The following is a 47,476-nucleotide window of genomic DNA, read 5'->3' on the forward strand; positions in this document are numbered from 1 at the left end:
ATGGCCTGGGGGAGACGCCCGGTCCCATTCCGAACCCGGAAGCTAAGACCCAGCACGGCAATGGTACTGCACCCGACAGAGTGTGGGAGAGTAGCACACCGCCGCAAACAACACCTACAAAAGCCTCCGGCGGACAAAACCCACCGGAGGCTTTCCACATATCTACAACCCTATGCATCGCAACCCACCAGATCCTGTTTCAATTCCTTTTATCAGCGCCAGCCTCATCGAAGGGCGTGGCAACTGCTAGGCTCGGTTCTCGTGAAAATTGCGATTATGGGATACAGCGGAAGCGGTAAGTCAACGCTGGCGAGAACGATGGGCGAGCGCCGAGACATTTCGGTGCTCCATCTGGACATGGTCCAATTCCTGCCGCATTGGCAGGAGCGTCCCGATGACGAGCAGCGTCGTATCGTGCGTGCCTTCATGGACGAGCATAGCTCGTGGATTATCGACGGAAATTATTCCAAGCTGAACGTAGAGGGACGCTTGGAGTGCGCCGACCGAATTCTTCTGCTCCAGTTCAATCGTTTCGCTTGTCTATGGCGTGCCTTTCGGCGTATGAAAACATACCACGGCAAGTCCAGGCCCTCAATGGCCGACGGCTGTGCTGAGCGAATCGACTTCGCTTTCGCATGGTGGATACTCCATCGGGGACGCGATGCCGCGCATCGTGAGAGCTTTCGATCGATCGCCACGCGGTACGCCGCGAAAACCACGATCATCAGGAATCAGCGTCAGCTTGATGCGTATATCGCCAGTCTGTGAATCTAGCGAAATGCGATGGTTCGCGTGCTCTGCGCGGCGGACGAAGCCTGCCAGTTGCCAGCGAGAGGGGTGTCCTGTAGCATAGTTTTCTGGAAACGCCAGTCTGTCTGCAGTTTTCTGCAGGCATCGTAGGTGTAACTTATAGATTTAACGATAGTGCAGCTTGAAAGCAGCCACCGGTTGCACTGATCGGCGGACGTGGAGAACATCGGGCGGGTGAATTGCCCTGCGAGCATTGCGGCAGACATGTCGCGAGTCGCTGTGGCTGTTCGCATGATTCGCATGGAGTCTACAGGCATTTGCGTTGTATGCCGTGGCAAGGACGGCATCGTCGGGTGGTATGGAGAATCGGTGAAAACCGGATTGGAGATGCTTCGATGCAAGGATTCCTGACCGGTAATTTCGGCAGTTGCGCGTGGGGGCCGATCCGGTGAACCGTGGGTTGGGAGGGGCTATGCTCAAGGCCATGCATGCTCCAGAGTTCCGACTCAAAGCTGTTTCGACTGCCCTCGAGTGTGGCGGGCTAATGAAACGGGTATCGTTTTCCAGTCCCGACCAGCTTCCAGAGAGCCTGTTCGAGCCGGCGGCCTGGATGCGGCTGTGGTTCCCGGTCGGTTTCTGCCGCGAAGTGCAGCGAGGGTACACGGTGGCCGGCTATGCCCCTGATCGCAGCCGTGTGGATGTGAGCTTCTACCTGCATCAGACCAGTGGTCCAGCAGCATCGTGGGCGCTGCATGTGCACGCCGGCAGCATGCTCAATGCCAGTCTCGCAGGGTCGCGTCCCTTCACTGTCGACGAGCATTGCTCGGGGGTGCTTCTAGTCGGGGACGAGACCGCCTACCCGGCGATCAGGGCGATTGTGGATTCGTTGCCCGAGCGCGTGCGCGCGTATGTGCTGTTGACAGGCCGGCACGATCTTACGAGATTCATTGAATGCAATGAACGCGTGAAGGCATGGTACGTGCCGACGCAGAAAACGTTGCATGCCTTTATGAAGCTGAAAGACAAGCTGCAGATCGACAGCGCCGAGCCGGGCGTCTGGCGCTGCTGGGCGGCGGGGGAGTCATCGATGATGCGCGCGATCCGCGCGTCAATCCGTCATGTCGGCTCCCTGCCGAAAGACGATGCTTATGTGCAGGGGTACTGGGTTCGCCGGCGGTTGCTGGGGCTGTAGGACCGCAACGACTAGGGTCTGCATGCGAGGCGAGTGAAATCTCGACATGGCCGCATGGTTCCGGGTTGAATGGCTTAGCTCCGGCGAGAGGCATGCTCCGAGGAATAACAGTGGCAAAATCGTAACAGCTTGTGATAATGGATACCATTACATACGATTGGCGGTATGACGACGTGCGAATGGAATTACTTCGGGCTTAGCAGGGAGTGCTGAGCGCATATGGTGCATAGAGTCACCCGGGCGCGGGCGCTGATAGAGAAACAGCTGGAGGAAGACGACACCTTCGCCGCAGCGCAGACCGTGTACAATCGGCTCATCGCAAGGGGCCCGCATGTCGGCGTCGCCACGGTATACCGCAATCTGCAAAGCATGGCAGCCGATGGGAAAGTGGACTCCGTAAGCCGGAACGGCGAGGTATTTTACCGCTTGTGCAAAGACCATCGCCACCACCATGTCATCTGCCGGCACTGCGGCCGGGCCATTGAAATCGAGATCCCCGGGCTTGAGCAATGGGTGGGGAACAGGGCGCATTCTTTGGGGTTCTCCGACGTCACCCATGAGATCGACGTCTTCGGGCTGTGCGCGCAATGCCGTGCTCTTGAAGAGAACGGAACCGATGGCGGTGACGAGAGGCGCGCAGCGGCGGGACAGATTGGCAGCTGTGACATGTTGGCATGACGCTAGAATAGCGGGGTGCATATTCTGCTGCCGCCTTCCGAAGGCAAAACAACCCCTGTTGATGGGCCGGTGCTTGATCTTGATGGGTTGCCGTACCCGGAGCTCACGGCCGCTCGGCAGCAGGTGCTTGAGGCGCTGATTGCCGTGTCGAATCGGGATGATGCCGGCGAGATTCTGGGCGTGGGCGGGCGGATCATGCCCGAGGTCGTGGCACAGCGTGATATCCTCTCTGCGCACTGCGCCCCGGCGCGCGAGGTGTACACCGGCGTGCTGTATGAGGCAGCACAGTTGCGCAGCGGCGATGATGTCCTTATTTTCTCCGGGCTCTTCGGCGTCACGACCGGCGAGGATCTCATCCCGGCGTATCGGCTTTCGATGAACGTCTCGCTGCCGGGGATCGGCAGTCTTAAAGCGTTCTGGCGACGGGAATTGGCGCAGACAGGGCTGGGAGATTCGAATTGCAGGCAGGCGGATTCCGGAACGCGGCGCAGAGATGCGTGGAACCCGGCGAGCGGAAACCGACCGGGGGATGCGGAGATGCAGAGTGAAACGAATAAAGTAAATACTGCTGAGACTAGTATGACCCAGACCGGGGTCGATATGCGCTCCGGCGCATACCGGGTCACGGCGCCGCGCGGGGACTGGTGGGATTTGCGAGTCGTCGATTCGCGTGGCAAAGTGATCACGCATGCCGCCAAGCATTATCGTGGCCTGCTGGCTCGTGCGCTGCTCGATGCTGAACGTGCGCAAGGGTCAGTGCCGGGTGACGCGGCGCTTATCGATGTGGCGCAAGTCGCCGGCGCGCTGGGCCGCATCGAAATTATGCATGACGGGCTTCGCCATCATGTCACGCTGATACTCGAATAAGTCGTATTGAATCGCAAAGACCGGGATGAAGCAGTGTTTGTCCGTCTGGATTTGCCGGCCGACGCTGGATGGTCGTCGCTGCATTCATTTGACAGGCCCGGTCCCCTGCATTACGCGCTGCGCGTTGCCGACATGGTGATGTTATGCCTGTGCGGCTTGGCCCTTGTTCAGTTGATGTGATGATTGGCGTGCAGCTCTATGAGACGATATCGCGCGCCTCAATTTGCCTAATGCAGACTGTTGTTTGCGGATGCTAGTCGGCAGAATGGGGCAGCTGGCGCATACCATCGATTCGGGATCGGGGTGGCATGCGCCGCCGGCCGTGCAGTTTTCCGTGCGCAGCTCGAAGAAATCGAAGTCGCCGCTTGCGCGGGCCTGTTCGATGACAAGATTCACGAAGTCGAGTGGCAGACTCAAATCATGGGCCGCCATGCGTGGTGTTTTGCCGGAAGCTAAGATCTGCAGCACTTGCGTGGTAATCGGCGTGTTCGGCGTTGCCGAAGCGGTTTCGGGAATTGCCGTGACGTTGTGGAAACGTGGTTCTGCGGAATCGAGATGATGCACTGATGTGCCTGGAAGTTGCGTGAATGTCGTTAGCCTGAATCCGCTCATAGCAGCCGTCCGATCTGGAAGACGATAATCGCCAGAACGTATGCCACGGCGGGTCCCATCCCTACGGATTGGAGAGCGATTTTGCCGCTGTACTGCCGTCGTATTTCCGCGATTGTCGCGAGGCACGGCGTGTAGGCGAGCACGAAAATCATGAAGGCAGCGGCGGCGGCCGAAGCGTGCCCGCCGCTGGAACGCTCGAAGCTGGCGCGCACCGCCTGGCCTAAGGTGCCGGTGCCTTGCTGCTGTTCGGATTCGTTGCCCGAATCATGGATCGCGTAGCTTTGCGCCATCGAGCCAACCACGACTTCCTTGGCCACGAATCCGGTGATAAGCGCGGCCGAAGCATGCCAGTCGTTGAAGCCGGCGGGCTCGAAGACCGGCGCAACGCCCGAGGCTACTGCGCCATACAGTGAATTCTCGACCTCGTCGACATGGCCGAAGGTGTTGTTTCCGGCGGCTCCTGCACTGATGGGCATGGCGGCGAGCAGCCAGACAATGACGATCATCGTGATGATGATCGAGCTGGCGCCGGTGATGAACGCCCACAGCCGCAGCGCCACCGACTTGCCGAGCTGCAGTAGCTTGGGCATCTGGTACGGCGGCAGGCCCATCGCAAACGGCTGGGTGTGCAGGTCGCGGAACTGCGTTTTTCGCAGCGCGAGTCCGACAGCGAGGATGATCACAATGGACGCGACGTACATGAGGAATATCGCGAGTCCGGCGTAACGGCCGAAGAACGCGTAGGCCAAGACAATATAGACGCTCAGGCGCGCCGAGCATGAGGTGAACGGGATGAGCAGGCCGGTGAGCAGCCGCTGCCGCGAATCAGGCAGCGTGCGGGTCGAAGCCAATGCGGGCAGATTGCAGCCGAAGCCGACCACAAGCGGCAGGAAGGCCCGGCCATCGAGGCCGATCGCGCGCATCGCCCTGTCCATCACGAAGGCAGCCCGCGCGAGGTAGCCGGAATCCTCCAGCAACGAGAGAATGATGAACATAATGCCCATCGGCGGGATGAAGGTCAACACGGTGATGAAGCCATTGAGCAGGCCATCGACTATCAGCCCGTGGAACCAGCCTGCGAGGGACTCCTTGCCGGCGGCCAGCGTGAACGCCCATCCGACGCCGTCGGTCAGCCACTGGCGGAAGGTCACATCGAACCAGTCGATGAGTGGCCCGGCGAGCGTCGTGGTCGCCTCGAACACCGCGTACATCGCCGCGAGGAAGATCACGATGCCGGCTACGGGGTGGAGCAGCACCCGGTCGAGCTTGTCGGAGAAGGTCGACTTGTCGGCTGCGGGTTGCTTGCGGCTCAGCTCCGTGGCTTTGCCCGCGATCCAGGCGAAGCGCTCATCGGAGGTCTGCCGGGTCCAGCGCGATACCTCGTCCTGAGCTGCCTCGCGGCCGGGGACGGTTGCAGTGGTGACGGGGGGTATGTCAGGCAAGGCCTCTGCGGCCTGTGCCATGTTGTGTGCTGTCCGCGCTGCGCCAAGCTGTCGGCCGATGGCATCCAGCAACTCGTTCCTGCCCTTGCCGGTTCTGCCGTCGACCTGGATGAACGGGACGCCGGGGACGAGCGCGGCGAAATCGTTGATTTCCAACGTCGATCCCTGACGCCTCGCCAGATCGAGCATGCTCACCGCGACCACCAGCGGTCGGCCGAGGTCGATGAGCTGGCTGAGCAGATACAGCGACTTTGACGGAGAAGTGGCGTCCATCACCGCGACGATGGCATCGGGCTGCGGGTAGCCGTTCCGGCCCATCGCGGCCTCCGAGGACACCTGTTCGTCGGGGCTGATGGCGTCGAGCGAAGCCGTGCCCGGCGTGTCGATGAAATTCCACGCCGTCTCGTTGCGGCTGAGTTCCCCGGATTCCACGAGCACTGTCGTGCCCGGCGCGTTCATCACCGTGGCGTTCGCGCCCAGAATCGCGTTGAACAGCGTGGATTTGCCGACGTTCGGATTGCCCATGAAGACGATGCGCGGATTGCCGCTCGGCGCCTCATGGCCCATGCGGTGGTGGCCGGACGGCAGCAGCACGGCCAGTCCGCGGCGATGATGGTGGCCGCCGGAGTGCTCGGAATGTTCGGCACGCTCCATGTGGCCCATATCGTCAGCGCAATGACTATTTCGACCATCGCGCGCGGATATCTGCGCCTGCGACATCAACGGCACCTCGTTCGTCTCAATGCACCTGCACGAGAATGCGCCGCGCGGTGGCACCATCCAGCGCGATGCGTTCCGTGCCATGGGCGACAACGCGACCGCCGAAGCCGGCCTTCTGAATGACTCGCATGCGCTCATGCTCGCGGAAACCGAGTTCGCTCAGGCGGAAACGGTTGCGCAGCGTCAGATCGACCTTGCATATTTCGATCTCGACCCCCAAGGGGCACGTGCGCAACGAATCTGTCATACGAGCGAGAATAAACCCGCCAGCCTGTGCCTGTAAAGAGGTCGTATCTTGTCTTTATCCACTACAATCTGCAAATTCATGGCAAGAGCGACGCGATAGTTGTGAGCGGTGTGGCGTGCGGCGCGCCGGGTCAATCGAACGGCGCGAAAATCCTAAAGGAATGGCGACGCTGCTTCATTTACGACATCTGTCGCTGATAACTGTCGTGAATGAGACAGGGCTCGCTCGATTTTGCCTTATCTATTCCATTTGCCGTCGTTCACTGTCGGAACAAGACGGAGCTGTCCCTGGTGGCCGTAGCGACTGTTCGCTTTACGATTCGAAGATTTGGGTGCGTTGAATTTTCTGATGTGGTTGCGTTCTGGCCGTACCTCAGCCTGCGGCTGAGCTCCTCGCGCCCTTGGTGGGTGGCTCGTAGGCTCGACACGCCGGTTTGCGGGGAGGGGATTTACGAGTAAAGTAATCCCTCGGCTTGTGTATTAACCACGCCCCTATAGCTCAGTTGGCTAGAGCAGCTGACTCTTAATCAGCGTGTCCGGGGTTCGAGTCCCCGTGGGGGCACAAGTTCACACCCTTACAACTGCATGGTTGTAAGGGTTTTCGTATACTTGGCAAGTGTAGTGGCGTTACGGCTGGCATAGTCGGGTCGAGCATGGCGATGATTCGCCGATGCTCCAGTAACCGCAGAATGTGACGTTGACTTTGGGAAGGCACATTCCGTTGGCCAGGTAGTGGCGTGCTCAAGTGGCGAGCGTGGATTCCCTCGGCTGCTGGGTGTGTTCGCGGCGAGGAATACGCGGCCGCAGATGTCCCGCATGCCGAATCCCCGTTTCGCGCCTTCTTGATGATGAACGCCATCGCCGACGTCGATCTTGGTATTGTCAGCCGCTGCATGCCGAGCACAGGAAAGAACCCTAATCCGCCTGCCTTTCTGGTTGCGATTCGGGTTTGAGCACAGCCAGCCAGCCGCGCGTGGCATCGATGTGAGCGGACATCGCGCCTTTGGCCAGCATCGGGTCGTGGCGGCGAAATGCGTTGATGAGCTCGCGGTGACCGGCGTTGCTCGTTCTGAAGACCTCGATCCCGCGATTGGTGCGGAACAGGCGATAGTTGCTTGAACGCGATCTCATGACGTCGATCAAGGCTCTCGATGCCGGGCTGTTGGCGGCTTGGGCGATGAGCCCGTGGAATGCATTATCAAGCTCTGCGGTGTCGTCGGGGTGGATGGCCCCTTCGATCTCATGCTGGAGCCTGCTCAATTCGTCGATCTGCTCGCCTGTGATGAGCGCTGCCGCGCGTTCGGCCAGTGAAGCTTCCACGATCAGCCGCAGATCATACATATCGAGCAGTGACGGCAAAGGCATCAGGCCGATGGTCAGCGACAAGCTGGCGATAAGCTCCTCGGCGCTGAGCTTCTTCACGTAGATGCCCGAACCTTGACGGATGTCAACGACGTTCAGCGCGCCAAGCATCTGCAACGCCTCGCGCACCGGGCTGCGGGACATTCCCAGCATCTCGCACAGCTGCTCCTCGGAGGGGAGCTTGTCGCCCGGCTTGAATACCCCGTCTGCGATGAATCCGCGTATCGCGTCAAATGCCCCGCTGAGAGTCATACTGCGCCTCCAAAGCCGTGTCGCGCATAATCACGGTATTTCGATCATGCCCTCTGCCAGCGCTGTCCCCACTGGTTCAATATGCCGATCCCACCATAACGTATATACAAATCATCATATGAATATCAAAATTCAAGACGAATTTTAGCGAGAATCGGCATTTTTACACTTCTGAAACATGATTGTCACCAAATTGTTCATATGAATCCTATGGTTGTCTCAACGAATTACGTTGAACAGCTGAATTCAATACCGCAATGCTCCAACACCGCGAAGGACATCGATGACAACTACCGCCGCACCATCAACCCCAACGACCGCGGCCGCGCCAATCGTCGCGCCGGCCCCCATGCTTGATATCCATGGCCGCCCTGCTGCGCAAGCCTGGCAACTTGCGACCCCGACGCTCCATATCAATCATGGGTCGTTCGGCGCTGTGCCGACGCAAGTGTTGGCGTATCAGGCAGATCTGAAGGCGCAGATGGAATCTTCGCCCGTCAAATGGTTCATTGCCGCAACGGGGCTGATCAAGGAAAGCCGACGGAAAATGGCCGCCCTGCTCGGCACGAGCGAGGAGAACATGTCATTCGTGCCCAACGCCTCGGCTGGAGCCACAGTGGTATTGAATAGCATGGAGTTCGGGCCCGGGGACGAGATCCTCGTTTCGAATCATGGATACGGGGCAGTCGTCATGGGGGCGGAACGCAAGATCAAGGCGGCCGGAGGCATTCTTCGCACAGCACATATCCCGATCAATGCCACGGCAGACGATATCGTCTCCGCGTTCGAGGAGCGGCTCTCCTCATGCACGAAGCTGGTTATCACCGACGAAATCACTTCGCCGACCGCCATGCTCTTCCCCGTGAAGCGGATAGCTGAGCTGGCGCATCGCTACGGTGCGAGGGTGCTGATTGACGGCGCACATGCGCCGGGCCTCATCCGCGAGGATCCGCTCGATCTCGGCGCGGATTATTGGATAGGGAATCTGCATAAATTCGTCTGCTGCCCGCGTGGCTGCGCAATGCTCATCGTCAGTACCGAGCTCGCCCAAGGAGTGCACCCGCTGATCAATTCGTGGGGGCGGGACCTTCCATATCCTGAGCGATTCGACATGCAGGGCACACTCGACCAGACCAGCTATCTGTGCGCCCCATATACATACGAGTATATCGAGAATACCTTCGGATGGGACCGGGCCCGGCAGTACATCCAGACCCTTGCCGACTACGGCCAGGAACTGATCGCGGCCGCCTTCGAAAAGGAGACCGGAGAAAATCACCATGTGGACTATACGCAGCGGGCGCCGGGAATGCGGCTCGTCCGATTGCCCAAAGGCATCGGACAGGATCACGATTCCGATGACATGCTCAGAGACCGAGTTTCCGCTGCTTTCGACGTGGAAACCGCCTTCACCAGCTTTGACGGCATCGGCTACCTGCGGCTGTCATCGTTCATCTACAACACCGCGGCCGACTACCAGCGCTTCGCCGACGAATGCGTCCCCGCTCTGTGCCAATGGGCAAAGGAGAGCGCGTGATGGTAAACCACGTGCGATGAATGCGGAATAATGGGTACGTTGAAATGGAGTTGGACTCATGGCGAGCTCACGCCGGACTGCGCTGCATCCGTAGCGGGTTCGGCGTGAGCCTAGTACGAAGGCGAGGAGGGCGTGCCGGTGGCGGTGCCAATACTCGCCCTGTCGGGTTGCCGTTGTGCAGGTTTTTGCCTCGATGGTGAGACCGCGAGGGCCATGCATGCGGGACTGGTCGGGCATTGCATGCCAGTGGCATGTGCGAGCGTGCCCGCGGGAGCTGTCGGGTGAAAGGGCGATTCGCGCCGACGCCCTCCGGGCGCATGCATATCGGCAATGTTTATGCGATGTTGGCAGCTTGGCTGTCAGCGCGCGCTTGCCCCGACGGCCGTATTGCCTTACGCATCGAAGACATCGACGTGCCGCGCGTCGTGCCGGACGCCGACCGGTGGATCATGGACGATCTGGCGTGGCTGGGGCTGGATTGGGACGGCGAACCGGTGTATCAGTCGCAACGCGGCGAGATCTATGAGTCGGCGCTGCGGGCGCTCGAAAGCCGGGCGATGCCTGGCGCGAGGGAAGTCGGGACGGGCGCTGGTCTCGAGCTGGCTGCGTGCGCCAGAGACAATGGGGGTGGGCCCGTTCGAGAGGCGGACGGCGATCCGGAGCCGGGCGCTCGAGGCGCTTTCCCGTCGCTGATCTACCCGTGCTTCTGTTCGCGTGCGGAAATCCGGGCGGCATCGGCGCCGCAGGAGGGCGACGGCTTCACGGTGTATCCCGGGAAGTGCCGCAGGCTGCTGCTGGAGCACCCTGACATGGTGTCCGGCAGGCTGGCGGCAGGCGACCGTCATTCGCTTCGCGTCGCAGTGCCTGAGGCTGGGTCGTCGGCCGCTTCGCGTCGCAGTGCCTGAGGCTGGGTCGTCGGCCGCTTCGATCGTTTTCGAGGATCGGATATTCGGCGTGCAACGCTTCGATCTCGGCCATGATGTGGGCGACTCGGTCGTGCGCCGGTCAGACGGACTGTTCTCCTACCAGCTGGTCGTGGTCGTCGATGATCTGCTTATGGGCGTGGATGATATCGTGCGCGGACGTGATCTGCTGCGCTCCACCGCATTGCAGATCTGGATTCGAGAGCAGCTGCTTGCCGCCGGGTTCGGGCTTGGCGCTGTGCGCGGGTTTGAGGAATATGCAGCGGTTTCCGGTGCAGGACAAACGCTGAACGCGACGAATCCGCACTATACGCATCTGCCGCTGATTGACGATGCCGCGGGACGCAGATTGGCTAAGCGCGACCGCGATCTCGACATGAATACGCTGCGTGATTCCGGAGTCGATCCCCGTCAAATCATCGGGTATTGCGCGTGGCTGCTGGGCCTGCGCGCGCCGGGCGGCTCCGGCTCCATCCCCATGACGCCAGGTGAAGCATTGCAGTTGTTCAGGCGCGATGGCTGGAACGCTCTGCGAGCGGGCAGCGCGGACCGTGAGATTGGATTGAGCACGATGACTCATTTCATGGATTGCAGAAATGCATAACCATGGCCGAGTATGTATCTCGCCTAGCTGTAACGGATTCAATCGCTTTCAGAGGCATATCTGCCTTATCTGCAGCGCGGATATCAGGTCATTGCCTATAGCGACGGCTGAAAATGGCCGTTGTGCCTGTGCCATATCCGGCATGCCGCCGCAAAGGCGCTATATGTAAGGGAGGCAGACCTTCGGCTGCTGGGAAATCAACTACAGATAACGCAGATATGCCCTGCGCGGCCCGTCTTCGTGAAGTAGATGCCAAGCGGCACAGCGTTGCGCAGAGGTGTCTGTAGCCAAACCACATAGGCTTTCAGTCTTTTTTCAAAGGAGTCACGTTGCGGCCGTGCGACCGGTCTCAGTATCCGGATTCCACGCGGAATTCCTTGGCATCGGCGCCGTGGCAAAGCGTGATTGGTCGAGCTTCCACGTTGCTCACCTGTGCCCAGCGCGGGCCAAGTTTGAGCTGAGAGAGGAACTGCGCGATGTTTGTGCGACCGCCTTGCGCCTCGGCTTCGACCGAGCCGTCGGCGCAGTTGCGTACCCAGCCGGTGAGACTGAGCCGCCGCGCCGCATTGAACGCGAAGTAGCGATAGCCGACGCCTTGCACAAGACCGGTCACCCGCGCATGAATCCGAATCTCCTCCACAGTGTCGTTCACGCGCAGCGCCTCCGATCATCGATGTCACTCATGTGCAACCCCTCCGCCCCCAAGTCCGTTCCATCTTCGCCAGATTGTCGGCAAGATAGATATATCAGCCCCAGCAGGCGTTTGCGCGTTTCGCATTCGTGCCTCCGCACGCGCCGGCGCCGCCATCCCGCACTCTCCCCATCTCTCGTCATCTCTCGTCATGATTCACCATAACGCGCTTTGCCCACGCAATCCAATGCAGAGCATTGCGTCTATAGCAACGTGCCATAATCATGCGGTATAGCGCCCTCGGCCAATTCCGCGCTCTTCGGCGCCTGCGCGGCTACGATGGAAAAGGCGAAACGAGATGGGGAGACAGGCATGACGTCGTATATGGAGCACAGGGACTTGGCGAACGAGATCACCGAGGCAGCGCGTGCGCAGGAGATCGCCGATAACGTGCGCCGTACGCTTGATCGCATACGGGCGGCTGAGGCGTCGGCTGGCCGGGAGCCGGGTTCGGTGCGGCTGCTGGCGGCGACAAAGACCCGCGACGTCGGTGAGATCATGGCTGCGATCGGCGCAGGTATTCGCATGATCGGCGAAAATCGGCCGCAGGAAATCACGGCGAAGGCCGCTGGGCTGCGTCGGATGTGCGCCGAGCGTGGGTTCGCATTGGGCCGCGACGAGAGCGATGGCAGTGACGGCGGCTCAATCCATATCCCTTTCCATCTCATCGGGCAACTGCAGACGAACAAGATCGGCAAGGTGCTTCCCGTGGTGGACTCGATCGAATCCGTGGATTCGCTGGCGCTCGCCGAGCGTATCGCGCGTCGTGCGGTTGCGCGCGGCATCGAGGTCGGCGTGCTGCTCGAGGTGAATGAATCGGGCGAATCGTCCAAGTCGGGTTGCAATCCTAAGAATGCAATCGATATCGCCACGCGCATCGGTATCATGGGCGGTTTGCGGTTGCAAGGTCTGATGACCATCGGCGCGCATGTGGACGACGAATACGCGATCCGCAAGGGGTTCGAGCGTCTGCGGAACACACGCGGGCTGATTCTCGAATCCAAAGCCCCCGGCGTCGAAGGCTGCACTGAGCTTTCGATGGGCATGACCGGCGATATGGAATACGCGATTGCGGAAGGTTCGACGATTGTGCGTGTGGGCACCGGCCTGTTTGGTGAGCGCGAATTCATCTGAGGTCGAGTCGAATTTCGGGATTCTGATTACGTGCGGTGATATCGTGCTGCATTGTCTTTGAACGGCGTTTTCTTGTTTAACCATGTATTCAGCAGATCGCTGGGTGAAACTGTCCGTATGAGGCTCCTCGGAACGGTATTGGCTATCGAGAAACGGCCAGATTCCAAGGATTTCATGAAGGCCGGAACAAGGGTGTACTTTCGCAAGTGCTGAATAGACGAAAAAAGTGCTGAATGGACGATCAATGCCGCGTATCAAGCGCATTCGGAGGGTGTTGATGGTGGCGGCAAAGACGATACACGGCACCGCCTTCCATGCGCGCATCTGGCGGAAATATAACGCTGAGAAAAGTTACCGGTGCTGATGTTCTCAGCACTTTTTTTGCCTAGTAAGCACTCGACAAAGTATCCACCAAAATCAACGAGCACCGTTTTGGCGGAATACCGCCATTCCTGATTTCCCGTGGGCGTGCGTGTAGCATATCGATGCCGTTGAAAATGCATAAATCTGCTTAGTCAAAAATTCGCAAGGGGAATCTGCGAGTCTGCGAACTTTTCGCGCTGCTTCAAGGTTCCGGGTGGTGATAACCCCGCTGACGCATGTCGGCGGTAGGGTAGTCGTATGAGAATCGCACGCTTTTCACATAATGACGTTCCGCAGTATGCCTTTGTGCAACGGGACAGCTCCGACGGCCGGGACTACTTGGTGGCGCTTGACGGCTTCCCCTTTGGCGCACAACCGGTGCAGCCTACGGGGAAACGCTATGAGCTGGACGGGGAGGGCATCCGGCTGCTGTCCCCGGTGATTCCTTCGAAGGTGTATGGCCTGGCGAAAAACTACGAGGCCCACGCCGAGTTCATGCATGAGCACGGGCACTCGGAGATCGCCCATGCCCCTGAAGACATGGTGATCTTCATGAAGCCGAGCACCTCGGTGGCCGGACCGGACGACCCGATTGTGCTTCCGCCGTATTCGCACGACATGAACTTCGAGCCTGAGGTCGCCGTGGTGATTGGCCGCATCGCCAAGAACGTGCCGGTGGAGCATGCCATGGACTATGTGCTCGGCTTCACTTGCGTCAACGATGTGACGCTGCGCGACCTGCAGGGACCCGACCCGATGTGGACGCGAGCCAAGGGCTTCGACACCGCCTGCCCGCTTGGGCCTTGGATTCAGACTGAGCTGAACTGGAAGGACGCGAAGATCTCCTTCTCGCTCAACGGCGAGGATGTGCCGAAGGCCAGTGGTACCACGGCGAATCTGATCCATGGCATCCCCGAGCAGGTCGCAGCCATTTCCAGCTTCGCGACGCTCCTTCCGGGCGACGTCATCATGACCGGGACTCCTGACGCTTCAGGACATCTGGACCCGGGCGATGAGCCGGTGGTGCATGTCGAAGGCATCGGCTCGCTGCGCAATGTGGTGGTGCGCGCGTAGCATTCGCTGGCCATACTGGTTGTGCCGGGTGATACAGCAACTTCGCAATTGATTACAAGTCTCCGAGGCTTCCAAAATCTCCGGAGAACTCTCCGTATGGAGCAGGTGTCACTGCGAGCTCCAAAACTTGAGTCTTTCACGCTCAAGTTTTGGGAATAGAATGGTGACTGTCTTGGTTAAACATATCAGACATTGATGTGATGCGCCGCAGACATGCCCCGGGGACGGCCTAGGGCGGCTGGCTGCGGCGCCTGACGACGGAGGTTGATATGGAACAGAAGTTCACCACAATGGCCCAGCAGGCGCTCAGCGACGCCATCCAAAGCGCGTCGGCGGCCGGCAATGCGCAGGTTGATACGCTGCATCTCACGGATGCATTGCTGCGTCAAGAAAACGGCGTGGTGCCGGCGCTTATCCAGGCCGTTGGAGGCGATCCGCAGCGCATCGGATCCGAAGTGCGCAATGCGCTGGTGGCTTTGCCAAGCGCCAGCGGTTCGACGACGTCCCAGCCGGATGCCAGCCGTCAGTTGTCCATGGCGCTGACGCAGGCCGAGAAGGAAATGCGGCAGATGGGCGACGACTACGTGTCCACCGAGCATTTGTTGATTGGCGTCGCACAGGCCGTGCCGAACAAGGTAGCGGATATCTTGAATTCCAACGGTGTGACCGTCGCGGCGCTGCGCAAGGCCGTGCCGCAGATTCGCGGTGGCAAGAAAGTCACCAGCGCGGATGCCGAGGGCAATTACAAGGCCTTGGAGAAATATTCGACCGATCTGACGGCTGCGGCGAAAGACGGCAAGCTCGACCCGGTGATCGGGCGAGATCAGGAAGTCCGACGCGTCATGCAGATCCTGTCCCGGCGCACCAAGAACAACCCGGTGCTGATCGGCGAGCCGGGCGTCGGCAAAACCGCTGTGGTCGAAGGTTTGGCGCAGCGCATCGTGGCCGGCGACGTGCCGAGCACGCTGCAGAACAAGCGGCTTATCAGCTTGGATCTCGGTTCGATGGTGGCCGGCTCGAAGTACCGTGGCGAGTTCGAAGAGCGGCTCAAGTCGGTACTCGAGGAGATCAAGAACGCCGACGGGCAGATCATCACCTTCATTGACGAGATTCACACCATCGTCGGGGCGGGCGCCGCCGAGGGCTCGATGGACGCGGGCAATATGCTCAAGCCCATGCTGGCCAGGGGCGAGTTGCGCCTGATCGGCGCGACGACGTTGGATGAATACCGCGAGAACATCGAGAAGGATCCGGCGCTCGAGCGCCGGTTCCAGCAGGTATTCGTCGGCGAGCCGAGCGTGGAGGACACGGTGGCGATTCTTCGCGGGCTCAAGCAGCGCTACGAGGCCCATCACAAGGTGACGATCGGCGACGATGCGCTCGTAGCTGCGGCCACGCTGTCGAACCGTTACATATCCGGGCGTCAGCTGCCCGACAAGGCCATTGACCTGGTCGACGAGGCTGCGGCGCATCTGCGCATGGAGCTCGATTCGCAGCCCGAGGAGATCGACGAGCTGCAGCGCAAGGTCACGCGCTTGGAAATGGAGCAGATGCAGCTCAAGAAGGCGCAGGACCCGGCTTCAAAGGCTCGCCTTGAGAAGATCGAGTCCGACATGGCCGACGCTCGTGAGAAGCTCAGTGGATTGCAAGCGCGGTGGGATGCGGAGAAGGCCGGCCATAACAAGGTCGGAGAGTTGCGCGCTCAACTTGATGCCAAGCGCGTCGAGGCCGACAAGTTCACCCGCGAGGGCAACCTCGAGGCGGCTAGCCGCATTCTGTACGGCGAGATCCCTTCAATCCAGAAAGAGCTAGCGGCGGCTGAGCATGCGGATGGCGATGCGGGTGCTGACGGTGGCGTGAGTGATTCTGATGGAAGCGTGGCCGGAAATGCGTCTGGCGGCGAACCGATGGTCCCGGACCATGTGGACGCCGATTCCGTGGCGGGCATCGTCTCCGAATGGACCGGCATCCCGGTGGGCCGCCTCATGCAGGGCGAGAACGAGAAGCTGCTGCATATGGAGGGTGCGCTCTCCAGGCGGGTCATCGGCCAGGGCGAAGCCATTCGTGCAGTCTCCGATGCCGTGCGCCGCTCGCGCGCCGGCATCTCGGACCCGAACCGCCCGACTGGCTCCTTCCTGTTCCTGGGCCCGACCGGCGTGGGCAAGACCGAGCTGGCGAAGGCGCTCGCCGACTTTCTGTTTGACGACGAGAAGGCCATGGTGCGCATCGACATGTCCGAATACATGGAGAAAGCCTCCGTGTCCCGCCTGATCGGCGCGGCGCCGGGTTACATCGGCTACGAGGAGGGCGGTCAGCTCACCGAGGCCGTGCGGCGCAGGCCGTATTCGGTCGTGCTGTTCGACGAGGTTGAGAAGGCCAATCCGGAGGTCTTCGACGTGCTGCTGCAGGTGTTGGACGATGGTCGCTTGACCGACGGCCAAGGCCGCACGGTCGACTTTAAGAACACGATTCTCATCATGACCTCGAACCTCGGCTCGCAGTTCCTCGTGCAGCCGGGCCTCGATGATGATGCGAAGCGCAATGCGGTGATGGATGCGGTGCATGCGCAGTTCAAGCCCGAATTCATCAACCGTTTGGATGATCTCATCATCTTCCACCCGTTGACGCGCCAAGAGCTTGGTGGCATCGTCAACATTCAGGTCAAGCAGGTCGCGGCTAGGCTCACTGACCGCCGGATCCGGCTCGACGTGACCGACGCGGCCCGTGAATGGCTGGCGAATATGGGCTACGATCCGGCATATGGCGCGCGGCCCTTGCGCCGCTTGGTACAGACCGAGGTCGGCGACCAGATGGCGCGTATGCTGCTGGCCGGCCAGGTGCACGATGGCGACACCGTGCTCGTGGATCAGACCGGCGGCGAGCACCTCGAGCTGAGCACCATGCCCGAAGACCCATTAGCTGAGCCGTGAAGCGGAGAGCCCGGTGGGCTCTCCGCGGGCGAGGTGAGACTCCGCCAAGGGGCCGAAGCGGACGACTGAAAATTGGAGTGCGGGTGTTCAATCGGATGTGGGCGCGAGGGATTTTCCGCAGCCGAACCGTTAAATGAACATCACGGTGTGCTGTTCATAGCCGAGGTGAACGACCGCCAAGGTCGTGACGGCCCCGCTAAGGCTGCGAGGGACGGTGCCGCGGGCACCGTCCCTCGCAGGCGAGGTTAGGGACTCGTTTGAAGCCGTGATCAGTGTCGGCTGATTTTTTCGGATGCTTCGGAACGTCCGAGCGCCATCCATACGATCGACATGACAAGCCCTGCGAGCATAAGCACATTTGAGGCGAAAATCACGGCCAAAGCGAGCCGCGGCTGAGGCCCGAAGACGATTTCGATGGCGAAAGCCCAGATGGCGATGAGGAGAACTGTCGGCACGACGACGCGTGAAATTCGCTCCTGCCTTGCGAGCCGGCGTTCATTGCCTGTGGCTGACCGTGCGCCAATCCGCATGTCGGAATGCTTGGATGCGATGTAATGGCATAGCAGAGCCAAGGTGATAGCCGCTCCCATCGAGGCGAATCCCCACTCGTGAAGTCCCTCGGGCAGCAGGCTCGGTGCGACGCAGAGAGCCAGGCTGTAGAGGTATGCCACGCCGGAGCCGAGGGAGACCAGCGAATCGGTGTTTGCGATGCGGTTCGACAGGGCCGCCCAGCCTACGCGGTGAATGGGCGCCCCGCACGAGAATAGAATCGGAGTAGCTGCGATGGCCCGAAGCCATGGGCTTGCGATCCAAGATGGCAGGGGATTGCCTCTGGAGATGTACAGCACCGTCGTGATGATGATCGCCGCCGTCAGAGCCGCGCTGATCAGCGTGAGTCTGGCCAGCCGCCGAGTGGCTTCCCGATTGTTTTGGGCGTCGCCAGCGGTTCCTCCGACTGAGTTTGCCATAGTCGCGACGGTCCCGGCTGTACTCTTGCCATCCGTGAAGTAGGAGGCGAGAAAAGCGCGTGCTGCGCGTTCCGAACTCATGTCCGCATCGCTGCGGGAGCCGAAAAACAGCCACAACGTCAGCCATGTAAGGAATATGGCCAGAATCATGGCCACCACGGCCATAAACAGATCGAATCCCACCGGTTCCTCCCTCTGCCTTTCAACACACTATTTTCGCAGCTTTTGCGGTCGCGTCTGATCGAAATGCCGCTCTTGGTGCAAAATAAGCGCATGGCGGGCGATTGTTTAACGCGTCGAAATGTCTTGGTGTGTCGAAGCCGTTGCTCTATGCCCTGCGTGTTTCCCATATTCTGTCGTACGGTAACTCTGATGTGCCATAGGAAACGTAATGTTGCAGAGTCCGATGCCATGATATTGGGCACGGTGGCCCCGGTTGCCTCGAGGGCGTTGCGCCTAAGGCGCGATCAGGGTGGCGAAGGACTAAGGTTGATTTAAAATATACCCTAGGTGGGTATAGATAATAGGTGTAAAAGATGGCGTTAGATGGCGCGGCTCGCCAAAACGAAATGCAACTGCGTCCGGAAATATAAACGACCGGAAAGACCTCACGAAGGAGCAGATGAAGATCATGCATGGCTATGGGCAGGACAAAACCAAGGTGCTGGGACGGCTGCACCGCGTCGAGGGGCAGGTACATGCCATCGCCCAGATGGTCGAGGAGGATGCGTACTGCATAGATGTCCTCACGCAGATCGCAGCGGCGAACTCGGGGCTGAAGTCTGTCGCGTTGCTGCTGCTTGACGACCATCTCAATCATTGTGTCCGGCAGGCTTCAGAACAAGGCGGCGACGTGGCTGATGAGAAGTTGGCGGAGGCCTCGGCGGCCATCGGCAGACTCGTTAAGTCGTGAGCGCTGCCATGCGAGAGGGCAGGTGAGACCGGTGGTTTTTGAACGGCCGCACAATTTGGCTGCGTGGCCGCCGCGTAATGGGGCATCTGATCCGGCTGTTTTCGCGGCGTGTTACCCGGTCCACGGCATGCATTGTAATAGAACATATGTTCGATAATCCTGCGGTTGATATAGTGCTGGTGCTTCTCGTGGCGGTCTTGGGGCTGTTCGCGGGATTTGTGCTGGGCAAGGCCAAGGGAAGGGACGCCGCGCGAGGAGCCAACGATGCCGAGCTTGACGAGCAGAGGGCACTGAATGCGCAGGCTTCTCGCCAGATCGGTGAGCTGACCGCCCAATGCGCCCAATATCAGGCCCGAGGCGAAGGACTGAATCGGCAGCTGGCGTTCGTTACGTCACAGCTTGCCCAGGCGCAGCACGCCGAGCAGATCCGGCTGGATCGTGAGCGGGAGCGTGCGGAGGCCGAGGCGCAGCGAAAACAGGAAGAGCAGGCCAAGGCCATGGCTGAGCAGGGCAAAGTGCTGTCGGCGCTCGCCCCGGTACAGAAAAATCTTGATACTTTGCAGCAGAAGGTCGCGCAGATCGAGGAAGGCCGCAAACACGAGATGGGTGCCTTGGGCGAGCAGCTCAAAGGCTTGGGCGAGCAGCAGAACCGGCTCGACAAAGAGACCAGCTCGTTGTCTGCCGCGCTGCGCAACAACAAGGTGCGCGGCGCATGGGGCGAGGCGCAGCTCAAGAATATCGTGGAATCAGCAGGGCTGCTGGAGCACGTGGATTTCGATACGCAGGTCGTCGTCTCCGATCCCGAAGGCCACGTCCAGCGCCCCGACATGGTAGTGCATCTGCCGGGCGGCAAGTCGATACCGATCGACGCAAAAGTGCCGTATTCGGACTACCAGCGTGCCTGTGAGATTCCGGAAAACGCTTCGCCCGAGGAGCTGGAGCGACGCAGCGCGTTGCTGCATGCGCATGCGCATGCTGTGCGCGAGCATGTCAAAACCCTGGGCGACAAAGCATATTGGAACGCCTTCGAAACTGCGCCTGACTTCGTGGTCGCCTTCATCCCCAATGAATCGTTGTTGCAGGCGGCGCTCGAAGCTGATCCGACGCTGATGGATGATGCCTTCGCGCGCAAAGTCGCGCTCACTTCGCCTGTCACTTTGTGGGCGGTGCTCAAGTCGGTCGCCTTCGCCTGGCAGCAGCAAAGCCTGACCGATGACGCCAAAATGCTGTTCGATCTTTCTCGCGAACTGTATGAGCGTTTCTCGGTGCTGGGAGACAAGGCGAACAAGCTCGGCACAGCCATATCGCGCACGGTCGGAGCCTACAACCAATTCGCCTCGTCCTTGGAATCCCGTGTGCTCGTAACGGCTCGTAAGCTGCAGAAGATCGACCACAGCAAAGTCATAGAACCGGTCGGGATCATCGAACCGGACAAGGCCAACATACGAGAACTCACCGCGCCCGAAGTCCAATCCGAATCCGAGGAATGATCGGGCGAGTGTGTGAGCCCGCGGAGAGGCTTGGTTGCTTGGCGGATTAGCGTTCTCGTTATTGAACATTCCGGAGGCGAAAAGTATCGGCATATTGGGATGCCACGGCTATGGTTCGTTGCTGTAGGCGCGCCTGCGAACATGGCGCTGTGCAATAGTGGCAGGCTGTGTGATGCGGAGGTTCGGCGTGGCGTGAGGCGATCTCGGACTATGACGGCGAGACGGGTTACGCTATGCATGTGAACGATGGTTGCAAGAACGATAGGCTTAGGTTCGAGGCAAAAACGCGGATGCTGCGAAAGGAGCTGCTATGACTGCGAATGAACGAGTTTCCTTAGCGTTATCCGGCAGCGGCGAACATAATGACGGCGCCGGGACTGATGCAGGCAGGGACAACAGGGCCGAACTTCAGCAGATGCTGCACGACGCTGTTGCGGGCAGGCCGTTCAGCGAACTGTCGTCGGTGACTTTTGACCATCGCGGTATCGCGTTAGCCGGCGAGATGCTGCTTGCCGCTTTGCGAGAACGGGGCTTCGGACTTGAGGACTTCGACGCAGTGGGCGCCTTGACGGCTGCTGCAGTGCCGCTGGTCATCGCTGTCATGCAGGCGGCCGCGAGGCGAGCCAAGGCGATTGACGGCTTCGTCATGGATTTTGTCTATCCGTCGGTCAAAGGGCCGTCGATCCGAGACAAACGCGTGATACTGCTTGATTCTTGGCTGTCCGAAAAATCCTATGTGCAAACCTCCTCACTGGTGACGCTGCGCAACGGCAACGAATTGAACCTCGACTTCAGCATCGTCGGGCATGAGCAGGCGCAGGTGCTTGCTGTCGTTGCGCTCATTGGCGGTCTTGGCGCGAACGATAGCACAGCAGAAGACGGAAGCAGGACCGCCGAAACAGAAGATGAAGGTGCGTTTGGCACCCAGAATGAAGCGGATGATGCCGAGTCGATAGAGATCGTCAATACGGTGAATGATTCACGGTATTCCGTCCCATTCGTCCAAGTGTTCGAAGAGCGTGATTTGCGTGAGTGACGTTGTGCAGATGCAGGATTGCGCAGATGGCGCCGACGAGCATGATGCCGAACGGTGAGGTACTGAATATCGTTGAGCAACAGGCACTGAGTAACAGGCACTGAGCAACAGGCACTGAGTAAATACCATGGTGGAATAACCCTATGCGAAGGGCATTGTGTAACGAGGCAATGAAAAAGGCATCAGGTGGGAACGCTGCATGAAATTGCCGCCGACCCGGCGTGGCAAGAGGCACTGTCGAGGTGCGCCGTAGACAATGCCGTGCAGAAAGCATGGGATTAGCGGAGGAACGGCTGCATGAAAGACTGCATGGCGATGGCAACGGCGCATGGCAATGACAATACTGTGCAAAAGTCGCTGCATGGCGAGCGCTGCACGGGTAGCTCGGAGGGTATCGGCTATGCCGTGTCGGCGGCATAGCATGGACGGCATGGCAAGAACACAAACACAAACACGTATGAGGAGCATCGTATGAGGGAGCCAAATCCTATCACTGCTGCGGCTCAGGCTTCGGGCGAGCCGGCATTCAGGCGGATTGGGGTTGGTCCCTGGGACCTGGAGCATCCAGACAGGCCGCGCCCCGATGATCCTACGAGTCCGGATTTCGCAGCTGGGCGATACGATGCCGCGTTGCTTGATGAAGGTGATCGCCGCAATATTCTGGATCGGTACCGGTATTGGACCGTCGAAGCGATTTGCGACGACCTTGATATGCGCGGTCGGCATGGCTTCGAGGTCGCGGTGGAGAACTGGACGCATGATTTCAACATCGGCTCCATGGTGCGCACCGCCAACGCCTTCGCTGCCGGAACCGTCCACATCGTCGGTCCGCATAAGTGGAACCGCAAGGGTTCGTTGATGACCGAGCTGTACCAGCATGTCGAGCATCATCCGAGCATCGAAGAACTCGTATCGACTTGGCGCGCGGGAATCCGGCGCGAATTCGATGCAGCTGAGCAACGCGGAGGCGTTGACCACGATGCTGGTGGCGATATTGATAGCGGCGTAGACCGCGGAAATACGGCAAACGCGGCAACGCAGCCTCGCGAAGGGCGCGTCATCGCATTGGATATCGTTCCCGGAGCCGTGCCGATCGAGACGTATCAATTCCCCGTGCGCTGCCTGATGCTGTTCGGCGCGGAAGGCCCGGGCCTGTCGAGCAAAGCGCTCGAGCTCGCCGACGATGTGGTCTATATTTCCCAGTTCGGCTCGGTGCGTTCCATCAACGCCGGTGCCGCTGCAGCCGTCGCCATGCACTGCTGGATCGCCCAGCACGGCCACGGCGTACGGCGGGACTGAACGGTGAACCTGACTCTGAGTCGCTACGTCTTTGCCTGCTCTGCATCACAAGCCCTGCATAAGAGCCTATTGGTGCGGGAATTGCTAGAAGGCGAGGAGATGCGGTGCAACAGAATACGGGTGGGGATTGGCGCGAACACGGCCGACCATGGGCAAATCCGCCTATTCGCAACACGCATACGTTAGAGTGGTGCATCATGATAACCATTGAAGGGGTGAGCAAACGCTTCGGCGCGAAGGTAGCGCTCGATCAGGTCAGCTTTACGGCTGAGGACGGCAAGGTCACTGGCTTCTTGGGACCGAATGGCGCCGGGAAATCAACCACGATGCGTGCGGCGCTGGGGCTGATACGCGTCGACGCAGGGAATGCGCTGATCGATGGCAGGCCATTTCGCGAGAGCGCATCGCCTATGGCGCTAGTTGGTGCCGTGCTGGACGCCAAATCGGCGCATAAAGGCCGTACGGCATATAATCATCTGCGTGCGCTCGCACTGACCAACGGCATCCCCAAGAGGCGTGTCGACGAGGTTATCGCGCTGACCGGCCTGGAGAGTGTGAGGAAGCGCAAGGCCGGGTCGTTCTCGCTGGGCATGAGCCAGCGGCTCTCGATCGCGGCGGCACTGCTGGGCGACCCGCATAACCTCGTGCTCGACGAGCCGGTCAATGGACTCGACCCCGAAGGCGTCAAATGGGTGCGTGAGCTGTGCCGTTTTTACGCCAGCCAAGGCCGGGCTGTGCTGCTCAGCTCCCACCTGATGAGTGAGGTCGCACTGACTGCGGACAATCTGGTGATCATCGGTCAGGGCCGCATTCTCGAAACGACGACGGTCGATCATTTCGTCGCGGAGCATTCGGCCCACGCGATCCGCATCGTCACACCCGAGCCCGATAAACTTAGGAGGATTTTCGCAGGCGCGAGGCAGGTGCAGGTCAATGAAGTAGCCCGGCTGGCGTCTGATCCGGAGGATGGCGCGGTATTGCGCGTCTCCGGCGCACAACTGGAGCGGGCCGCGCAGGTCTTCGCCCAGGCGCAGCTGGTGACCTATGAGCTCATCGAGGAGCGGGCTTCGCTGGAGGACGCCTACATGATGCTCACGCACACGCATGTGCAGTATGCGACGCGCGAGGTTCCCGGGCAGAAGCCCGTACAGTACGGGCAGCTTGGGACGTCTGCGCGGGGAATGGGCGCTTCGATTCAATCGCAGGCTTCTGCGCAGGCCGCAGCTCCGCTGAAGACAGCTGAACCACAGCCGGCTGAATCCGTGTCAGAGGAGCCAATGCCGCAATTGAACGGTATCTCTGCGCGTGGCGCATCGACGGCTGACGTCGCCAACGCGCCAGCTGAGGACCGAGCCAGCGGCCAAGACCAGACGACGACGCAAGGAGGCGCGCAGTGAGCAACGCGAACGGCGGATATACGACCGGGCGGCGCATGGCCTCCACCAGACTGCACCTGAGCTTCTGGGGCAGCGTGCACGCCGAGCTGGTGAAGTTGATGAGCCTGTCCTCGACGTGGTGGCTTATGGGCATCACCGCAGTGCTGATGCCTGCGGTTGCTGCATTGAACGTATGGGGCACTGTCTTCGCCAGCGCTGTCGGCGAGAATGGAGAATCCCTCAGCGTCGCCAGATCCATATCCAGCGCCGACCTATGGTCCGGCATCGGCACGACGGCCGGCACGGTTGGTCTTGTCATCGGCATTTTCGGCGTCATGGCCATCACTACTGAATATACGACTTCCAGCGTGCAGGCGTCGCTGAGCGTCAATCCCAGGCGCATCATGTTCATGAATGCCAAAGCGCTTGCAACCGCGGTTTGCACGTTCGTGACTGCGCTGATCGGCATGTTGCTCTCATGGGCGGTCATGCTGGTGATGACCGCCGGTTCGAAGCTTGAACCGCTTGGCGATGCTGGGCGTTTCCTGCCGTTGATCGTGATTGTTGGCGGGCCGGCCATCTTGGCTTGTATGGCTGTGCTTTCGCTAGGTCTGGGCGCATTGTGCCGTTCCACGGTCGGCGGTATCTTCTCGCTGGTCGGACTGATCATGATTCTGCCCTCGATCTTCACCCTCGCCCCGGTGCTGAGTTCGCATCTTGGCTGGATGGCGTCGATCAGTGCGTGTCTGCCGAGCATAACGATGAGCGTTTTCCTTTTGGGGCCGGGGCGCGGCGGAGCCATGGCAGAGAGCATGGGGCAGGGGGATGCATTCGCACCAAATTGGTGGCAGGCCGGGCTGATTTTCTTCGTATGGACCGTGACGTTCTATGTCCTCGGCATCATCGTGGCCAAACGCGCAGACATCAAGGGGTGACGGCGCACGCCGAGGCTTGCGGTCCCGCGGCGCAGCCATGAGCGCATGCTCTGCTGATCGTTCACGACCCGCCAACGTCACATATGACTCATATAGTTAAAGCCATGCCTACGTTTACACGCGAAGAAATCGAGCATCTGGGCGATCTCGCCCGTATAGCGCTCACCGATGAAGAGGCGATCCGCCTGCAGGGCGAGTTGAATGTCATCGCCGAATCGATCAACAAGGTGCAGGAAGTCGCTCGCGACGATGTGCAGCCGACTGCGAATCCAGTGCCGCTGGAAGCCTACATGCGTCCCGATGTGGCGCGTACGCCACTCACGCAGGAGGAGGCGCTCTCGGGCGCGCCGCTGTCTGAATCGGGCATGTTCGTGGCTCCGAGAATCCTGGGGGAGGAGTGAAATGAGCGATACCACGCAACTCGTACAGCTGTCCGCCGCCGAGCAGGCCGCCAGGATAAGGTCCGGCGAAGTATCCAGCCGTGAACTGGTCGAAGCCCACCTGTCCGTCATCGAATCCGCCGAGCCGAAAATCAACGCCTTCCTGCAAGTCTCCGGCGATGAGGCGCTTGCGCAGGCGGATGCTTTCGACGCCAAGCACGCCAAAGGCGATGCCGAAGGCCTGCCGGAGCTCGCCGGTGTGCCGATCGCGATCAAAGACATGATCGTGACCAAGGGCATCGTCACCACGGCTGCTTCGAAGATCCTCGAAGGCTGGGTGCCTCCTTATGACGCAACGGTCATCGAAAAGCTCAAGGCGGCTGGCATGCCGCTGCTGGGCAAGACGAATCTTGATGAATTCGCGCAGGGCTCCTCGACCGAGCATTCGGCCTATGGCCCTACGCACAACCCGTGGGACACCACGCGTGTTCCCGGCGGTTCGGGCGGCGGCTCGGCCTCGGCGGTGGCTTCGTTCGAGGCGCCGCTTGCTTTGGGCACCGACACGGGCGGCTCGATTCGCCAGCCTGGTTCATTGACCGGAACCGTGGGCGTGAAGCCGACGTATGGCGCTGTGTCGCGCTTCGGCGCAATCGCCATGGCCAGCTCGCTCGACCAGATCGGCCCCGTTTCGCGCACGGTGCTTGACGCGGCGCTGCTGCAAGAAGTCATCGGCGGCTACGATGAACGCGATTCCACCTCTATCCCGATGCCGGTGGCGCCAATGGCCGCAGCCGCGCGCGAAGGTGCGAAACGCGACCTGCACGGCATGAAGGTCGGCTTGATCAAGGAGCTTGGCGGCGACGGCTACCAGCCCGGCGTCCAGGCACTCTTCGAGGAATCGGTGAAGCTGCTCGAAGACATGGGCGCGGAAGTCGTGGAGGTCTCCTGCCCGCGCTTGGAATACGCGCTCGGTGCCTATTACATCATCATGCCTTCCGAAGTTAGCTCGAACCTGGCTCGCTATGACGGCATGCGCTACGGCCTGCGCGTCATGCCGGCCGATGGCGTGCCCCAAACCGCCGCCAATATGATGGCTGCCACGCGCGAAGCCGGTTTCGGCGACGAGGTCAAGCGGCGCATCATCTTGGGCACCTATGCGCTGTCTGCCGGGTACTACGACGCATGGTATGGCTCGGCGCAGAAGGTGCGCACCTTGGTTATCGAGGACTTCAACAAAGCCTTCGAACAGGCAGATGTGCTCGTCTCCCCGACCTCGCCCAGCACGGCCTTCAAATTCGGCGAGAAAATGGACGATCCGCTGGCCATGTATATGAACGATATCGCGACGATTCCCGCAAACCTCGCCGGCACCCCCGCCATGAGCATTCCAGCGGGATTGAGCGACGACGGCCTGCCGGTCGGCTTCCAGCTCATCGCGCCGCAGAAGCGCGACGACCTGCTCTACAAGCCCGCTGCCGCGCTCGAAGCGGCCTTGGAAGAGCGCTGGAACGGCCCGATCTGGCGTTCGATGAACGCCTCCTGGCTCGAAACTGCCGCGAATTAACGCATCGGAAGGAATGAAATCATGGCTGAGAAACTGATGAAATACGCCGATGCCGTCGCCAAGTTCGACCCGGTATTCGGACTCGAAACGCACGTCGAGCTAAGTACCAACACCAAGCTGTTCTGCCCGGCGCATATCGAATTCGGCGGTGAGCCGAACACGCAGCTCACCCCGGTGAGCCTGGGGCTGCCCGGCTCGCTGCCGGTGGTCAACAAGACCGCGATCGATTACGCGATCAAGCTCGGACTGGCGTTGCACTGCGACATCGCCGAATGGAGCCAGTTCGCCCGCAAGAACTACTTCTACCCCGATATGCCGCGCGACTATCAGATCTCGCAGTATGACAAGCCGCTGAACGGCGAAGGCTATCTCGACGTCGAGCTGGAAGACGGCACGATGTTCCATGTGCCGATCGAGCGTGCGCACGTCGAGGATGACGCAGGCAAGAACACCCATGTGGGCGGAGCCGACGGCCGCATCGAAGGCGCCGACCATTCGCTGGTCGATTACAACCGCGCCGGAGTGCCGCTGATCGAGATCGTCACCAAGCCCATCGAAGGTGCAGGGGCGCGCGCGCCGGAAATCGCCGGGGCGTACGTCCGGGCTATTCGTGACATCGTGCGTGCGCTGAATATTTCGCACGCCCGCATGGAACAGGGCAATATGCGCGCCGATGTCAATATTTCGCTGCGCCGCAGCCCAGACGATCCGCTGGGGACCCGCTCCGAGACCAAGAACGTCAACTCCTTCCGCGGCATTGAGAAGACCATCCAGTACGAGATCCGCCGGCAGGCCGCGATTTTGAACGAAGGCGGGGAGATTCTGCAGGAGACCCGCCATTGGGACGAGGCTTCGCAGTCCACTGCCGGCGGCCGTGTCAAATCGGATGCCGACGATTACCGCTACTTCCCTGACCCCGATCTGGTCATGGTGCATGTCACCAAGGAGCATATCGCGCAGATGCAGGCCCAAATGCCTGAGATGCCGCGCGCACGCCGCAACCGCCTGCAGGCGGAATGGGGCTTCAACGACATCGAGATGCGCGATGTGCTCAACGCCGACGCGCTCGATCTCATTGAGGCGACCATCAAGGCCGGCGCCACCGCCGGCGGCGCGCGCAAGTGGTGGCTCGGCGAATTGAGCCGCGAGGCCAATGCTCGCAGCGTGTCGCTCGAAGAGCTGCCGATCAGCCCGGAAGACATCGCTGCGGTCGAGCAGCTCGTCGCCGACGGCAAACTCAACGACAAACTTGCCAAGCAGACCATATCCGGCGTGCTCGCCGGCGAGGGCGCTCCGGCCGAAGTCGTCAAGCGGCACGGCTATCAGGTGGTGTCGGATGACGGCGCGCTGGATGCTGCGGTAATCGAGGCGATGAAAGCCAATCCCGATGTCGTCGAAAAGCTCAAGAGCGGCAACATGAAGCCGATGGGAGCGCTCATCGGCGCGGTGATGAGGGCCACCAAGGGCCAGGCCGATGCGAAGGCAGTCACCAAGATCGTCATGGCGCAGCTCAAGGGCTGAGCATCAAACCGAAAGAACGGGCCTGCCTTGTTCGCATCGGCGCAGAGGCGTGGCCCCGGTGCGAACAGGACCGGGCCCGTTTCGCCGTTTGGCCATTGCTTGTTCGCACGTTGCGAACCTTCCCGGGATTTTGTGATTTTCAGGTTCCGAGAAAGCCCATTTTCACCAAATTTTCCGGGAAATTCACAGCCTGGAGGCCGGGGCACACCGAGTCGGGGCATACAGGGTCCAAGTGCGCAGAGTCCGAGCTTACGGCATTCGCCCACATGACATCCGGTTTTGCCCAGCCAGGCGTCATCATTCAGCGCACACACTGGATTCCCGCAGTACGGCGAGTACCATAGCTGTAAGTAGCGGTAACCGAAATTGAGGAACACAAGCGAATGTCAGTCAATGCTGCAAGCCCGTCGGACGGCACAGTGCCTCGCGCCCTGCCTGCGCGTCTTGTCATACCATCTATTCGCGGCGAAATGGTGCGGCTGCGGCCAGCGGCCATCGACGATCTGGAACGGCTCGACGAACTCAATGCGTTCCAAGACGCCTCCAAGATCACTGGCAAGGACTCCCAGTCCGAACGTGCAGCGGTGCATGCGTGGGTGCGCCGTTCGGACGCGTGGTCCCAAGGCTTGGCATCGAACGAGTCGGGAGTGGGTGATCCCGAATCCCGGCGCACCATTGCATGGGCGATTCTGACCGACACGCCGCACGCTGATGCCGATGCCGACGGCGGCGAAGCCAAGGCCAAAGCCAAGGATTGCGTCATCGGCATGATTTTCCTGATCGATATCGACGGCTGGGCGCGTTCGGCCCGCATCCAAGTGGTTCTGGGATGCGATTATCGCGGCCGCGGGTATTCGCGCGACGCCATGCCGCGCGTGATGACCTACGGTTTCGCGCCGCAACCCGTCGGGCTTGGCATGCACCGGATTTGGGTGGCTGTGCCGGAGAAGAACTCGCGGTCGCTTTCGGTCTACCAGTCGTTGGGATTCGTGCTCTCGGGAACATCTCGCGATGCGCTGTGGGATGTCGAAAACGGCAAATACCAGAACCTCCATGTACTGGATACCTTGGTGGACGAGTACGATCCGATCCGCTCGCTGGATGCATTCGGCATGCATGTGATCGAAGATAACCCAGGGGTGCGCGAGGCGTTGAGTGCGCGCGAGCACTCGATAGGCATCGAGCAGCATCGCAACGGCGCTTCGGGCGATGATGCAGCGGGCAAAACAGGCGAGACCGGTGGGGCGGCCAGGGCCCGCCAATCCGATTTGGCAGGAAAGTCGAGCACAGCGGACAACCCTGATGCTCGTCCGCTGAAGCGGCAGGCGACACGGCAACAGGTTTCGGAGACGGTATCGGGTCAGCCAGCAGCACAGCCGCAAGGCGAGCAGCCGGCTCAGAAAGTCGCCAGCGATACCGGCGCCGCTGACACGGCTGATGCTGCCGACGCACCCGGCGTCAGCGCAAACGGCGACGGCGGCAGTGATGGCGATAATAGTCTTGAATCCTTGGCCGGCGATCTGCAGCGCCGCGGCGAAGGAGCACAGCCTGCCGACGACGGCGCGCAGGAAGGCGGCTGGCCTTTCTCGGCATCAGGGCGCAAATCGTCCAAGCAGGCTTGGTGGCGCAGCTTGGGCCGCGGGCATAGGAACGGCAAGGAAGGCAATCAATGAGCGCCGAGGATCTCGATAATTACGAAACCGACGCTGAGCTTTCGCTCTACAAGGAATACCGCGATGTCATCAAGCTGTTCACCTACGTAGTGGAGACCGAACGGCGCTTCTACCTGGCGAACAAGGTCGATTTCAACGTGCGTTCGGCCGGGCAGGACGTGTATTTCGACGTCCAGCTCACTGATGCGTGGGTATGGGACGTCTACCGCTCCTCGCGGTTCGTCAAGAATGTGCGCATCGTCACATTCAAAGACGTAAACGTGGAGGAGGTCCAGAAATCGGATATTGACATCCCTGATTCTCTCGATTGAACATGGCTCTTGATCGAGCGCTGCGTTTGATTGAGCAAGCGCTTGCGACTTGTGCCCACCCGGGGTCTTGGCGTGATGCGCGCAGCTCGCAGGAAGCGCACAGATGCGGCGCATTCGTGCATGTTTGCCGGTTTGCGCGGCATGGCGGGCCGCATCGGGTATAGTATGAACGATTTATTTGCTTATAGGAGGTCAATGTGACGCAGAAGGAATCCATCGTGATCATCGGCGGAGGTCCCGCCGGCCTTACTGCCGCTTGGGAATTTGTCAAGGACGGCGGCGCCGGGCACTATGACGTGACGGTGCTGGAGGCAACGAAGGAATTCGGCGGCATCTCGCGCACGGTCAAGCACAACGGCAACCGCATGGATATCGGTGGCCACCGCTTCTTCTCCAAAGACGACCGGATCATGGACTGGTGGAAGAACATCCTGCCGCTGCAAGGCGCGCCGTCCTACGACGACAAGAAGCTCGGGCGGCATCACGATCTGGAGTCTGGCGGCCCGGATCCGGAGCTCACGGACAAGGTCATGCTCAAACGCCACCGCGTCTCGCGCATATTCTGGAATCATCATTTCCTTGATTACCCGATCTCGCTGACGCCCGGGCTGCTCAAGGCGCTCGGCTTCAAACTCACGATGGAGGTCGGGTTCAGCTACCTGCATTCGATGTTCAGCAAACTGCCGGAAGATAATCTCGAGAACTTTTACATCAATCGCTTTGGCCGCAAGCTGTACTCGATGTTCTTCGAAGGCTATACAGCGAAGGTGTGGGGCCGCCCGCCCAAGGAGATTTCTTCGGATTGGGGCGCGCAGCGCGTCAAGGGCCTCGACGTGGTCGCCGTGCTCAAGAACGCCGTGCTCAAGATGATGCCGAAGAAGCGCGACAGCAGCCAGGTCGAGACTTCTCTGATCGAAGAGTTCTGGTATCCCAAGCTCGGCCCGGGCCAGTTGTGGGAGACCGTGGAGTCGCAATGCGTCGAGAACGGCGCCAAGGTCGTCACGGACGCGCGCGTGCGCGAGATCCGCCAGAAGAACGGCAAGATCGCCTCGGTGGTTTATGTCGATTCGGCGGGCAAGAGCACCGAGATCAAGGCCGACCAATTCATCTCGTCGATGCCGATCAAAGACTTGGTCAATGCATTGGCCGAAGGACCAGTCCCCGGCAATGCCAGGAGGACCCGCAAATCAACGGAGTCCGCAGAATCTGCGAAGAAGACCGATATCGCTGAAACCATTGATTCCGGCAAAGGCGGCGCTGCCGAAGCCGTTCAGCCCAAAGCCGTTGCCAAGGCCGTCCCTGAAGATATGATCCATGTCGCCAACGGCTTGCCGTACCGCGATTTCGTGACCATCGGTCTGCTCGTCAAGCACTTGCGCATCAAGAACACCACCGACATCCCCACCTTGGGAAGCCCGCAGATTGTGCCGGATTGCTGGATCTACGTGCAGGACCCGGGCTACAAGGTCGGGCGCGTGCAGATCTTCAACAACTGGAGCCCATACCTGGTCAAGGACGTCGACGACACGGTATGGGTCGGACTCGAATACTTCTGCCAGGAAAATGACGACTTCTGGAATATGAGCGACGAGGACGCCACCAAGTTTGCCATCAGGGAACTCACCCGCATGCGCTTGATCAACGGTCCGCAGGATGTGCTCGACTCGCATCGCGAACGCGTCCAGAAGGCGTATCCGGCGTACTTCGACACCTACGCGCAAATGCCCGAGCTGGTCGAGTACCTTGATTCCTTTGGCAACCTGTACTGCGTGGGCCGCAATGGCCAGCACCGCTACAACAACCAGGACCACTCGATGGCCAGCGCCATCGAGGCCGTCGGCAACATAAGGTCCGGCAAAACCTCGAAACGCAATGTGTGGTCGGTGAACACCGAAAAGTCCTATCACGAGAAGAAGTAGCGGAGCATGTGGCCGTGCCGTGCGGGCCACATCGGCTACTGTCGGCGAGTTGCGCAGGGCGAACAGGGAATGCCAATCATGCCAATGACCCGGGAGGCTGCCGCAACCCGTCGATACCGCCGCAACCCCCGCATTCTTCCTATCCGGATGCGGGCATTGTGATGTCTGGCAGCCGCGAAACATCGCGAGTCCCGCATTACCCACGTGGTTTGTACGTGTTGGATGATGCCCGACCGAGTTCAGACATCGCAACCCCCGCACGAAGCCCTTTGCAGCGCGCAAAAATGTGCCGCGCTGAAGGGTGGATCGCACTGTGGCGATGAACACCTTGTTTGCGTTGGTCGATGCTGCGTTGTACAGTAAACGGAGTCCGGCAGCCGATTGCGATGGTGCCGGGCGTTCATAGCGGTTTTTACCGCATCTTTTTCGTACAGCTCCCAGGCAGTGTGCCGAACGGAGCCAAGGAAAGGCAACACCAGTGGCAACAAGCCAGAATATTGAGGATATGAAGCTGCCTGAGCTCAAGGAGCTCGCCAAGCAAATGGGACTTCGGGGTACGTCGACGATGCGTAAACCCCAACTGCTCGCCACGTTGCAGGCGGCTCGCTCAGGCGGACAGGCGCCCGAGGGCGTCAGCGTGCACACGCCAGGAAAAACGCGGCAGACCAGAAAGGCCGCAGCAGGGCAGTCGGCAGCGGCCGCGCCTTTGACGGGAACAACATCGGCGCCGGCGGCGCCGCAAGACGCCACCGGGACAGCTGCCACGCCGCAGCAAGGCCAAACGACAGCAGCTCGCGAACAGACACCGTTCGCCGCGGCGGTGTTCGGCGATGGCAGGAACAGCATAGAGGGGCCGAATCACGGTGAAGTGAAAAGCGGCGAGGGCGACTCTTCAGAAGGCGAGAAGCGGGTGATCCGACGTTCCCTCACCCATGCGCGCAACGCAAAGCGTCAAGGGCCGCAAGACGACGAGACGAATCTGCTCGACGAATTGGACATCAAACTTCCCGATGCGAAGCGCAGTGACGAGCCCCGTGGACGCAAGCGACGCGAACAACCCCAATACGATTCCGACCAGACGCGTCGTCGCCGTCGCGCCACAACGCAGAATACGGAACACGAGTCGCCCGAGGTGCGCGATCTCGACGACATTCTCGCCGTGCTGCCCGAGCAGGGTCGCGGTGCCGATACTCAGGAGTCGTCAGAGCCGCAGGAGCACGAATTCGTTCGTCGCACCCGTGTGCGCGACCGCAATGACCGCAATGACCGCAACAATGGTAATGGCTCGGATCGTCGCCAGCGCCATATGCGCGGCCGCGAGCGTGATTTCGACAACAATCGCGAAGATCGTGAAGAGCACCGCGACAATCGCCATGACGAGGCTCAGGATGATCTCGTGCCGGTCGCCGGCATCGTCGATGTGCTCGATTCCTACGCCTTTGTGCGCACATCGGGCTACCTGCCCGGTCCCAACGACGTCTATGTCTCTATGGGCCAGGTCAAAAAGTATGGCTTGCGTAAGGGCGATGCGGTGCACGGCTCGATCCGGCCGCCGCGCGAAGGCGACCGCCGCAATCAGCGGCAGAAGTTCGTGCCGTTGCAATCGATCGATACCATTAACGGCGGCGGCATCGAGGACTCCGTCAACCGTCCGCACTTCTCCAAGCTCACCCCGCTGTATCCGCAGGAGCGGCTCAGGCAAGAGACTACGCCCAATCGTTTGACTGGCCGGCTTATCGACATCGTCGCGCCGATCGGCAAGGGCCAGCGCGGTCTGATCGTCTCCCCGCCGAAAGCCGGCAAGACGATCACGCTGCAGAATATCGCCAATTCGATAGCGACGAACAATCCTGAGGTCCACCTCATGGTCGTGCTCGTGGACGAACGCCCTGAAGAGGTCACCGATATGGAGCGCACGGTGCAGGGCGAGGTCATCTCCTCGACCTTCGATCGCCCGGCTTCGGATCACACCACGGTCGCCGAGCTGGCGATCGAACGCGCCAAGCGCCTGGTGGAACTTGGCCAGGATGTGGTCGTGCTGCTTGATTCCATGACCCGTTTGGCCCGTGCCTATAACATTTCCGCCCCGGCCTCCGGCCGAATCCTGTCCGGCGGCGTCGATGCGCAGGCCCTGTACCCGCCCAAGAGGTTCTTCGGCGCGGCGCGCAACATTGAAAATGGCGGCTCGCTGACCATCATCTCCTCGGCGCTAGTGGAAACAGGCTCAAAGATGGACGAGGTCATCTTCGAAGAATTCAAGGGCACCGGCAACATGGAGCTGCGACTGAGCCGCGAGCTGGCCGACAAGCGGCTCTTCCCGGCCATCGACATCAACGCTTCCGGCACGCGCCGCGAAGAGCTGATCACCGCCAGCGACGAGCTGCCGATCATCTATCGTCTGCGCAGGCTGCTCGGCGGGCTCGAGCCCGAGCAGGCATATCAGACCTTGGTGCCGCGTCTGAAGAAAACCGCCGCCAATCGCGATTTTCTCACTGCGATCATCCATCAGAGCGGTTTGAACTAGCCGAATTCTGGTCGTCAGCAGCTGCGCGCTGCATCCAGCGGGGTGCTTGGGCATGATTCGGCGCCGCCCATTGCATGAGTTCTGCCCCCCACGCACGTGGCGAGGTTCCGCCTACCGGTTTTTGCAAAAGCCGGTAGGCGAGGAAAGACGCACGCAACGGCGAAGATGTTGTGCGGTATATGGCGTACCTCACACGCCGTGCGGGCCGGCAAGCCATAACCGGGCTGTTCAGGCCATGATCCCCATGCGATGATAGGCGCGGGTACGGCTGCCCGGCAGCGGATCGCATATACGTTCGGCAAAATCACGCAGGCGTCGCACTCCTTCACGCAGCTCGTCGGCGTCGCCGGCATACGAGAGCCTCGCAAATCCTGCCCCCTCATGCCCGAAGGCGTCACCGGGTACGACGGCCACACGCTCGTCATGCAGCAGCCGCACTGCAAAATCCTGCGAATCCAGCTGGGTCGCGCGAATATCGACGAAAGCATAGAAAGCGCCCTGCGGTTCGATGAGGCTCAAGACGTCGCTGGCCGCGAGCTCATCCAGCACAATCTGCCGTTTGACGCGGTAATCTTCCCGCATCGCCGCGATATGGTCCCTCGGGCCGGCAAGCGCGGCGGTGCCGGCATATTGCGCAGTCGCGTTCACTGAGGATTGCATAAGTTCGGCGATCGTGCCGGTATGTTCGATGATTTGCGCCGGCGCCAGCAAGTAGCCGATGCGCCAGCCGGTCATGGCGAAGGTTTTCGACAGGCTCTCGACCACGATAGTGCGTTCCTTCATGCCATCGACATTGGCAATCGAAGGGGCGGCGTCCATGCCGTCTGCGAACACGAATGGATGATAGACCTCGTCGGAGATCGCCCAGATGTTGTGGCGCATGCAGACTTGCGCGATGCGCTCCAGCTCCTCGTGCGGCGTCACGGCGCCGGTGGGGTTGCCCGGTGAGTTGATGATGACCGCGCGCGTCCGTGGTGTGATCGCCGCCTCGATGTCGTCGGCATTCAATTGCATGCGATGTTCCGGTCGCAGTGCGACCGTCACTGGCTTTGCGCCGCACAGCAACGTTTCGGCGGCATACGATGTGAAGAACGGGGATGGGATGATGACCTCATCGCCCGGGTCGGCGACGGCTTTGAGAGCGAGAAACAGCGCGAAGGTGGCGCCTGCCGTCGCCTGGATCTCTTTCGCAGGGTCGTATCGAATCCCTTTCGCCTCGAGGTTGTAGCGGGCGGCGGCCTCGCGGAATTCTTCGATGCCGAGCACATTGGTGTATTTGGTTTGCCCGCGTCGGATGGAATCGCAGGCCGCATCGACGATATGCGGGGCGGCGGTCTCGCTCGGTTCGCCGACGCACAGCGAAATCGCATCAGGGTACGCCTCGACTTGGTCGAAGACTGCGCGAATGCCGGAGCGCGGGATGCTGGCTATGTGCTGCGCGATGACCGGCATGGCAGTTGCGCAGGCAATGCTTGGTGTGATGGGCGTGGTGATAGTATGCATAGCATCACCTTTCAGAAAGACTTACTGTAATATTGGTTATTGTAAGAATATTTACACTATGTATACAGTAAGACAACAAATATTACTGTTCTGTAAAGAGGTGGCGCTCCTGCGAATTTCCGGTTGGCAGGCAGGGGGATATTCTTGAAAGCAGCAACAACGTATGCGGCTTGACTGGCAATGCTGTTCGGAACGACGTTATGCTGCGGAGACGCAGCATAACGCGGGGGCGCGTTGCGTGGCGAGACGCCGAACGGAACGCGAAGCGAGATAAAGGGGACTGATGGACGTGGCTCGAGTGCATAACGCGCAGGAAGAACGCAAGTCGGCTGGCGCCAAGGCTTCCGACGCCATCGATGTGACCGATGCGGCCATTTTGGATATGCTCGAGGCTGATGGCCGCGCCACGCTTGCGCAGCTTGCGAAAGTCTCGGGGTTGTCTGTCTCGGCCGTGCAATCACGGGTGCAGAAGCTCGAGCGGCGTGGCGTCATCGCCGGATATCGCGCAGTCGTCGATCAAGAGAAACGAGGGCTGCCCATCAGCGCCTTTGTTTCCGTGACCCCGTTGGATTACGCGCAGGAATGCGATATTCCATGCAAGCTGGAGGGCGTCGAGGGCATTGTATCCTGCTATTCGATCGCGGGCGCGCCCAGCTTCCTGCTGGTTGTGCGGGTCGCCTCGCCAGGGAGGCTTGAAGAGCTGCTCAACCTCATCCATCGCACAGTCCCTGTGAACACTGAAACCACGCTGATCCTGCAGACTTATTTCGAGGGCTGACACTGTTCCGCTCTGCGCCTGAGGCTTTCCCCGTTTTTTGTCCTGGCCGGCACTTCTTGGGTTATTCTTTCTTCACTGTCCCGACTTTATCGTGCGCTAGGGTAGAGGCATGGGCGATAGCGAGAACGGCGATTGGCGTGATACGACGATAGATGCGGCGCAGGCCGAACACAATCCCGAAGTGGCCGCTGCGGTCGAACGCATCACGCAGCTGCGCCAATCCATCGACAACATCGACGCCGCGGTCATCGCGCTGCTGGCCGAGCGTTTCAAGGCCACCGCGCAAGTTGGCAGGTTCAAGGCCGAAGCCGGGTTCGCCCCGGCTGATTACCAGCGCGAAGAGTATCAGATCGAACGCCTGCACCGTATTGCCGAAGATGCCGGATTGGATACGGACATCGCCGAAATGTATCGCGAATTCGTCGTCACCGAGACCAAAAAACGCCACGCCCGCATCGCGGCCGCCGGGGGCGATCCCCAGGTTCTCGACGTGTTCGCATGACCGTGGTGTAATCGTCGATGTTACGCTACGCGATATTGCCGTACGAAACGCGATGCCTTGGGCGTATAACGTCACCTTTGTATGGCAGAGCCGAGGTGGCGTAAAAGGTGTGGCTGGTGTCCGCAGACCTTGTCTGCGGACACCAGCCACACGGGGTGAGGCCAGCGAAAGCTAGACCAGAGAACAGCATCCTCTCACGGCCGAGTTTAGCTCAATGCTTCGGTTTCTTGGCTGGCGGTTCGCCGAGCTCGCTGGCGGCGACGGTTACCGTCGGCTCGCTTGATTCGCCTTCTGACGCCTCGGCCGCCTGTACCTCCAACGGTCCGGTGACGCGGCCCGCCTCAGCGATATCGTCGAGCGCGGACTTGACTGCTCGCACGCCAAGTACAGGCACCAGCAGCGTGGCGGAGAGGATCGGGGTCTTCATGGAGACCTTGGCCTGCGACTTCAGCCCGCGCAACTCGGCCAGCGCCTTGCCTGCCCACAGCAGCGTATTCGCATCGACAGCAACGGCCGAACCGGTCGCGGTCGAACCGGCAGTGCTGGTTCCAGCCTCAGCCGCACCGCCTGCCGCCTGCTCGTACAGTCCGGCATCAGGCCATGCCATGCGGTGCACGGAGCCTTCGCCCTCGTGCATCCACGACCATACCTCTTCGGTGGCATAGGGCAGGTATGGCGCGAACAGCCGGGCGAAGGCGTCCAGTCCAAGTCCCAAAGTCGTCCGCGCAGAGAGCACGGCGGAGTCCGAAGGTACTTTTCCTGTCGCGTCGGCGGTGCCGTACGCGCGGTTTTTCGCCAGTTCGATATAGTCGTCGCAGAACTGCCAGAAGAAGGTCTCAATGGCCTCCAAGGCTTTGGAATGCTCATAGGCGTCCAACGCCTGTCCGGCTTCGTGCACCACCTGCGCGAGCGAAGCCATGACCGAGCGATCCAGCGCCTCGGTCACATCGGAGGGCCTCCAGACCTGCGTGGCGTTCTCGCCGACATGATGGTTTTCGTCTTCGCGGCCGATGGCCAGCGCGAACTTGGTGGCGTTGAGCAGTTTGATCGCCAAGCGGCGCCCGATCTTCATCTGGCCTTCGTCATAGGTCGCGTCCAGGCCGAGCCGCGCGGAGGCGGCCCAATAGCGCACTGCGTCCGCGCCGAACTTCTCGATCGGCTCGTTGGGCACGACGACGTTGCCCTTGGACTTCGACATCTTCTTGTGGTCCGGGTCGAGGATCCAGCCGGAAAGCGCAGTATGCGCCCACGGCAGGCACTTGTTCTCCAGGTGCGCGCGGTCCACAGAGCTGAACAGCCACGTGCGGATGATGTCCTGACCCTGCGGGCGCAGGTCCATGGGGAAGGTCGCCTTGAACAGCGCCTGGCTGGCCTCGTCCGGCTCGGCCCAGTGCGTCACGATCTGCGGGGTGAGCGAGGACGTGGCCCACGTATCCATGATATCCTGCTCGGCCGTGAACCCGTTTGGCTGGTCGCGCTGCGACTCCGTGTAGCCTGCCGGCACGTCGCTGGTCGGGTCGATGGGCAGCCGCTCTTCGGCGGGAGTGATCGGGTGAGCGTAGTCGGCCTTGCCGTTTGCATCAAGCGGGTACCACAGCGGGAAGGGCACGCCGAAGAAACGCTGGCGGGAGATGAGCCAGTCGCCGTTGAGGCCATGCACCCAGTTCTCATAGCGCACGCGCATGAAATCAGGATGGAATTGCAGTTCCCTGCCGCGTTCGATCAGCTCCGCGTTGAGTGCCTCATCGGTGCCGCCGTTGCGCAGGTACCACTGGCGCGAGGTGACGATTTCGAGTGGCTTGTCGCCCTTCTCGTAGAAGTTCGTCATGCGGTCGGTCGGCGTCGGCTCGCCGTCCAAGTCGCCGGATTCGCGCAGCGCGTCCACAATGAGCTTGCGGGCCGAGAACGTAGTCTTGCCAGCGGTCTGCGCGAAGATATCGCGCCCGCCCTCGTCGGTGATCCACTCCGGCGTGCCCATCACGATGCGCCCGTTGCGCTGGATGATCGGCCGTGTGGGCAGTTTCAGTTCGCGCCACCATTGGACGTCGGTCATGTCGCCGAAGGTGCAGCACATGGCAATGCCCGCGCCCTTGTCCATTTCGGCGGCCGGATGCGCCAACACCGGCACCTTGACCTTGAACAATGGCGAGTAGACTTCCTGCCCGAAGTAGTTCTTGTAGCGTTCGTCGTCGGGGTTGGCGATCAGCGAGGTGCAGGCGGCAAGCAGTTCGGGGCGGGTTGTTTCGACGTAGATCGGCGTGCCGTCGGCGAAGCGAAAAGCGATGCGATGGTAGAAGCCGGGGTACTCGCGGCTCTCGAGTTCCGCCTGCGCCACGGCGGTCTGGAAGGTCACGTCCCACAGGCCCGGCGCATCCTTCTGATAGACCTCGCCGCGCGCGAGATTGCGCAGGAACGCCTTCTGCGCCACGCGCCGCGGATGCTCGCCGATGGTATGGTACGTCTGGCTCCAATCCACCGACATGCCTAGCGAGCGCCATAGTGCCTCGAATAGCTTTTCATCACGCGCGGTGAGCTGTTCGCACAGCTCGATGAAGTTTTGGCGGCTGACCGGCACCTGGTCCTTGGCGCTGATCTTCTTGCCGTCCGTGCCCTCGAAGGGGGGCCTGAAATCAGGATCGTACTTGAGCGACGTGTCCACGCGCACGCCATAGTAGTTCTGCACGCGCCGCTCGGTCGGCAGGCCGTTGTCGTCCCAGCCCATCGGGTAGAACACATCATAGCCGCGCATGCGCTTGTAGCGCGCGATCACATCGGTATGCGTGTAGGAGAATACGTGTCCCACATGCAGCGATCCGGAAACGGTGGGCGGCGGGGTGTCGATGGAGTAGACGGCCTTGCGGTCGCGTGAATTGCGGAAACGGTATACGCCCGTCTCGTCCCATACCGAACGCCACTTGTTTTCCAACCCGTCGACGCCCACTTTGTCGGGCAGCGGGGTCAGTCTGGCGGCGATGCCATTATCCGCCGTATTGCTGCTGGCGTTGCCGATGATATTGCTCTTGTCCTGATCAGTCATGAAGCCCAAGTCTAGAAAGCGACGGTGACATACAGGAATCATTCATATGCAGACTTTTTGCCTAGATGGAACGCATGCCGGCGGCCGCTCCCGGCATTGGCGCAACCCTCGTCGCCGGGGCGTTCCAACTTGCTCATTCAGCCAATCGGGCCAAGCGCCTATCGGGTCAGCAGATCCTTCAGCAGCAGCAGTTGATCGACCATGTTCTTGGGGTAACCGCTGAGTTTGACCTTGGCCACGATGCGGCTTTTGCGTGTATACAGCCAGTCGCTGGCGGCGTCTTGGCTTACGGTTCTCGCGAAAGCCTGCATGCCCTTGCGGTAGCTGCTGTCGCTGGTGGCCGCCATCGCTTTGGCATATTGCTGTTGGGCGGCGCCGTTCTCGTAGCGCAGCGGGGATTTGGGATCGGCGAACAAGCCAGCGTCGTCGGTTCCGTCCATCGTCAGCAGCGCCATCGTGTAATCGCCCGTGGCCATGCGCGATTTCAATGTTGCATCGTCGACCACCTGCATCTGCACGTTGAAACGGCTGTGCGCCTGCAACTGCTGGGTCACTGCCTCGCCGAGCGACTGATAACGCTGAGGCACTACAAACACCAGCGTTCCGAGATAGTGCGTGGAGAAATACGAGAACATCGACTGCGCCTTGGCCACGTCGTAGGGGAACAGTCCGGTCAGATTCTCGTAGCCGGGCTCCAGCGGGCTGATCGGTCCGCCAAGTTGCTGTGCCGCATCGGCCTGTGTGCGCATGAGGGCCGTCGAGTCGATGATGTATCGGGTCGCCTGGCGCACATGCAGGTCGGAGAAGATAGAGTCGGTGCCGCCGTTGTAGGCGAGCAGCACTTTCGACGTGCTCATGCCGTCGACGACTTTGAGCGTTGGGTCCTCGTCCACGGATGTTTCCAGATCGGGGTTGGATGGTACCGCCATGTTCACGCTGCCGTCGTGCAGCGCCTTGATGAGCGAGGCATCATCGGAAAAGTAGCGCAGCGTCACCTGCGAGGAGGCGGCGGAGCCCGACCAGTATGAGTCGTTGCGTTTCAACGTGATGGACCGGCCGGCTTCGTAGCCGGAAACGATGAACGGACCCGAACCCAAGGCCTGGTCCCCATAGTCGATGTCCGACTGCGAATCGTAGACGATGCCCGGCCGCCACGACAGCGCGCGCAACAGCGTGGGATTGGGCTTGGCCAGTGCGATGACGACCGTCGACGGATCAGGGTTCTGGACCGACTTGAGGGAGCCGAGCTCATTCCAGCCGGTGTAATGATGCCGGATCGCCTGCTGCAGGGACCATACGACATCGGCGGCGTCAAGCCGGTTGCCATTGGAGAAATGCAGGTTGGAATGCAGCGTGAACGTGTAAGTCAACGCGTCCTTGGAGATATTCCACGTTTTCGCCAGACCCGGCTCCAGCTCGTTGTTCTGGTTGCGCTGCACGAGGGTTTCGTAGACGTTGCCGAGCAGCGCCTGATCGATGGCATGGCCATCCTGGGCGCGGATGTCCAACGAAGCGGGCGCCTGCCGGAGCCCGACCGTCACGGTGGTATTCGTTTGCAGCGGGCCGATGCCGGGAATGACGTCCTGATGATTGAGCAACGACCAGCCGAGCCAGATGGCGGCGAACAGCGCCATGGCGACGGCCGCGAAGATGCCCCATCTCTTGGCGACGTCATGCTTCCGGTGCTGTGTCATCTGCAGGCTCTCGTCTTCTCGTCGTGTGGGTTGCATCATTATGGCGTAACTGCGTGGCTGTGTATCTGCAGTCGAGCGATTACGTATTTCCGATCATAATTGCGCGCCCGTACCAGCATCGAGGAGCCTATATCAATGCTGAGAATCAAAGCTGGGCATATCATAGCTGGGCGCTGGGGCAGGTCATATTGAGCGGGCAATGAGCACAGTCAGGCTTACGGGCATGGCAGATGGCGCGCCCATGCAATATCAGTCGGTGCGATAGGTCGGTCCACTCTTCGGGCGGGAAACATGCGGTGATCTCGCGCTCGATGCGCACCGGGTCGGGATGCGTGGAGCGCCAGTCCGAGCGCCAGCGGAGCCGCCCGGTCACGCGCATCACATGTGTGTCGACCGGGAAGCCTGGCACGCCGAACGCATTGCCCAGCACCACATTCGCGGTTTTTCTGCCGACGCCGGGCAAGGTCACCAGCTCTTCCATCGTAGCCGGGACTGCGCCGCCGAAACGTTCCTGCAGCTGGTCGGCCAAGGAGATGATATGCGCGGATTTCGAACGATAGAAGCCTAACGGATGGATGATGTCTTCGACATGCTCGGGATTCGCGGCGGCCAGGTCGGCGGCGGTCGGATAGCGGCGGAACAGCGTCGGTGTAACGGTATTGACCCGTTTGTCGGTCGTTTGGGCGCTCAGCACGGTGGCGATGAGCAATTGCAGCGGCGTCGAGAAGTCCAATGCACACCGCGGTTCGGGAATCTCCCCGCACAGCAGCGCATACTCGCCGTGCATCCGGGCGAGCCGAGATCGTTTCGATTCACGTGGCATGGCGCGGCGCGCCCTTACTGCTGGGAATCGGACGACGTGTCGAAGGAGGGTTCGGGGGAGGCCCCATGGGGCGCGCCCGAACCCTCCCGATCCGCAGCGTCTGCATCGACGCTGTCATGCATGTCCCGATCGGAATGGGTGCGTGTGGATTGTGTCGGTTCGCCTGGCGCGTCCGCCATAGCCGCCTGGGCAGCCTCCACGGCTTCGACTACTGCGGGCTTGTCGCCTTCCGGCGGATCAAAGCGATAGCCGACGTTGCGCACGGTGCCGATCAGATGCTCGTATTCGCCGCCGAGCTTAGCGCGCAACCGTCGGATATGCACATCGACGGTTCGTGTGCCGCCGTAATAGTCGTATCCCCATACTTCCTGGAGCAGCTGGGCGCGTGTGAACACGCGATTGGGATGCTGCACGAGGTACTTGAGCAGTTCGAATTCCTTATAGGCCAAGTCGATTGGATGGCCGCGCAGGCTGGCGGTATATCCATTCGTATCCACCATAAGATCGCCACTGCGGATCTGGCCGTCTTCGACCTGGGTGCCAGTTTCCTCGCCGCCGAAGGAACGCGTGGCGACCTGGCCGACGTGTTCGGAAACCAGCCGCAGCCTGCCTTCGACTTCGGCCGGCGAAGCGCTGGCCACGACTACGTCAGCCACGCCCCATTGCGAGTTGACCACGGTGAAACCGCCCTCGGTCAGCACCAGCACGATAGGCGTGCTCAAACCGGTGGCCTGTACAAGCCGGCACAGGGTTTTCGCATTGGCGAGATCATCGCGGGCGTCGAGAAACAGAATCGTATTCTCAGGCATTTTCACCAAGCTCGCCGCGTCCATCGGCAGCACACGCACGCGATGGGAGAGCAAGGCAAGGGAGGGCAGCACTGAAGCTGGGTCACCGGCGGACGTCATCAGCGTAAGATCGGTCACGCAACCTCCCTCTTCCCACAGTGTTCTCTGGGTACAGTGTACAGCCGACGGTACCACCTATAACAGCCGTGCCTTGTGCGTTTGCTGGTATTGTAGCCGCAGGTTGTGGACACGTGCGGCTACATTTGAAGCCATATCTTACCGCATGGCGTGTCATATAGAGAGAGGAACGGTCTTATGGCCTTCAATGCCGAACCCAATCGAACGCAGACCGATCCGTCAGCGCAGAAGCCATCGGTCCGGCCTTCGGCTCAGCCATCGCCAGCGATGATGTTCGCCGCGCAGCTGATCGCAACGTTCGTGTTTGCGGCATGCTGCGTCGTAGGCGCAGTGTGGGGTTTGCCGGAGATTGTCGTCGCCGTGCTTGCGGCCGTGGCCTTGCTGACGTTTGTGGCGCTTTGGCCGTTGCGTGCCGACATGATTGCCAGGATCGCCGCCCTGGTGGCCGGCGCCGCGTCGATTCTCGTCGCCATGCTTCCCGGTGTCGCTCATCAGGATGGCACCTTCATTGAACCCTCTGCCTTGATGGCGCATGCGATGATGCCGGTGGTCTCCCGCTGGGCGAGCGCGTTGGTGGTGCTGCTCATTCTGCTCGTCATCACCGGTTTCCTCCGTCAGATGCTGCGCGAGCCGCGAACCGAGCTGGTGCGATCGCTTTCATCCTTCGTTTTAGGCGGCGTTGCAGCTGTCGGATCGGCCGGATGGATCATTTTGGCGCGCGTGCTGCGCCAATGGCATGATCTTGTCGCGCCGCAGCCGTCAGGTGCTATGCGGGCCTTATCGACGGGCTCAGCTTGGATTCTTTGTGCGGTTGCGCTCGCTGCGCTTGCAGTGATCGTCGCTATGGCGTTCGTATCCCGCCAGTGGTGGCAAGATGCGGCGATTGATGCGTTGAATCCTGCTCCTTGGCTCGGATTCGGTCTGCTGCCTGCGATGGTGCACGGCTTCCTCGCCTTCCTCGTCGCTTTCGCAGCGCTCGCGTTATAAGACGCTGTTGTGATTGCGCTCGATGCTGCAGCTGTGTTGCCGCCGGGTTGTGTGATTGCCGTGTTGCCCCGGCATGGTATCTTCCGCAGTTCCCCTTCATTCGCGAATGCTCTTTTCGATGCCATGCTCTTGGCCGCATAGACCAATGCCGCCCGAGTATGTGATCAGATGGCTGATCAGACTGGGAATATAGGCATCAGCCGATGAAGCCCAAATGTTCCAGCAGTATATGGGTGCCGATGAGAATCAGCACGATGCCGCCTGCGATCTGCGCCGGCTTCTGCCAACGAATCCCTGCGATACGGCCGATGTAGAGACCGATGGCAGCGAACACGGCCGTCACGATGCCGATGATTGCGATGGAGAAAGGCACGTTGAACTTCAGGAAGGCGAGGCTCACCCCTACGGCGAAGGCGTCGATGCTGCATGCAATGGCCAGCGGCATCATGCGGCGCCAGCCGAATTGCGCGTTCCTGAGCAAGCTGGCTTCTTCGCCGCGCACAGCTTCGCGAATCATGTTACCGCCGATCAGGGTAAGCAAGGCGAAGATGATCCAATGGTCGAAGGCTGCGAGATACTCGTTGAATGCAGTGGCTCCGACGTAGCCAAGCAGCGGGAATAGCGCCTGGAATCCGCCGAACCACAAAGCGGTTTTCAGCGCGTCAAGAGGACGGATGCGCGTTGCCGCGAGACCTTTGCCGATGGCGACGGCGAAAGCATCCATAGATACGGATATAGCAATAAGCAATGGTTGAATAATCATATGTGGTATTCAAAGGGTTCATCGCCGGTGTTGCCCGCCGATGGGCCTCGACGGCCTTCGCCGCCTACGCCTCGGATACCGACACAGAACTGCCGGATTCTCACCGGCTTTGAATTCAACACGAATGCCGTTCGCATGTCGTTTAGTTAATAGGCACGAATATAGCACTTGATCGGACAAGATGCCTCGAGCTCTGCTGTGCCCGAGGCTGAAAGGCGTTACGCAGTCATCTTGGGCAAGAAATGAGATGATATCGAGAATCGAGCACGGCGACAGTGCGAATGCGGGGTTGCGACGTTTCATCGCTCACCACAATGCCCGCGCCAACTTGACTCTTGCGCGGGCATTGCGATGCATAGAGCCGGCCATGCAGCACAAGCCCTGTGCTGGATCTGCCATGGTGCGTGATTTGCAATGTTTGGAGGGTGCCTACGGTTGGGGACCTTCGAGGGAGGAAAGCGTGCGAATGCCGTGCCCGCCACCCGCACACACCTGCACATATGACGAAAGCCGCCCGGGCGGACGGCTTTCTGTGATCTGCATGGGTGGGAAAGATGCGCGAGCCCTGAGTCGGATTGTGATTCAGCTCTTTTGCTTCTCTCCCTTGACGAATGCGCTCAGGCTTGCTGAGACAGCCGTTCGCGCGCGGCCTTGATCTGCTTATCGGCCTCGTCCACACCAGCCCAGTAGTCGCCGGGCTCTACTTCCTTGCCGGGCTCAAGCGCCTTGTACTGCTCGAAGAAGTGCTTGATTTCGGCCTTGTGGAACTCGTTGACGTCGTCGATGTCCTTGATGTCGTCGAAGCGCACGTCGGCGGGCACGCACAGCACCTTGTCGTCGCCGCCGGCTTCGTCGACCATATGGTACAAGCCCACGGCGCGGCACTTTACCACGCAGCCGGGGAACACGGAGTTCGGGATCATCACGAGCGCGTCGAGCGGATCACCGTCCTCGCCCAGCGTCTCGTCGATGTAGCCGTAGTCGTCCGGATAGCCCATCGCGGTGAACAGCGTGCGATCCAGGAACACGCGGCCGGTCTCGTGATCAACCTCGTACTTGTTCTTGGAACCGCGCGGGATCTCGACGACCACGTTGAATGTCTCTGCCATTGTTTCTCCTTAACTGTCTTGACATATGTCTATCGGCCCGGGGCTCGGCGCATGCGCACTAGCAGATG

At 60.6% G+C, this 47,476-nt stretch carries 37 protein-coding genes, 1 tRNA gene, 1 rRNA gene and 2 pseudogenes; 28 read left to right on the forward strand and 13 right to left on the reverse strand.

The genetic code is table 11. The features are described 5' to 3' along the window. The 5 genes from rrf to LKG04_RS04765 form a co-directional block, all read left to right on the forward strand. Window positions 1-107: ribosomal RNA gene (gene rrf / locus LKG04_RS04745) — 5S ribosomal RNA — on the forward strand; the annotation flags it as partial. Window positions 108-276: 169 nt separating this feature from the next. Then, entirely contained in the window at window positions 277-768 is a 492-nt protein-coding gene (locus LKG04_RS04750) for a hypothetical protein (protein WP_291761680.1), read from the forward strand. Between the two features lie 526 nt (window positions 769-1,294). Next, a complete protein-coding gene (locus LKG04_RS04755; RefSeq protein WP_291763355.1) occupies window positions 1,295-1,942 on the forward strand; it encodes a siderophore-interacting protein in 648 nt (215 codons plus the stop codon). Window positions 1,943-2,161: 219 nt separating this feature from the next. Next, entirely contained in the window at window positions 2,162-2,620 is a 459-nt protein-coding gene (locus LKG04_RS04760) for a Fur family transcriptional regulator (protein ID WP_291761684.1), read from the forward strand. 15 nt (window positions 2,621-2,635) lie between these two features. After that, window positions 2,636-3,487, forward strand: a complete 852-nt coding sequence (locus LKG04_RS04765; RefSeq protein ID WP_291761686.1) for a YaaA family protein — start codon at window positions 2,636-2,638, stop codon at window positions 3,485-3,487. Window positions 3,488-3,628: 141 nt separating this feature from the next. Here LKG04_RS04765 and LKG04_RS04770 read toward each other — a convergent pair whose 3' ends face one another. The 3 genes from LKG04_RS04770 to LKG04_RS04780 all read right to left on the reverse strand — a co-directional run bounded on the left by LKG04_RS04770 (window position 3,629) and on the right by LKG04_RS04780 (window position 6,508). After that, window positions 3,629-4,051, reverse strand: coding sequence for a hypothetical protein (locus tag LKG04_RS04770; protein ID WP_291761688.1), 423 nt, complete (start codon window positions 4,049-4,051; stop codon window positions 3,629-3,631). A gap of 44 nt (window positions 4,052-4,095) precedes the next feature. Then, the gene (feoB, locus tag LKG04_RS04775) at window positions 4,096-6,195 is read right to left on the reverse strand and encodes a ferrous iron transport protein B (RefSeq protein WP_291761690.1); all 2,100 of its coding nucleotides are present in this window, start codon (window positions 6,193-6,195) and stop codon (window positions 4,096-4,098) included. A gap of 85 nt (window positions 6,196-6,280) precedes the next feature. Next, a complete protein-coding gene (locus LKG04_RS04780) occupies window positions 6,281-6,508 on the reverse strand; it encodes a FeoA family protein (RefSeq protein ID WP_291761692.1) in 228 nt (75 codons plus the stop codon). Between the two features lie 487 nt (window positions 6,509-6,995). Here LKG04_RS04780 and LKG04_RS04785 point away from each other — a divergent pair. After that, a tRNA-Lys gene (locus LKG04_RS04785) sits at window positions 6,996-7,069 on the forward strand. 353 nt (window positions 7,070-7,422) lie between these two features. Here LKG04_RS04785 and LKG04_RS04790 read toward each other — a convergent pair. After that, the gene (locus LKG04_RS04790) at window positions 7,423-8,121 is read right to left on the reverse strand and encodes a FadR/GntR family transcriptional regulator (RefSeq protein WP_291761694.1); all 699 of its coding nucleotides are present in this window, start codon (window positions 8,119-8,121) and stop codon (window positions 7,423-7,425) included. A gap of 283 nt (window positions 8,122-8,404) precedes the next feature. Here LKG04_RS04790 and LKG04_RS04795 point away from each other — a divergent pair, with 283 nt between their 5' ends. Then, a complete protein-coding gene (locus LKG04_RS04795) occupies window positions 8,405-9,658 on the forward strand; it encodes an aminotransferase class V-fold PLP-dependent enzyme (protein WP_291761696.1) in 1,254 nt (417 codons plus the stop codon). Window positions 9,659-9,975: 317 nt separating this feature from the next. Continuing rightward, window positions 9,976-11,185: pseudogene (locus LKG04_RS04800) on the forward strand (glutamate--tRNA ligase family protein). Between the two features lie 349 nt (window positions 11,186-11,534). Here LKG04_RS04800 and LKG04_RS04805 read toward each other — a convergent pair. Then, window positions 11,535-11,837 (reverse strand): acylphosphatase, encoded by a 303-nt coding sequence (locus LKG04_RS04805; RefSeq protein ID WP_291761698.1) that lies wholly within the window; start codon window positions 11,835-11,837, stop codon window positions 11,535-11,537. 351 nt (window positions 11,838-12,188) lie between these two features. Between LKG04_RS04805 and LKG04_RS04810 the strand changes: the two genes are divergently transcribed. The 3 genes from LKG04_RS04810 (at window position 12,189) to clpB (ending at window position 17,377) form a co-directional block, all read left to right on the forward strand. Further along, window positions 12,189-13,010 (forward strand): YggS family pyridoxal phosphate-dependent enzyme, encoded by an 822-nt coding sequence (locus tag LKG04_RS04810; protein WP_291761699.1) that lies wholly within the window; start codon window positions 12,189-12,191, stop codon window positions 13,008-13,010. A gap of 621 nt (window positions 13,011-13,631) precedes the next feature. Then, window positions 13,632-14,447: a fumarylacetoacetate hydrolase family protein gene (locus LKG04_RS04815; RefSeq protein WP_291761701.1), complete on the forward strand. Its 816-nt coding sequence runs from the start codon at window positions 13,632-13,634 to the stop codon at window positions 14,445-14,447. A 269-nt stretch (window positions 14,448-14,716) separates the two neighbouring features. Next, window positions 14,717-17,377 carry an ATP-dependent chaperone ClpB gene (gene clpB, locus LKG04_RS04820; RefSeq protein ID WP_291761703.1) on the forward strand — a complete coding sequence of 887 codons (2,661 nt, stop codon included), beginning with the start codon at window positions 14,717-14,719 and terminating at the stop codon, window positions 17,375-17,377. Window positions 17,378-17,646: 269 nt separating this feature from the next. Here clpB and LKG04_RS04825 read toward each other — a convergent pair whose 3' ends face one another. Next, entirely contained in the window at window positions 17,647-18,528 is an 882-nt protein-coding gene (locus LKG04_RS04825) for a hypothetical protein (RefSeq protein WP_291761705.1), read from the reverse strand. Window positions 18,529-18,976: 448 nt separating this feature from the next. Between LKG04_RS04825 and LKG04_RS04830 the strand changes: the two genes are divergently transcribed. From LKG04_RS04830 to rho, 14 genes and pseudogenes are all read left to right on the forward strand, one after another. Continuing rightward, the gene (locus LKG04_RS04830) at window positions 18,977-19,258 is read left to right on the forward strand and encodes a metal-sensitive transcriptional regulator (protein WP_291761745.1); all 282 of its coding nucleotides are present in this window, start codon (window positions 18,977-18,979) and stop codon (window positions 19,256-19,258) included. Between the two features lie 146 nt (window positions 19,259-19,404). Then, entirely contained in the window at window positions 19,405-20,748 is a 1,344-nt protein-coding gene (gene rmuC / locus LKG04_RS04835; RefSeq protein ID WP_291761707.1) for a DNA recombination protein RmuC, read from the forward strand. A gap of 310 nt (window positions 20,749-21,058) precedes the next feature. Further along, on the forward strand, window positions 21,059-21,784 hold the full coding sequence (locus tag LKG04_RS04840; RefSeq protein WP_291761709.1) for an orotate phosphoribosyltransferase: 726 nt from the start codon (window positions 21,059-21,061) through the stop codon (window positions 21,782-21,784). 471 nt (window positions 21,785-22,255) lie between these two features. Next, window positions 22,256-22,721 (forward strand): annotated as a pseudogene (locus tag LKG04_RS08840) (TrmH family RNA methyltransferase); the annotation flags it as partial. A 56-nt stretch (window positions 22,722-22,777) separates the two neighbouring features. Next, window positions 22,778-23,083, forward strand: coding sequence for a TrmH family RNA methyltransferase (locus tag LKG04_RS08845; protein ID WP_434734857.1), 306 nt, complete (start codon window positions 22,778-22,780; stop codon window positions 23,081-23,083). Window positions 23,084-23,280: 197 nt separating this feature from the next. Then, window positions 23,281-24,480, forward strand: coding sequence for an ABC transporter ATP-binding protein (locus LKG04_RS04850; RefSeq protein WP_434734856.1), 1,200 nt, complete (start codon window positions 23,281-23,283; stop codon window positions 24,478-24,480). Then, window positions 24,477-25,394 carry an ABC transporter permease subunit gene (locus LKG04_RS04855; RefSeq protein WP_291761713.1) on the forward strand — a complete coding sequence of 306 codons (918 nt, stop codon included), beginning with the start codon at window positions 24,477-24,479 and terminating at the stop codon, window positions 25,392-25,394. The genes LKG04_RS04850 and LKG04_RS04855 overlap by 4 nt, the downstream gene beginning before the upstream one ends. A gap of 104 nt (window positions 25,395-25,498) precedes the next feature. Further along, window positions 25,499-25,795: an Asp-tRNA(Asn)/Glu-tRNA(Gln) amidotransferase subunit GatC gene (gatC, locus tag LKG04_RS04860; protein WP_291761715.1), complete on the forward strand. Its 297-nt coding sequence runs from the start codon at window positions 25,499-25,501 to the stop codon at window positions 25,793-25,795. 1 nt (window position 25,796) lies between these two features. After that, window positions 25,797-27,338, forward strand: coding sequence for an Asp-tRNA(Asn)/Glu-tRNA(Gln) amidotransferase subunit GatA (gene gatA, locus LKG04_RS04865; protein ID WP_291761717.1), 1,542 nt, complete (start codon window positions 25,797-25,799; stop codon window positions 27,336-27,338). A 21-nt stretch (window positions 27,339-27,359) separates the two neighbouring features. Continuing rightward, a complete protein-coding gene (gene gatB / locus LKG04_RS04870; protein ID WP_291761719.1) occupies window positions 27,360-28,859 on the forward strand; it encodes an Asp-tRNA(Asn)/Glu-tRNA(Gln) amidotransferase subunit GatB in 1,500 nt (499 codons plus the stop codon). A 383-nt stretch (window positions 28,860-29,242) separates the two neighbouring features. Then, window positions 29,243-30,532: a GNAT family N-acetyltransferase gene (locus LKG04_RS08850; protein WP_291761722.1), complete on the forward strand. Its 1,290-nt coding sequence runs from the start codon at window positions 29,243-29,245 to the stop codon at window positions 30,530-30,532. Continuing rightward, complete coding sequence (locus tag LKG04_RS04880; RefSeq protein ID WP_291761724.1) at window positions 30,529-30,843, forward strand: DUF2469 domain-containing protein; 315 nt, start codon at window positions 30,529-30,531, stop codon at window positions 30,841-30,843. The genes LKG04_RS08850 and LKG04_RS04880 overlap by 4 nt, the downstream gene beginning before the upstream one ends. Before the next feature lie 197 nt (window positions 30,844-31,040). Further along, window positions 31,041-32,762: an NAD(P)/FAD-dependent oxidoreductase gene (locus LKG04_RS04885; protein WP_291761725.1), complete on the forward strand. Its 1,722-nt coding sequence runs from the start codon at window positions 31,041-31,043 to the stop codon at window positions 32,760-32,762. A 478-nt stretch (window positions 32,763-33,240) separates the two neighbouring features. Continuing rightward, complete coding sequence (gene rho, locus LKG04_RS04890; protein WP_291761726.1) at window positions 33,241-35,286, forward strand: transcription termination factor Rho; 2,046 nt, start codon at window positions 33,241-33,243, stop codon at window positions 35,284-35,286. A 228-nt stretch (window positions 35,287-35,514) separates the two neighbouring features. Here rho and LKG04_RS04895 read toward each other — a convergent pair whose 3' ends face one another. Next, window positions 35,515-36,738: a pyridoxal phosphate-dependent aminotransferase gene (locus LKG04_RS04895; protein ID WP_291761747.1), complete on the reverse strand. Its 1,224-nt coding sequence runs from the start codon at window positions 36,736-36,738 to the stop codon at window positions 35,515-35,517. 334 nt (window positions 36,739-37,072) lie between these two features. Between LKG04_RS04895 and LKG04_RS04900 the strand changes: the two genes are divergently transcribed. Continuing rightward, window positions 37,073-37,567, forward strand: a complete 495-nt coding sequence (locus LKG04_RS04900; RefSeq protein ID WP_291761729.1) for an Lrp/AsnC family transcriptional regulator — start codon at window positions 37,073-37,075, stop codon at window positions 37,565-37,567. Window positions 37,568-37,676: 109 nt separating this feature from the next. Next, window positions 37,677-38,069, forward strand: coding sequence for a chorismate mutase (locus LKG04_RS04905; RefSeq protein WP_291761731.1), 393 nt, complete (start codon window positions 37,677-37,679; stop codon window positions 38,067-38,069). 211 nt (window positions 38,070-38,280) lie between these two features. Here LKG04_RS04905 and valS read toward each other — a convergent pair whose 3' ends face one another. From valS to LKG04_RS04925, 4 genes are all read right to left on the reverse strand, one after another. Further along, window positions 38,281-41,106, reverse strand: a complete 2,826-nt coding sequence (gene valS, locus LKG04_RS04910; protein ID WP_291761733.1) for a valine--tRNA ligase — start codon at window positions 41,104-41,106, stop codon at window positions 38,281-38,283. A gap of 158 nt (window positions 41,107-41,264) precedes the next feature. Next, complete coding sequence (locus LKG04_RS04915; protein ID WP_291761735.1) at window positions 41,265-42,800, reverse strand: ABC transporter substrate-binding protein; 1,536 nt, start codon at window positions 42,798-42,800, stop codon at window positions 41,265-41,267. 160 nt (window positions 42,801-42,960) lie between these two features. After that, complete coding sequence (gene nth / locus LKG04_RS04920; RefSeq protein WP_291761737.1) at window positions 42,961-43,623, reverse strand: endonuclease III; 663 nt, start codon at window positions 43,621-43,623, stop codon at window positions 42,961-42,963. 14 nt (window positions 43,624-43,637) lie between these two features. Continuing rightward, window positions 43,638-44,531 (reverse strand): winged helix-turn-helix transcriptional regulator, encoded by an 894-nt coding sequence (locus LKG04_RS04925; protein WP_291761749.1) that lies wholly within the window; start codon window positions 44,529-44,531, stop codon window positions 43,638-43,640. Between the two features lie 195 nt (window positions 44,532-44,726). Between LKG04_RS04925 and LKG04_RS04930 the strand changes: the two genes are divergently transcribed. Continuing rightward, window positions 44,727-45,536, forward strand: coding sequence for a hypothetical protein (locus LKG04_RS04930; RefSeq protein WP_291761739.1), 810 nt, complete (start codon window positions 44,727-44,729; stop codon window positions 45,534-45,536). Window positions 45,537-45,732: 196 nt separating this feature from the next. Here the strand turns inward: LKG04_RS04930 and LKG04_RS04935 are convergent, their stop codons facing one another. Together LKG04_RS04935 and LKG04_RS04940 are read right to left on the reverse strand one after the other, a co-directional pair. After that, the gene (locus tag LKG04_RS04935; RefSeq protein WP_291761741.1) at window positions 45,733-46,299 is read right to left on the reverse strand and encodes a manganese efflux pump MntP; all 567 of its coding nucleotides are present in this window, start codon (window positions 46,297-46,299) and stop codon (window positions 45,733-45,735) included. A gap of 617 nt (window positions 46,300-46,916) precedes the next feature. Then, window positions 46,917-47,408 (reverse strand): inorganic diphosphatase, encoded by a 492-nt coding sequence (locus tag LKG04_RS04940; protein ID WP_291761743.1) that lies wholly within the window; start codon window positions 47,406-47,408, stop codon window positions 46,917-46,919. Between the last annotated feature and the right edge of the window lie 68 nt (window positions 47,409-47,476).

It is taken from the genome of Bifidobacterium sp., from assembly GCF_022640935.1.
GTDB lineage: Bacteria > Actinomycetota > Actinomycetes > Actinomycetales > Bifidobacteriaceae > Bifidobacterium.

Excerpts from the sequence above, each read along its gene's own strand:
- LKG04_RS04750 (WP_291761680.1), top strand. The coding sequence starts at position 277 with ATGGGATACAGCGGAAGCGGTAAGTCAACGCTGGCGAGAACGATGGGC.
- LKG04_RS04755 (WP_291763355.1), top strand. The coding sequence starts at position 1,295 with ATGAAACGGGTATCGTTTTCCAGTCCCGACCAGCTTCCAGAGAGCCTG.
- LKG04_RS04760 (WP_291761684.1), top strand. The coding sequence starts at position 2,162 with ATGGTGCATAGAGTCACCCGGGCGCGGGCGCTGATAGAGAAACAGCTG.
- feoB (WP_291761690.1), bottom strand. The coding sequence starts at position 6,195 with ATGGAGCGTGCCGAACATTCCGAGCACTCCGGCGGCCACCATCATCGC.
- LKG04_RS04780 (WP_291761692.1), bottom strand. The coding sequence starts at position 6,508 with ATGACAGATTCGTTGCGCACGTGCCCCTTGGGGGTCGAGATCGAAATA.
- LKG04_RS04790 (WP_291761694.1), bottom strand. The coding sequence starts at position 8,121 with ATGACTCTCAGCGGGGCATTTGACGCGATACGCGGATTCATCGCAGAC.
- LKG04_RS04795 (WP_291761696.1), top strand. The coding sequence starts at position 8,405 with ATGACAACTACCGCCGCACCATCAACCCCAACGACCGCGGCCGCGCCA.
- LKG04_RS04810 (WP_291761699.1), top strand. The coding sequence starts at position 12,189 with ATGACGTCGTATATGGAGCACAGGGACTTGGCGAACGAGATCACCGAG.
- LKG04_RS04815 (WP_291761701.1), top strand. The coding sequence starts at position 13,632 with ATGAGAATCGCACGCTTTTCACATAATGACGTTCCGCAGTATGCCTTT.
- clpB (WP_291761703.1), top strand. The coding sequence starts at position 14,717 with ATGGAACAGAAGTTCACCACAATGGCCCAGCAGGCGCTCAGCGACGCC.
- LKG04_RS04830 (WP_291761745.1), top strand. The coding sequence starts at position 18,977 with ATGCATGGCTATGGGCAGGACAAAACCAAGGTGCTGGGACGGCTGCAC.
- rmuC (WP_291761707.1), top strand. The coding sequence starts at position 19,405 with ATGTTCGATAATCCTGCGGTTGATATAGTGCTGGTGCTTCTCGTGGCG.
- LKG04_RS04840 (WP_291761709.1), top strand. The coding sequence starts at position 21,059 with ATGACTGCGAATGAACGAGTTTCCTTAGCGTTATCCGGCAGCGGCGAA.
- LKG04_RS04850 (WP_434734856.1), top strand. The coding sequence starts at position 23,281 with ATGATAACCATTGAAGGGGTGAGCAAACGCTTCGGCGCGAAGGTAGCG.
- gatC (WP_291761715.1), top strand. The coding sequence starts at position 25,499 with ATGCCTACGTTTACACGCGAAGAAATCGAGCATCTGGGCGATCTCGCC.
- gatA (WP_291761717.1), top strand. The coding sequence starts at position 25,797 with ATGAGCGATACCACGCAACTCGTACAGCTGTCCGCCGCCGAGCAGGCC.
- gatB (WP_291761719.1), top strand. The coding sequence starts at position 27,360 with ATGGCTGAGAAACTGATGAAATACGCCGATGCCGTCGCCAAGTTCGAC.
- LKG04_RS08850 (WP_291761722.1), top strand. The coding sequence starts at position 29,243 with ATGTCAGTCAATGCTGCAAGCCCGTCGGACGGCACAGTGCCTCGCGCC.
- LKG04_RS04880 (WP_291761724.1), top strand. The coding sequence starts at position 30,529 with ATGAGCGCCGAGGATCTCGATAATTACGAAACCGACGCTGAGCTTTCG.
- LKG04_RS04895 (WP_291761747.1), bottom strand. The coding sequence starts at position 36,738 with ATGCCGGTCATCGCGCAGCACATAGCCAGCATCCCGCGCTCCGGCATT.
- LKG04_RS04900 (WP_291761729.1), top strand. The coding sequence starts at position 37,073 with ATGGACGTGGCTCGAGTGCATAACGCGCAGGAAGAACGCAAGTCGGCT.
- LKG04_RS04905 (WP_291761731.1), top strand. The coding sequence starts at position 37,677 with ATGGGCGATAGCGAGAACGGCGATTGGCGTGATACGACGATAGATGCG.
- valS (WP_291761733.1), bottom strand. The coding sequence starts at position 41,106 with ATGACTGATCAGGACAAGAGCAATATCATCGGCAACGCCAGCAGCAAT.
- LKG04_RS04915 (WP_291761735.1), bottom strand. The coding sequence starts at position 42,800 with ATGACACAGCACCGGAAGCATGACGTCGCCAAGAGATGGGGCATCTTC.
- nth (WP_291761737.1), bottom strand. The coding sequence starts at position 43,623 with ATGCCACGTGAATCGAAACGATCTCGGCTCGCCCGGATGCACGGCGAG.
- LKG04_RS04925 (WP_291761749.1), bottom strand. The coding sequence starts at position 44,531 with ATGACGTCCGCCGGTGACCCAGCTTCAGTGCTGCCCTCCCTTGCCTTG.
- LKG04_RS04930 (WP_291761739.1), top strand. The coding sequence starts at position 44,727 with ATGGCCTTCAATGCCGAACCCAATCGAACGCAGACCGATCCGTCAGCG.
- LKG04_RS04935 (WP_291761741.1), bottom strand. The coding sequence starts at position 46,299 with ATGATTATTCAACCATTGCTTATTGCTATATCCGTATCTATGGATGCT.
- LKG04_RS04940 (WP_291761743.1), bottom strand. The coding sequence starts at position 47,408 with ATGGCAGAGACATTCAACGTGGTCGTCGAGATCCCGCGCGGTTCCAAG.